48 protein-coding genes (1 of these 48 running past the window's edge) are annotated in these 56,561 nt (G+C 73.2%); 21 read left to right on the top strand and 27 right to left on the bottom strand.

What is annotated here, in order from left to right:
- The 11 genes from IG86_RS0105555 to IG86_RS38365 form a co-directional block, all read right to left on the bottom strand.
- Nucleotides 1-1,350, bottom strand: the 5' portion of a protein-coding gene (locus IG86_RS0105555; RefSeq protein WP_051784980.1) for a non-ribosomal peptide synthetase. It extends 2,736 nt beyond the left edge of the window; 1,350 of the gene's 4,086 nt are visible here — the first part of the coding sequence; its start codon is at nt 1,348-1,350; its stop codon lies beyond the left edge, outside the window.
- Nucleotides 1,351-1,530: 180 nt separating this feature from the next.
- A complete protein-coding gene (locus IG86_RS0105550; protein ID WP_030818702.1) occupies nt 1,531-2,808 on the bottom strand; it encodes an MFS transporter in 1,278 nt (425 codons plus the stop codon).
- 119 nt (nt 2,809-2,927) lie between these two features.
- Nucleotides 2,928-3,959 (bottom strand): winged helix DNA-binding domain-containing protein, encoded by a 1,032-nt coding sequence (locus IG86_RS0105545; RefSeq protein WP_030818703.1) that lies wholly within the window; start codon nt 3,957-3,959, stop codon nt 2,928-2,930.
- Nucleotides 3,960-3,971: 12 nt separating this feature from the next.
- Nucleotides 3,972-4,616 carry a 4'-phosphopantetheinyl transferase family protein gene (locus tag IG86_RS0105540; RefSeq protein ID WP_051784979.1) on the bottom strand — a complete coding sequence of 215 codons (645 nt, stop codon included), beginning with the start codon at nt 4,614-4,616 and terminating at the stop codon, nt 3,972-3,974.
- Entirely contained in the window at nt 4,616-8,554 is a 3,939-nt protein-coding gene (locus IG86_RS0105535) for a non-ribosomal peptide synthetase (protein ID WP_030895099.1), read from the bottom strand. The genes IG86_RS0105540 and IG86_RS0105535 overlap by 1 nt, the downstream gene beginning before the upstream one ends.
- Nucleotides 8,555-8,569: 15 nt before the next feature.
- Complete coding sequence (locus tag IG86_RS0105530; protein WP_030895095.1) at nt 8,570-9,784, bottom strand: cytochrome P450; 1,215 nt, start codon at nt 9,782-9,784, stop codon at nt 8,570-8,572.
- Between the two features lies 1 nt (nt 9,785).
- The gene (locus IG86_RS0105525) at nt 9,786-9,989 is read right to left on the bottom strand and encodes an MbtH family protein (protein ID WP_076043097.1); all 204 of its coding nucleotides are present in this window, start codon (nt 9,987-9,989) and stop codon (nt 9,786-9,788) included.
- A 16-nt stretch (nt 9,990-10,005) separates the two neighbouring features.
- On the bottom strand, nt 10,006-10,752 hold the full coding sequence (locus IG86_RS0105520; protein ID WP_051784978.1) for a thioesterase II family protein: 747 nt from the start codon (nt 10,750-10,752) through the stop codon (nt 10,006-10,008).
- 3 nt (nt 10,753-10,755) lie between these two features.
- A complete protein-coding gene (locus IG86_RS0105515) occupies nt 10,756-12,588 on the bottom strand; it encodes a non-ribosomal peptide synthetase (RefSeq protein ID WP_078905804.1) in 1,833 nt (610 codons plus the stop codon).
- Nucleotides 12,585-14,096, bottom strand: coding sequence for an aldehyde dehydrogenase family protein (locus tag IG86_RS0105510; protein WP_030818715.1), 1,512 nt, complete (start codon nt 14,094-14,096; stop codon nt 12,585-12,587). The genes IG86_RS0105515 and IG86_RS0105510 overlap by 4 nt, the downstream gene beginning before the upstream one ends.
- Nucleotides 14,097-14,223: 127 nt before the next feature.
- Nucleotides 14,224-15,228 (bottom strand): AfsR/SARP family transcriptional regulator, encoded by a 1,005-nt coding sequence (locus IG86_RS38365; protein ID WP_051784977.1) that lies wholly within the window; start codon nt 15,226-15,228, stop codon nt 14,224-14,226.
- Between the two features lie 176 nt (nt 15,229-15,404).
- Here IG86_RS38365 and IG86_RS0105500 point away from each other — a divergent pair, with 176 nt between their 5' ends.
- The 3 genes from IG86_RS0105500 to IG86_RS0105490 all read left to right on the top strand — a co-directional run bounded on the left by IG86_RS0105500 (nt 15,405) and on the right by IG86_RS0105490 (nt 18,993).
- Nucleotides 15,405-17,006 carry a tryptophan halogenase family protein gene (locus IG86_RS0105500; RefSeq protein WP_030818719.1) on the top strand — a complete coding sequence of 534 codons (1,602 nt, stop codon included), beginning with the start codon at nt 15,405-15,407 and terminating at the stop codon, nt 17,004-17,006.
- Between the two features lie 84 nt (nt 17,007-17,090).
- Complete coding sequence (locus IG86_RS38360) at nt 17,091-17,711, top strand: flavin reductase family protein (RefSeq protein ID WP_063761492.1); 621 nt, start codon at nt 17,091-17,093, stop codon at nt 17,709-17,711.
- The gene (locus IG86_RS0105490) at nt 17,698-18,993 is read left to right on the top strand and encodes a cation:proton antiporter domain-containing protein (protein WP_030895086.1); all 1,296 of its coding nucleotides are present in this window, start codon (nt 17,698-17,700) and stop codon (nt 18,991-18,993) included. The genes IG86_RS38360 and IG86_RS0105490 overlap by 14 nt, the downstream gene beginning before the upstream one ends.
- Before the next feature lie 35 nt (nt 18,994-19,028).
- On the opposite strand, the gene IG86_RS0105485 is transcribed toward IG86_RS0105490, so the two are convergent.
- Genes IG86_RS0105485 through IG86_RS0105470 form a run of 4 tightly spaced genes read right to left on the bottom strand, consistent with a single transcriptional unit; the run spans nt 19,029 to nt 22,178 of the window.
- Nucleotides 19,029-19,538: a GNAT family N-acetyltransferase gene (locus IG86_RS0105485; protein ID WP_030818726.1), complete on the bottom strand. Its 510-nt coding sequence runs from the start codon at nt 19,536-19,538 to the stop codon at nt 19,029-19,031.
- Between the two features lie 41 nt (nt 19,539-19,579).
- On the bottom strand, nt 19,580-20,008 hold the full coding sequence (locus tag IG86_RS0105480) for a universal stress protein (protein ID WP_030818729.1): 429 nt from the start codon (nt 20,006-20,008) through the stop codon (nt 19,580-19,582).
- A 17-nt stretch (nt 20,009-20,025) separates the two neighbouring features.
- Nucleotides 20,026-21,534: an APC family permease gene (locus IG86_RS0105475; protein ID WP_030818731.1), complete on the bottom strand. Its 1,509-nt coding sequence runs from the start codon at nt 21,532-21,534 to the stop codon at nt 20,026-20,028.
- Nucleotides 21,535-21,584: 50 nt separating this feature from the next.
- Nucleotides 21,585-22,178, bottom strand: a complete 594-nt coding sequence (locus tag IG86_RS0105470) for a histidine phosphatase family protein (RefSeq protein ID WP_030895083.1) — start codon at nt 22,176-22,178, stop codon at nt 21,585-21,587.
- Between the two features lie 24 nt (nt 22,179-22,202).
- Between IG86_RS0105470 and IG86_RS0105465 the strand changes: the two genes are divergently transcribed.
- The 5 genes from IG86_RS0105465 (at nt 22,203) to IG86_RS0105445 (ending at nt 26,837) form a co-directional block, all read left to right on the top strand.
- Entirely contained in the window at nt 22,203-23,006 is an 804-nt protein-coding gene (locus tag IG86_RS0105465; protein ID WP_157854769.1) for a YoaK family protein, read from the top strand.
- A 25-nt stretch (nt 23,007-23,031) separates the two neighbouring features.
- Entirely contained in the window at nt 23,032-23,511 is a 480-nt protein-coding gene (locus tag IG86_RS0105460) for an Lrp/AsnC family transcriptional regulator (protein WP_030818738.1), read from the top strand.
- Between the two features lie 45 nt (nt 23,512-23,556).
- Entirely contained in the window at nt 23,557-24,252 is a 696-nt protein-coding gene (locus IG86_RS0105455) for an HAD family hydrolase (protein WP_030818739.1), read from the top strand.
- Between the two features lie 75 nt (nt 24,253-24,327).
- Nucleotides 24,328-25,704, top strand: coding sequence for a cytochrome P450 (locus IG86_RS0105450; RefSeq protein WP_051784976.1), 1,377 nt, complete (start codon nt 24,328-24,330; stop codon nt 25,702-25,704).
- A gap of 50 nt (nt 25,705-25,754) precedes the next feature.
- On the top strand, nt 25,755-26,837 hold the full coding sequence (locus IG86_RS0105445; RefSeq protein ID WP_037942012.1) for an FAD-dependent oxidoreductase: 1,083 nt from the start codon (nt 25,755-25,757) through the stop codon (nt 26,835-26,837).
- 28 nt (nt 26,838-26,865) lie between these two features.
- Here the strand turns inward: IG86_RS0105445 and mltG are convergent, their stop codons facing one another.
- The gene (gene mltG, locus IG86_RS0105440) at nt 26,866-27,711 is read right to left on the bottom strand and encodes an endolytic transglycosylase MltG (protein ID WP_030895077.1); all 846 of its coding nucleotides are present in this window, start codon (nt 27,709-27,711) and stop codon (nt 26,866-26,868) included.
- Between the two features lie 63 nt (nt 27,712-27,774).
- A complete protein-coding gene (locus tag IG86_RS0105435; protein WP_045936958.1) occupies nt 27,775-29,637 on the bottom strand; it encodes an ABC transporter ATP-binding protein in 1,863 nt (620 codons plus the stop codon).
- A gap of 133 nt (nt 29,638-29,770) precedes the next feature.
- Between IG86_RS0105435 and IG86_RS0105430 the strand changes: the two genes are divergently transcribed.
- The 4 genes from IG86_RS0105430 (at nt 29,771) to IG86_RS0105415 (ending at nt 37,033) form a co-directional block, all read left to right on the top strand.
- Entirely contained in the window at nt 29,771-30,223 is a 453-nt protein-coding gene (locus IG86_RS0105430; protein ID WP_030657474.1) for a MarR family winged helix-turn-helix transcriptional regulator, read from the top strand.
- A 39-nt stretch (nt 30,224-30,262) separates the two neighbouring features.
- A complete protein-coding gene (locus tag IG86_RS0105425; RefSeq protein WP_030895075.1) occupies nt 30,263-33,196 on the top strand; it encodes an FAD-binding and (Fe-S)-binding domain-containing protein in 2,934 nt (977 codons plus the stop codon).
- A gap of 160 nt (nt 33,197-33,356) precedes the next feature.
- A complete protein-coding gene (locus IG86_RS0105420) occupies nt 33,357-35,255 on the top strand; it encodes an ABC transporter transmembrane domain-containing protein (protein WP_030818749.1) in 1,899 nt (632 codons plus the stop codon).
- Nucleotides 35,252-37,033 carry an ABC transporter ATP-binding protein gene (locus IG86_RS0105415; protein WP_030818751.1) on the top strand — a complete coding sequence of 594 codons (1,782 nt, stop codon included), beginning with the start codon at nt 35,252-35,254 and terminating at the stop codon, nt 37,031-37,033. The genes IG86_RS0105420 and IG86_RS0105415 overlap by 4 nt, the downstream gene beginning before the upstream one ends.
- Nucleotides 37,034-37,126: 93 nt before the next feature.
- Here the strand turns inward: IG86_RS0105415 and IG86_RS0105410 are convergent, their stop codons facing one another.
- A complete protein-coding gene (locus tag IG86_RS0105410) occupies nt 37,127-37,918 on the bottom strand; it encodes a metal-dependent hydrolase (protein WP_030818758.1) in 792 nt (263 codons plus the stop codon).
- 82 nt (nt 37,919-38,000) lie between these two features.
- Here IG86_RS0105410 and IG86_RS0105405 point away from each other — a divergent pair, with 82 nt between their 5' ends.
- From IG86_RS0105405 to IG86_RS0105395, 3 genes are read left to right on the top strand one after another with little or no spacing between them, the layout of a single operon-like run.
- Entirely contained in the window at nt 38,001-40,583 is a 2,583-nt protein-coding gene (locus IG86_RS0105405) for a DEAD/DEAH box helicase (RefSeq protein ID WP_078848428.1), read from the top strand.
- A gap of 52 nt (nt 40,584-40,635) precedes the next feature.
- Complete coding sequence (locus IG86_RS0105400; RefSeq protein WP_045936957.1) at nt 40,636-41,559, top strand: acyl-CoA thioesterase; 924 nt, start codon at nt 40,636-40,638, stop codon at nt 41,557-41,559.
- An 8-nt stretch (nt 41,560-41,567) separates the two neighbouring features.
- Complete coding sequence (locus IG86_RS0105395; RefSeq protein WP_030818764.1) at nt 41,568-41,969, top strand: YchJ family protein; 402 nt, start codon at nt 41,568-41,570, stop codon at nt 41,967-41,969.
- On the opposite strand, the gene IG86_RS0105390 is transcribed toward IG86_RS0105395, so the two are convergent.
- Nucleotides 41,933-42,790: a DUF6397 family protein gene (locus IG86_RS0105390; RefSeq protein ID WP_051784975.1), complete on the bottom strand. Its 858-nt coding sequence runs from the start codon at nt 42,788-42,790 to the stop codon at nt 41,933-41,935. The two genes, IG86_RS0105395 and IG86_RS0105390, sit on opposite strands and share 37 nt — an antisense overlap.
- A gap of 144 nt (nt 42,791-42,934) precedes the next feature.
- Entirely contained in the window at nt 42,935-43,333 is a 399-nt protein-coding gene (locus IG86_RS0105385) for a roadblock/LC7 domain-containing protein (protein ID WP_030657457.1), read from the bottom strand.
- 107 nt (nt 43,334-43,440) lie between these two features.
- On the opposite strand from IG86_RS0105385, the gene IG86_RS0105380 reads away from it, so the two are divergent.
- A complete protein-coding gene (locus tag IG86_RS0105380; protein WP_030818768.1) occupies nt 43,441-43,878 on the top strand; it encodes a PPOX class F420-dependent oxidoreductase in 438 nt (145 codons plus the stop codon).
- Nucleotides 43,879-43,901: 23 nt separating this feature from the next.
- On the opposite strand, the gene IG86_RS0105375 is transcribed toward IG86_RS0105380, so the two are convergent.
- The 5 genes from IG86_RS0105375 to IG86_RS0105355 form a co-directional block, all read right to left on the bottom strand.
- Nucleotides 43,902-44,630, bottom strand: coding sequence for a GTP-binding protein (locus IG86_RS0105375; RefSeq protein WP_234316183.1), 729 nt, complete (start codon nt 44,628-44,630; stop codon nt 43,902-43,904).
- Nucleotides 44,630-45,013 (bottom strand): DUF742 domain-containing protein, encoded by a 384-nt coding sequence (locus IG86_RS0105370; RefSeq protein WP_030657451.1) that lies wholly within the window; start codon nt 45,011-45,013, stop codon nt 44,630-44,632. The genes IG86_RS0105375 and IG86_RS0105370 overlap by 1 nt, the downstream gene beginning before the upstream one ends.
- A gap of 17 nt (nt 45,014-45,030) precedes the next feature.
- Nucleotides 45,031-45,474: a roadblock/LC7 domain-containing protein gene (locus IG86_RS0105365; protein WP_030657449.1), complete on the bottom strand. Its 444-nt coding sequence runs from the start codon at nt 45,472-45,474 to the stop codon at nt 45,031-45,033.
- Nucleotides 45,474-48,134, bottom strand: a complete 2,661-nt coding sequence (locus IG86_RS0105360; RefSeq protein WP_051784974.1) for a sensor histidine kinase — start codon at nt 48,132-48,134, stop codon at nt 45,474-45,476. Before IG86_RS0105360 ends, IG86_RS0105365 begins: the two co-directional genes overlap by 1 nt.
- A 105-nt stretch (nt 48,135-48,239) precedes the next feature.
- A complete protein-coding gene (locus IG86_RS0105355) occupies nt 48,240-49,019 on the bottom strand; it encodes an MHYT domain-containing protein (protein WP_030818775.1) in 780 nt (259 codons plus the stop codon).
- 177 nt (nt 49,020-49,196) lie between these two features.
- Here IG86_RS0105355 and IG86_RS0105350 point away from each other — a divergent pair, with 177 nt between their 5' ends.
- The gene (locus IG86_RS0105350) at nt 49,197-49,796 is read left to right on the top strand and encodes a class I SAM-dependent methyltransferase (protein WP_030895055.1); all 600 of its coding nucleotides are present in this window, start codon (nt 49,197-49,199) and stop codon (nt 49,794-49,796) included.
- Nucleotides 49,797-49,861: 65 nt separating this feature from the next.
- Here IG86_RS0105350 and IG86_RS0105345 read toward each other — a convergent pair whose 3' ends face one another.
- Nucleotides 49,862-50,776 carry an oxygenase MpaB family protein gene (locus IG86_RS0105345; protein ID WP_030818779.1) on the bottom strand — a complete coding sequence of 305 codons (915 nt, stop codon included), beginning with the start codon at nt 50,774-50,776 and terminating at the stop codon, nt 49,862-49,864.
- A gap of 135 nt (nt 50,777-50,911) precedes the next feature.
- Here IG86_RS0105345 and IG86_RS0105340 point away from each other — a divergent pair, with 135 nt between their 5' ends.
- The 3 genes from IG86_RS0105340 (at nt 50,912) to IG86_RS0105330 (ending at nt 53,447) form a co-directional block, all read left to right on the top strand.
- Nucleotides 50,912-51,691 (top strand): hypothetical protein, encoded by a 780-nt coding sequence (locus IG86_RS0105340; RefSeq protein ID WP_030818781.1) that lies wholly within the window; start codon nt 50,912-50,914, stop codon nt 51,689-51,691.
- A 109-nt stretch (nt 51,692-51,800) separates the two neighbouring features.
- Nucleotides 51,801-52,256: an SAM-dependent methyltransferase gene (locus tag IG86_RS0105335; protein WP_030895052.1), complete on the top strand. Its 456-nt coding sequence runs from the start codon at nt 51,801-51,803 to the stop codon at nt 52,254-52,256.
- A gap of 192 nt (nt 52,257-52,448) precedes the next feature.
- Nucleotides 52,449-53,447 carry a polyprenyl synthetase family protein gene (locus IG86_RS0105330; protein ID WP_030895049.1) on the top strand — a complete coding sequence of 333 codons (999 nt, stop codon included), beginning with the start codon at nt 52,449-52,451 and terminating at the stop codon, nt 53,445-53,447.
- Nucleotides 53,448-53,577: 130 nt separating this feature from the next.
- Here IG86_RS0105330 and IG86_RS0105325 read toward each other — a convergent pair whose 3' ends face one another.
- A complete protein-coding gene (locus IG86_RS0105325; protein ID WP_030818787.1) occupies nt 53,578-53,760 on the bottom strand; it encodes a hypothetical protein in 183 nt (60 codons plus the stop codon).
- Nucleotides 53,761-53,942: 182 nt separating this feature from the next.
- Here IG86_RS0105325 and IG86_RS0105320 point away from each other — a divergent pair.
- On the top strand, nt 53,943-56,561 hold a 2,619-nt coding region (locus IG86_RS0105320), incomplete at its 3' end, for a DEAD/DEAH box helicase (RefSeq protein ID WP_051784973.1).

Genomic DNA, 56,561 nt, shown 5'->3' with positions numbered 1-56,561 from the left:
CACGGTCGAGGCGTCGAACAGGGCGGTGGGGTACTCCACGAGGGCGCGGACCGCGGTACCGGTGTCGTGGACGCTGATCATGAGGTCGTACTTGGTGGCGTGCGAGGAGAAGTCGATGGGCTCGGTGGCGAGGCCCGCGAGGCCGGGGGCGGTGTCCGGGGTCTCGTCGAGGAGGAACATCACGGAGGTCAGTGGCGGCCGGCTCGGGTCGCGGGGCAGCCCGAGGGTGTCGACGATGAGGTCGAAGGGCAGTTCCTGGTGCGCGTACGCCTGCAGGGTGGTGTGGCGGGTGGCGCGGACCAGCTCGGCGAAACCGGGGTCGCCGCCGGTTCTGATGCGCAGCGGCAGGGTGTTGACGAAGAAGCCGATGAGTTCGCTGAAGGCCGGGTGGTCGCGGCCGGAGACGGAGGTGCCGACGACGATGTCCTCCTGGCCGGTCCAGCGGCGCAGGGTGGCGGCGAAGCCGGCCAGCATCGTCATGTAGAGGGTGGCGCCCTCGGACTTGCCGAACTCCCTGAGCCGGGCGATGAGACGGGGCGGGAGGTCGATGTAGCGGGAGGCTCCCTCGTGCCCGAAGACGGGGGGCCGGGGCCGGTCGGTGGGCAGGTCCACGGGTGCGGCGCCGCCCAGTTCCTCCCGCCAGAAGGAGGTCAGGCCCTCCAGCCGGTCCCCGCTGACGCGGCGCCGCTGCCAGGTGGCGAAGTCGGCGTACTGGAGGGCGAGCGGGGCGTTCGCCTCGGCGGGGGCGCCGGTGCGGGCGGCGTAGGCGCGCTCCAGTTCGGTGTAGAGGATCCGCATCGACCAGCCGTCGGTGACGATGTGGTGGAGGTTGAGGACGAGGACGTGGTCCTCGGCTCCGAGGCGGCCGAGCCGGGCCCGCAGCGGGACGGCGCCGGCCAGGTCGAAGGGGGCGCCCGCGTCCGCGTCGTAGAACGGCCGGACGGCCTCCTCGCCGGGCAGTTCGGTCAGCGGCAGGGGCAGCCGGAAGCCGTCCACCACACGGGGCAGGGCCTCGGAGGCGCCCTCCCGGTAGGTGTAGACGGTGCGCAGCACCTCGTGGCGGTCCACGATGTCCTGGAGCGCCGCGTGCAGGGCGGGGACGTCGAGCGGGCCGCGGATGCGGGTGGCCACCGGCACGTTGTAGGCGGGGCTGCCGGGCTGGAGCTGGTCGATGAACCAGAGCCGGCGCTGCGCGAAGGAGAGCACCGGCGGGTCCGCGGGGTCACGGGGTGCCGGCTCGGGGTCCTCCCGTACGGCGGCGCGCCCGCCGGTGCGGCCCGTCAGGGCCTGGAACAGTGCCCTGCGGGACTTCGGCAGTGCGGCTATGCGTTCGGCGAGGGACTCGCTCACCTTGAGCCTCCGTGCGTCTTCGGGAGAGGGAGTACGGCAGGGCGCGCCGCGGGAGCGCGACGCGGGCGTGCGGGTGCGGGGTGCGCGTGTGCGGGGTGCGGGCGTGCGCGTGCATGGGTGGGTGCGGGTGTCGGGAGCGGGTGCCGCTCGGCGGCCACCCGCTCCCGTGGGGCAGGACCGTCAGGCGGTGATCCTGGTCTCGTCCGCGGCCGGAGATCCCTCCTCGGCGGCGTCGTCTCCGCCGGGCATCTCCTTGATCTTGGCGACGGGCCCGCTGAGCAGGGTCAGGCCGCCGATGATGGTGACGGTTCCGGCCACCGCGAGGCCGCCGGTGAGACCGATCGCCTCGCCGAGGGCGCCGCCGGCGAAGTAGCCGAGGGACAGGGCGCCGTACACCGCGGAGAGCGCGGTGCCGCTGACACGGCCCATCTGCTCGTTCGGGGTGACACCCTGCACGAGGCTGAGGACGTGGATGTCGAACATCGGGGAGACGAAACCGATGATGGCCTGGACCACGATCAGTCCGACGAAGCCGCCGATCGCGCCGCCCGTCGGGACCAGGATGTAGCCGGCGCCGAGCACGACCGCGGTGATGACCAGGAGGCGGCCCACCGAGAGGCTCTTGGAGACGACCTCGGAGAGCACCGCGCCGACGATGACGAAGACCGACATGACGGCGAAGGCCGCGCCGACCTGGCCGGGGCTGAGGTCCAGGACCTTGTAGGCGTAGACGATCAGGATGGCGTCGCCCATCGCCGCGCCGAGGTTGACCACGACGTTGGCGGTGAACAGGCCGCGCAGGACCGGGTTGCCGAAGAGCGTCCGCATGCCCTCCTTCATCTCCGCCTTCGCGGAGGCCTTCCGCTCCTCGGTCCGCTCGCGCACGTCCCGGTGGCGGATGACCAGCAGGGCGATGAGCGAGATGAGGAAGGTGAACGCGTCGGCGGTGATGGCGCGCGCGGCGCCGAGCAGCTGGATGAGCGCGCCGCCGGCGCCCGCGCCGACCGCCTCGGCGACGCTGCGGCTGATCTGGAGTTTGGTGTTGCCCTCGATGAGGTTCTCGGTGCCGATGAGCTGGGGCAGCCAGGACTGGTACGAGACCTCGAAGAAGGTCGTGAGGCAGCCGGTGACGCCGGCCACGATGAAGAGGTGGGTCATGCTGACGGAGTCGAGCGCGAATGCCAGCGGAATCGTCGCCAGGGCCAGGAAGCGGCCCAGGTCGGCGACGATCATGACGGTGCGCCTCGAAACCCGGTCGGCCACCAGCCCGGCGATCGGGGCGAGCAGCAGGAAGGGGAGGAAGCGCAGCGCGCCGAGCACGCCGACCTCCAAGGCTCCGCCGTCCAGCACCACGACCGCGAGGGTCGGTAGTGCCAGAAGGGAGATCTTGTCGCCGAAGTTGCTGACGGTCTGCCCGAACCACAGGCGATTGAAATCGGAATGCCGACCGAGTGCCATGTCGACGCCCTTTTCTGATTGGGTACGGAATTGTCGGACGGCACTGACGCTATGGACCCCGGGTTGCACCCCGGTTATGAATTCCGGGACTGTAGAACGCTTGTAGACATGCGATGAGGTCAGCTGGAGAAGCGTGCGATGTCGGCGCTCTCGCGGGCGATTCCGGCGGCCACGGCGGGGCTCGGCGGCTCGGTTCCGGGAAAGGGTTCGACCGTGACCGGAGTCCCGCGGCGGCCGCCCGACCAGGTGCCGACGGCCAGGCCGTCGACGACCACGGTGGCCCGGATCTGCCCGCCGCCGGGCCACACCCGGCGTTCGTGCTCGGCGGGTACCGACAGGTCCCGGCTGCGGTAGCCGACGAGGTAGTTGTCGTAGGCCGGCAGCAGCCGTACGTCGGGTTCGCCGGGGGTGGGCGGGGCTTCGGGGCCGGTGTCGCGCACGGCGGCCCAGGCGTTCCGGCCCGTCGTGGTCTTCAGTCCCGCCCAGTGGACGAAGTCCAGGGCGTCGGAGGGTCCGTGGGCCGTGCGGTAGCGGCGTGCCAGCTCCCGTACGGCCGCCTCCCCCGTGTACGGCAGGGGTCCGGTGGCGGGCAGCCAGTCGTCGAGGAGGACGAAGGTGGCGTCGCCGCCCCGCTGCGGTCCGTGGCAGATCACGCCCGCCAGGGCCGCACGGCGGATGAGGTGGAAGGCGGACTGCCCCTTCGGCTCGACCCCGAGGGTGGTGAGCCGGTCGGTGAGCTGGGCGCGGGTCAGCGGGCCCTCGGCGGCGATCGCGTCGGCGATGAGCCGCTCCGAGCGCGTGCAGAGCGCCTCGTCCAGGCCGAGTTCGCGCAGGCGCCGGGCGGCGAGCGCGAGGTGGACCGGGCCGAAGAGGGCCAGCAGCCAGCGGGCGTCGGCGGCGGGCACCAGCTGGAGGGTCCCGCGCATGAACCAGCCCCGGACGGCGGTGCGTTCGGTGTCGGTGGCCCGGCGCACGGCTTCCCGCGTCAGTCCGCGGGCCCGTACCCGCAGCCCGAGCTCCGCCGCGGTCAGGTCCTGGGCCTGGACGGCCAGCACCCGGCCCAGGACCGCGGCGACGGAGTCCTCCCGGACCTCGCCCCCGATCGCCTGTGCGCGCGCCCTGAGCAGCCGTTCGGTCGTACGTCGTTCCACGTGTCCAGTCTTTCAGCCGAGCAGCCGCAGCCGCATCTCCTCGCGGGCCGCCACACATCCGACGGCCTCCGCGCCGCCCCAGTCCAGCAGCCGCCAGCCGTGCCAGCGCGGCGGCTCCTGCCCGTACACGGGAACGTCGAGGCGGGCCGGCTCGTCGAGCGTGCCCGCCCCGACCTTGACCAGGGACTCCTTTCGTACCCACTGGCGCAGGAAGGCGCGCCGCGGGTGGGTGTCCGCCCGCAGGGCGGCCAGTTCCTTCTCCGTGCAGACGGCCGAGGCCGTCCGCCAGTCCACGTCCCCGTCGCCGACGGCCTCCACGTCCACGCCGACCGGGCCGTCGGCCGCGGCGGCCGCGACCCATCCCCGGGTGTGCGCGAGGCTGACGCCGGTTCCGGGCGCCTCGGCCAGCCGCGGCCTGCCGTGCGGCCGGTCGCACGAACCGCAGCTCTGAACGACGCTGAGGCCCTGCGCCGGGCGGCCCAGGAGCCGCCCGGCGCAGAGCCGGACCAGTGCGTGCGCGGCCAGGAAGTCGTCCCGGTCGCCGGCCGACCGGAGGGCGCCGGCGCGGTCCAGTTCGGTACGGGTCAGCAGCTCCCGTACGTCACCGGCCGCCGCCAGCACCGCTCCGGTCGGCCCGGCCAGTGCGAGACCGGCCATCAGCGCCTGCGGCGCAGCACCGCGTAGTAGCCGGGCAGCCGCAGGGCGTCGGAGTCCGACTGGGGGTCGATGGCGTGCAGTTCAATCGCCTCGTCCTCGACGATCTCCCAGCCGTCCGCGCCGAACGCCTCGGCCAGTTCGGGCCGGGTGAAGCGGTGCGAGTGCCGGACGCCGGCCGCCTCCAGCGGGCCGACCAGGTCCTCGGCGCGGCCGCGCTTGCCGCCCACGAAGCCCAGGTAGCCGAAGGAGTTGCTGGAGTAGTCGGGCTCGTGCACGATCAGCGTTCCCTCGTCGCCCAGCAGGCGGTCGGCGACCGCGGCGAGCCGGGCCCGGGCCTCGGTGTCCAGGACGTGGAAGACACCGCGGACGAAGATGTTGTAGGGCCCCTCCCCCAGGACCGCGGCCTGTTCGGCGTCGGTCATGTCGATCGCCAGGTAGTCGACGTTCGCCACGCCCTCGGCCTCGCGCCTGGCGTGGTCGATGGCGCTGACGGAGACGTCGACGCCGACGACCGACGGGTAGTGCGGGGCGAGTTCCCGGCTGTAGCGGCCGTTGCCGCAGCCGAGGTCGATGAGCGGCAGGTCGGGGCGGAAGTGGCGCTGCGCCTGGTCGAGGAGCCACTGGAACTCCTCGCCGCTGTCGGCGTCCCAGATGACGTCGCCGCCGCGGCCGGTGCGCTGGATTCCGGCCCAGTAGCGCTCCCAGGCGTCGCCGGTGTCGCGCTCCTGCGCCGTTCCGGCGTCCACGTTCTCCTCGCCGGGCGGCGGGGAGTACCGCTCCCAGACCTCGTCCTCGCCGAGGGCCTCCAGCAGGGCGGTGAACTCCTCGAACATGGAGTCGATGAGCCCGTCGGGGTAGACGGCGGGCAGGAAGTCCCAGTTGAAGGTGAGCCCTTCGGGCTTCTCGAAGACCTGGAAGTCCAGGGAGACCTGGGGGGTCTGGGAGATACCGTAGACCGGGGCGCCCAGTTCGGTCTCCTCGTACTGCGGCGGGTGGCCGGCCAGGCTGGTCATGACCACGGGCATGGCCGGGGCCAGGGAGCCGCGCAGCTTGGTGAGCTCGCGCAGGACCTGCACCCCGCTGAAGTAGCGGTGTTCCAGGTCGGCCCAGAGGCGGCGCTGGACGCCCTGCGCGCGCCCGGCGAAGGTGGAGTCCTGCTGTTCGACGGCGAGCAGCAGCGTGGTGGTGGTGTCGGCGAGCAGCGCGTTGACCTGCGGGTGCAGCGGGAGCCGGTTGAAGAGCGGGAAGTTGATGGTGAACCGGGCCTGGCCGGAGGCCTTCCCGAGGATCTCGGCGTAGGCGGCGGCCAGCACTCCGGAGGGGGTCACCTCGCGGGCGTGCGCCCGCTCCTGGATCCGGGTCCACAGCTCCGGGGAGACGACGTGGCTGCGCCGCTCGAAGCGGACCGGCAGCTCGGGGGCGTCGGCCGGGCGCGCGGGCAGTTCGGGGGCGGGCGGGAGGGTGGCGAGGCGGTCTCGCCAGTACCACTCGGAGCGCCGGTAGATCTCGCTGTCGCGCAGCGAGTTGCCGACGGCGAGCACGTAGTCGCGGAAGGTCAGCTCCAGCGGGGCGAGTTCGGCGTCCGGTTCGACGTAGTAGGTGACGAGGTCGGGGATGAGGACCTGGAAGTAGCTCCAGGCGTCGGCGACGAGGAAGTCCAGCGAGAGGTGGATCCGGGCCCGGCCGCCGCCGAGCAGGCTGATCCGCACGTCGAACAGCGGCCAGGCGTCGGCGTCGAGGACCTGGTGGGACAGCCGCTCGCGCAGGGCGGCCAGTTCGGCCGTGCGGGTCTCCTCGTCGAGGCCGCCGAAGTCGGTGACGGGGATCTCGTACGCGGGGATCTCCTCGAAGACCTGCTGGGTGCCGTCGGGCAGGACCCGGGTGCGCAGCGCGTCGTGGCGTTCGACGAGCCGGCGCCAGGCTTCCTCGAAGCGGGGTACGTCGAGCTTCTCGCTCTCCCACTCGAAGTAGCCGTGGCAGCCGACGTTGCCGAGTTCGACGAGCCCGCCGCGGCCGATCCACAGCGCCTGCTGGCTCTCGGTCAGCGGGAACGGCTCGAAGCGGGCGGCCGGGTCGGGGACGATCGCCGGGAGGCCGCCGAAGGAGCCGCGGCCGCCGGCGCGTTCGGTGGTGACCAGCGTGGCCAGCTCGGCGACGGTGGGGCAGGTGGAGAGGTCGGAGAGGCTCAGCTCGACGCCGTAGCGGCGGCGGATCTCGTCGATGAGCTGGAAGGCCAGCAGCGAATGTCCGCCCAGCTCGAAGAAGTTGTCGTGGATGCCGACGCCGTCGGTGCGGAACGCCTCGGCCCACAGGCGGCTCAGGCCGTCCTCGACCTCGTTGCGCGGCGCCTCGTAGCCGGCGCCGACGCCGTCGCGGCCCTCGGGGGGTTCGGGCAGGCTGCGCCGGTCGACCTTGCCGTTGGGCAGCCGCGGGAGGGAGGGCAGCACGACGACGGAGGCGGGGACCATGTAGTAGGGCAGGGTACGGGCGACTTCCGCGCGCACGGTGGCCGAGTCGGGTTCGCTCTCGCCGGCCGGGGAGACGTAGGCGATGAGCCGCTTGTCGCCCGGGCCGCGTTCCTGGGTGACGACGACGGCCTCGGCGATGCCGTCGAGGCGTGCGAGGTGCGTCTCGACCTCGCCGAGTTCGACGCGGAAGCCGCGGATCTTGACCTGGGAGTCGGAGCGGCCGAGGAGTTCGACGGCGCCGTCCTCGCGGCGGCGGGCGAGGTCGCCGGTGTCGTAGAGCACCGGGTGCGGGTCGCCCTCGACGAAGTTGGGGTGGAACTTGGCGGCGGTGAGTTCGGGGCGGCCGTGGTAGCCGGCGGCGACCCCGGCCCCGGAGACGTGCAGCCGGCCGACCTCGCCCTCGGGGACCGGGCGGCCGTCCTCGTCCAGGAGGTGGACGCGGAGGTTGGCGATGGGCACGCCGACGGGCACCTGGCGGGTGGCGCGGACCTCCTCGGAGGTGGCCTGGCTGGTGAAGTCGGTGCCGGCGCCGAGGTCGAGGCAGGACAGGACGTTGGTGGTCTCGGTGGTGCCGTAGGTCATCACCACGCGGAAGGGGGTGTCGACGGGCGGCCAGCTGTGGACGCGCTCGGCCGTGGTCACCAGGATCCGCAGTGCCGTGTCCGCGGGCCAGTCCAGGCCCCACGCGGGCTCGGCCAGCGCGGCCACCAGCATGGTGTGGGTGATGCCCTCGCGGACCAGCCAGTCGCGGATCTGCTCGGGGGTCTGTGCCTGGCCCGCCTCGGGGATGTGGATCGCGGCGCCGGCCGGCAGGTAGGCGAGCCACTCCATGATCTGGACGGCGAAGCCGGGGGTGGACATCCAGGAGGCGCGGTCGCCTGGGCGGACCCCGTAGGCGCGGGCGGTCCAGTGGACGAGGTTGGTGAGCGCGCCGTGCCGTTCCAGCACGGCCTTGGGGGTGCCGGTGGAGCCGGAGGTGTAGATGAGGTGGCTGACGGTGTCGGGGCCGGTGACGGACGCGGGCGCGGTGTCCGGCATGCCCTGCCCGGCGGTGGCGACCTCGGCCCGCGGGACGTCCTCCGGTATCCGGCGGGCGAGTTCGGCCGGGGTGAGCACGAGCAGCGGCGCCGCGTCGGCGATCATCGCGGCGAGCCGGTCGTCGGGGTTGACCGGGTCGAGGGCGACGATCGCGGCGCCGGTCTTGAGGATGGCCAGGGAGCCGAGGACGTATTCGGCGCTGCGCGGGTAGCAGAGCCCGACCCTGGTCCCGGGACCGGCGCCGCGGGCGATCAGGGCGTGCGCCAGGCGGTTGGTGGCGGCCTGGAGTTCGGCGTAGGTCCAGGAGCGGTCGCCGTGCGCGAGGGCGGTGGCCGTGGGGGTGCGGGCGGCCTGTCCGGCGAGGAGTTCCGGGTATCCGGTCGCGGGGAACGCGGCGTCCGAACGGTTGAAGTCGACGAGTGCGGTGGTCACAGTACGGGCCCTTTCTTACTTCGCGAAGGCTCGGCTGCGCAGCAGCCGCACGGGGAGGCTGTTGATCCCCCAGGTGAAGTTGGACGAGTTGAAGGTGGCGGGACCGGTCAGTTCGAACCCGTCCAGCACGGCGAGCATCTCGGTGAGCAGGGCCCCGAGTTCGAAGCGGGCGAGGCGGGCGCCGAGGCAGAGGTGGCGGCCGTGGCCGAAGGCGACGTGCCGGTTGGGGCGGCGGTCGACCCGGAAGGAGTGCGGGTCGGCGAAGACGTCCTCGTCCCGGTTGGCCGAGACGTTCCACAGCGTGACGCGGGCGCCCGCGGCGACGGGGATCCCGTTGATCTCGGTGTCGCGGGCGGCGGTGCGCAGGGCGTGCACGCCGGGCGTGGTCCAGCGCAGGACCTCCTCGACGGCCGGGGCGATGCCGTCGGGTCCGAGGCCGCGCAGCAGCCGCCACTGGTCGGGGTGCTCGGCGAACATGTGGACGGCGCCGGCCGCCGAGTAGCGGGTGGTCTCGTTGGCCCCGGACAGGACGCCGTTGAGGTTGAAGACGATCTCGTGGTCGCTGAGCGGCCGTTCGCTGCCGTCGCCCTCGTCCACGAGGGTGTCGTGGGCGATCTGGCTGACCAGGTCCTCGCCGGGGCGGGCCCGGCGTTCGGCGAGCAGCTCGATGAAGTAGAGGAAGATCTCGGAGTGGGCGCTGCTGCGCACCGCTTCGTCCGGGGAGTCGAAGGCGTCGGTGGTCAGGGCGCCGATCCAGGCCCAGTCGGCGCGCGGGATGCCCAGGATCGCGCAGACCACCCGGTTGGGCAGCTGTTTGGCGAGGTCGATGAAGTCCAGTTCGTCGCGTTCGGCGGCCTCGGTGACCAGGTCGGCGACGACCTGCTCGACGAGGGCTTCCAGGCGCGGCATCTGCTGCGGGCCGAAGGCCTGTCCGAGGGCCCGCTTGAGGCGCGTGTGGTGCGGGACGTCGGAGACGATGAGCATGCGCTGGGCGACCGCGGCGACGGCGGCGGGGTCGCTGCCCAGCCGCATCCCGCGGCCGGAGGTGAAGGTGTCGCTGTCGGCGTAGACCTTCATGATGTCGCGGTGCCGGCTCAGCGCCCAGAAGCCGCCGTCCTCGCTGCCGGGCTCGGGGTGCCAGTGGACGGGCGAGTTGGCGCGCAGCCAGGTGAACGTCGGCCAGAAGTCGTTGCGGCTGAAGGGGCCCGGGTCGAGCAGGTCGATCTCCATCTCAGGCTCCTCGCAGGCTGAGCGGGCGGATGTCGGGCCAGTGGGCGTCGACGAAGGCGGCGCATTCGTCCTCGGTGCCGTCGAAGCCGGCCGGCGTCCAGCCGTCGGGCGTCTCGCGCGTGGCGGGGTACAGCGCGTACTGCCCCTCGTGGTTCACGAGGACCTGGTGGGTGGTGGGCACGGTGTCCTCCGGGCTCGGGCCGATGGGTGCGGGCGGGCTGTCAGGCGGTCGGGGTGAGGGACGCTCCCTCGCCCCGCAGCAGGGCGCTCAGGTGGTCCAGTACGGGCTGGGGGCGGCGCAGTACGGCGTGGTGTCCGCCGGTGGTGGTGTGCCGGGTGAAACCGGCGGTGGTGACCGCCGCCCAGCCGTCCAGGTCGGCGGCGCTGACGGTCTCGTCGCCGTCGGCGCCCCAGGCGTGCACGGGTACGGAGAGGCGGGTGCCCGGCTTGTGGACGTAGCTCAGGGACAGCTGGGCGTCCTTGCGGAGCATCCCGACCATCAGGGCCCGGGTGTCCTCGTCGAGCAGTCGCGGGTCGAGGTCGGCCGTGTCGAAGAGCTTGTCCAGTTCCTCTCCGTCGTCGACGATGCCGCGGCCGGCTCCGGTCCAGTGGCCGGGCGCCCGGCAGCCGCTGACCACCAGGGCGCGCGGGGTGACCCGGCGGGAGACCTCGTAGCCGAGGAGCCCGCCGAAGCTGTGCCCGAAGACGATCAGCGGCCGGTTCCCGACGGTGGACACCAGTTCGGTCGCGATGGCCTCGACGGCCTCGTCGAAGGTGTCGGGCATGGGCTCCCGCCAGCGGTTCTCCCGGCCCGGCAGCTGTACGCCGTACACCTGCGCGGTGCCCTCCAGCGCGGGCTGCCAGGCGCGGAACTGCTGGCAGCCGGCCCCGGCGGGGGGCAGGCACAGCAGTACGGGCAGGGCCGGGTCGGCGAGGTCCGCCGTCCAGGTGGAGATCCAGGTACCCATGGCCTACGCCCCTTCGGCGGTGTCGGCCGCGTCGCCGGCGGGCCCGCCCTGTTCGGCTGCGAGCCGGTCGATCTCGGCGGCGACGTCGGCGACCGTCGGCCGGGCCAGCAGGGCACCGAGGCCGACGCGCAGGCCGGTCGTCCTGCGCAGCTCCGACACCGCGCGGGCGGCGGCCAGGGAGTGACCGCCCAGGTCGAAGAAGTCCGCCTCGGGGCCGGGGACCTCGGTGGCGAGCACCTCGGCCCACACGGTCATCACCGTGCGCTCGCTCGCGCTGAGCGCGGCGCCGCCGGCCGCGTCCGGTCCGTCGCCGGGTTCCGGCTCCGCCAGGGCCCGGGCGAGCGCCGCGCGGTCGGCCTTGCCGGTGGTCAGCGTCGGGATCCGGTCCAGTACCCGCACCGTGCCCGGTACCGCCGCCGCGGGCAGCTGCTTGCGGCAGCGCTCCACGACCCGGGCGGCGAGCCCGGCCGGGTCGGCGACGCCGGGTGCCGCGACGACGGCGAGGCCGAGGGCCTGGCCCGAGGCCAGCGGGCAGCAGGCGGCGGCGACGACCTCGGGGAGTTCGGCGGCGATGCGCTCCACCTCGCCGAGCTCGATGCGGTGGCCGCGGACCTTCACCTGGTCGTCCCGGCGGCCCCGGTACTCCAGTTCGCCGCCGTCACGGCGGATCACCACGTCGCCGGTGCGGTACATGCGGGTGCCGCCGCCCTGGAAGGGGTCGGGCAGGAAGCGGCTGGCGGTGAGTCCGGGGCGGCCCCGGTAGCCGCGGGCGACGGCGGGCCCGCCGAGGTAGAGCTCGCCCTCGGTGCCCGTGGGCACCGGCCGCAGCTCCTCGTCCAGGACGTACGCCCGGTAGCCGGGCAACGGGCGTCCGATACTGGTCACGTCGTCCCCTCGTCGGCTGTCGGCCCAGGTGGCGGCGATGGTCACCTCCGTCGGCCCGTACACGTTGAGCAGCCGGCGGCCGTGGGCGAACCGCTCGGCCAGTGCGGCCGGGCAGGCCTCCCCGGCGACGACGACCACCTCGGCGGCGTCGAGGCCCGCGCCGTGGGCGGCGAGCAGCGACGGGGTGAGGGAGACCGTGCGCAGTCCGGCGGGCAGCGGCTCGCGGTCCTCGGCGGCGGCCTGGCGCAGTCCGTCGAGGGAGAGGTCGGTGAGGGCCACCCCCTGGCCGTGGACGAGGTAGAGCAGGGTGCACCAGAGCCAGCCGTCGAAGGCGGGCGAGACGGCGTTGAGTCCGAGTCCGCCGGGGGGCAGGCCGAGTCCGCGGAGGGCCTCGACGAAGGTGTCCAGGCCGCGGTAGGTGACCTCGACGCCCTTGGGGCGGCCGGTGGTTCCGGAGGTGTAGATGAGGTAGGCGCAGCCGTCGGGGGCGGGCGGGGACACGGCGAGCGCCCCGGGGGCGCCGCGGCGGACCTCGCGGGGGGTCAGGAGGCCGATGCCGCCGGTCTCCAGGCCGGCGGGCACCCCGGTGGCGACCAGGACGGCGGCGCCGGCGTCGCGCAGTACCCCGCCGAGGCGCTCGACGGGATGCCCGGGGTCCAGCGGTACGGCCGTCCCGCCCAGGCTCCAGACGGCGAGCAGGGCGGGCACGCTCTCGCGGGACCGGCCCAGCAGGAGCCCGACCGGGGTCTCGGGGCCGACTCCGGCGCGGGCGAGGGCGGCGGCGTACCGGGCGGTGCGGGCGGTCAGCGCCGCGTAGGTGAGGCTGCCGTCCACGGCCTTGACCGCGGTCTCGTTCGGCTGTTCGCGGGTCCACCGTTCCAGGCGGGCGAACAGCGGCGGGAGTGCGCCCGGGGCGCTCGCCCCGGCCGCCCCGGCATGGGGCTCGGTCATCCGTCGTTCCTCTCGGTGTCCGCGGGGCGGGCGGCCTCGGTGGCCCGCAGCCGCGGGCCGACCACCTGGCCCCCCGTGCCCTGCGGGAGCTGCATCGACTTGGTCTCCAGGAAGGCCTCCAGTCCGGCCGCGCCGCACTCGCGTCCGATCCCGGACTGCTTGAAGCCGCCGAACGGCGCGGCCGGGTTGAACTGGCCGCCGTTCACGTCGACCAGGCCGGAGCGGAAGCGGCGCGCCGCCTTCTCGGCGCGGGCGTCGTCGCCGGACCAGACCGCGCCGTGCAGCCCGTAGCGGGTGCCGTTGACGATCCGGACGGCCTGCTCCTCGTCGTCGTAGGGGATGACGGACAGCACCGGTCCGAAGATCTCCTCCTGGGCGATCGTGGTGAGCGGGTCGACGTCGGCGAAGACCGTCGGCCGCACGTAGTAGCCGGTGTCCAGGCCGGCGGGCCGGTCGGGGCCGCCGTGGACCAGGCGGGCTCCGCCCTCCTCGACGCCGCGGCGGATGTACCCGGTGACGCGGGCGTGCGCGGCCGCCGACACCAGCGGGCCGAGGTCGGTCGCCGGATCGCGCGGATCCCCGGTGACGTAGCCCTCCATGGCCCGGACGGCGAGGTCCACGGCCTCGTCCTGCCGCTCGCGAGGCACCAGCAGCCGGCTCCACTGCAGGCAGGTCTGGCCGGTGTTGAAGAGCATCTGGTCGACGGTGGCGGCGACGGCCGGGGCCAGGTCGGCGTCGTCGAGGACGAGGCTGGCGTTCTTGCCGCCGAGTTCGAGGTGGACGCGCTTGACGCGGTCGGCGCCGAGCGCGGAGACGTCGCGGCCGGCCCGGGTGGAACCGGTCAGGGAGACCACGTCGACCAGCGGGTGGGTGACCAGGGCCGTGCCGACGGTGTCGCCGGTGCCGACGACCATGTTGAAGACGCCGGGCGGCAGGTCCGCCTCGGCGATGGCCTCGGCGAGCAGCCGGGCGTGCAGCGGGGTGATCTCGCTCGGCTTGTGCACGACGGTGCAGCCGGCCGCCAGCGCCGGGAGGATCTTCTGCACGGTCAGCAGCAGCGGGGTGTTCCACGGGGTGATGCAGGCGGCGACCCCGGCGGCCTCGCGCACGACGAGCGAGTGGCCCACCCGCTCCTCGAAGGCGTAGGAGGCGGCGGTCTCGACGCAGTGGGCGGCCATGCCGAGGGAGAGTCCGACGTGGGTGTGCCGGGCCATCCGGGCGGGCGCGCCCACCTCGGCGGTGATGACCTCCGCGAACCGGTCGGCCCGCACCTCCATGGCCTCGACGACCCTGCGCAGCAGGGCGGTCCGTTGGCGCAGCGGGGTCGCGGCCCAGCCTTCGAAGGCGCCCGCGGCGGCGCGCGCCGCGAGGTCGGCGTCCCGGGCGGTGCCCGCGGGGACGGTGGCCAGGGCGCGCTCGGTGGCGGGGTCGGTCACGACGAGACGGCCGTCGGCCTCGGAGGCGACCCACGCGCCGCCGATCCACTGGTCGGTGTAACGGGGCGGCAGGGCGGCCGCGTTCGGGTCGTCGCCGGGCGGTCTGGAGCCCTGCGGCACGGTCGGCACGGTCAGCACGGTCACGGTGGAGTCCTCACTCGGTCGCGGAAATCACGGGCTCGCTGAACAGCGGTGTCGGTCACGCGGTCGCAGGGTCGGCGGTGCGGGCCAGGACGGCCGGGGCCCGGTTGTCGGGCCTGGCCCTGCGGACGGGCCGGGCCAGGGCGGGGTTGCGGACTTCCGGGCTCCACGCCGGTGTCCCGGGCTGGCGCCCGGCGGGCCGCAGTGCGCGGACCGTGGCGGGGGCGCCGCCGACGGAGGCGGGAGCGGGCGCGGGCCCGGGTGCGGCGGCGCGGGCGGCGGCCGGGATCAGGGTGCGCAGCAGCCGCTGGGTCTCGTGGCCGGGTGCCACGGCCAGTTCGTCGCGCATCCGGCGGGCGCACAGCTCGTACCAGCGGCGTACGCAGGCCAGTTCGCCGCGTCGGCCGTGCGCGGCCATCAGCGCGCGGTAGGTCTCCTCGTGGTGGCGGTCGATCTCCAGCGTGCGCTTGCAGAGCTCGATCAGCTCCACGAAGTCCTCGCGGTCCTCGGCGTCGGCGCGCAGCACGCCCAGGGCCCGCAGGACCAGTGCCCTGAGGTATTCGCGCTGTTCGACGACCCAGTCGGCGCTCTCGCCGCGCAGGAACTCGCCGCCGTACAGGGCGATCGCCGCCCGCAGCCGGGTCCGGGCGAGCGCGGTGTCGCCGGCGGTGGCGGCGCGCAGGCCGGCGTGGACGAGTTCCTGGAAGCGGTCGAGGTCGGACCACAGGCCGGTGACGTTGAGGACGTAGCCGAAGTCGCGGTAGACCAGCTGGATCCCGGAGTCGCCGGGGCGGTCGGGGTGGGCGTCCAGCACCCGGCGCAGCGCGTGGGCGGCGACCTTGAGCGAGCTGCCCGCGGTGCTGTCGGTGCCGGGCCACAGGGAGGCGTAGAGCCGGTCGCGGGTGAGCATCTGGCCGCGGTGGACGACGAGGTACTGGAAGAGGCCGCGGGCCTTGCCGGCCTTCCAGCGGCGTACGGGGGTGCCGTTCACGGTCAGCTCGAAATCGCCCAGGAAGCGGACGCGTACCGCCGGCCCCGCTGTCTCGGTCGCTGCGGTGGTCATCGCGTCCTCCCGGTCGTCGTCCGCCTGCCGCTGTGCCTGCGAGACGAGTGTGTTCGGGGGGCCTACAACGGGCCTACAACGGCTGGATCCTTTCGGTGTAGAGCGGTGATAGGGCGCTTTTCGACACTGATGAGCACGACCACCCGAACCGCCGACTCCGAAATGAGGGCTGTTTCATGACCAGCACCGACACCCGGCTTCAGAAGGTCGTCATCCTGGGAGGCGGCACGGCCGGCTGGATGACGGCCGCGTATCTCGGCAAGGCGCTCCAGGGAACGGTCGACATCACCGTGCTCGAGGCGCCGACGATCCCGCGCATCGGGGTCGGCGAGGCCACCGTCCCCAATCTCCAGCGCTCCTTCTTCGACTACCTGGGGATCGCCGAGGACGAGTGGATGCGGGAGTGCAACGCCAGCTTCAAGATGGCCGTGCGCTTCGTGAACTGGCGGACCGACGGACAGGGCGAGTCGACCGCACGGGAGCTGCCGGGTGGCGGGCCGGACCACTTCTACCACCCCTTCGGGCTCCTCCCGGACTACGACCAGACGCCGCTGTCGCACTACTGGTTCAAGCGCAAGTACGAGGGCCGCACCACCGAGCCGTTCGACTACGCCTGCTTCCGCGAGCCTCCCGTGATGGACGCGATGAAGGCCCCGCGCTGGCTCGACGGCCGTCCGGCCACCCGGTACGCCTGGCACTTCGACGCCCAGCTGGTGGCCGACTTCCTGCGCCGCTTCGCCACCGAGAAGCAGGGCGTGAACCACGTCCAGGACGAGATGGTCCGGGTCGAGCAGGACTCCCGCGGGCACGTGACGACGCTGCACACCAAGGGCGGACTGGCCCTGGACGCCGACCTGTTCGTGGACTGCTCCGGCTTCCGCGGGCTGCTGATCAACCAGGCGTTGCAGGAGCCCTTCATCGACATGAGCGACCACCTGCTGTGCGACAGCGCGGTGGCGACGGCCGTCCCGCACGACGACGAGGCGAACGGGGTGGAGCCGTACACGTCGGCGATCGCCATGTCGTCCGGCTGGGCCTGGAAGATCCCCATGCTGGGGCGCTTCGGCACCGGCTACGTGTACTCCAGCAAGTTCACCGACCAGGACACCGCCACCCGCGAGTTCGCGGACATGTGGGGCCTGGACGTGGAGGAGACGAAGTTCAACCACATTCGCTTCCGTGTCGGCCGCAACCGCCGCGCGTGGGTGAAGAATGTCGTCAGCATCGGCCTGTCGTCCTGCTTCCTGGAGCCGCTGGAGTCGACCGGCATCTACTTCATCACGGCCGCGATCTACCAGCTGGCCAAGCACTTCCCGGACAAGACCTTCAACGAGGGTCTGATCGACAGCTTCAACCACGAGATCGAGGTGATGTTCGACGACACCCGCGACTTCATCCAGGCGCACTTCTTCTACGCGCCGCGCAACGACACCCCGTTCTGGCAGGCCAACAAGAAACTGGTCCTCCCCGACAACATCAAGCAGAAGATCTCCGCCTACAAGGCCGGCCTGCCCATCAACTCCCCGATCACCGACGAGTCCACGTACTACGGCAACTTCGAGGCGGAGTTCCGCAACTTCTGGACCAACGGCAGCTACTACTGCATCTTCGCCGGCCTCGGTCTGGAGCCGGACGCCCCGCTGCCCACCCTCGCGCACCGGCCCGAGTCGGTGGCCGGCGCCGAGCCGCTCTTCGACACCGTCAAGCGCCAGCAGCAGAACCTGCTGGAGACCCTGCCCAGCGCCTACGACTACCTGCGCCAACTGCACGGCGCGTAAGGCCCTCCGCGTCAGCGGCCCGGCAGCACGGCACTCCGCCGGCGGCCGGGCCGCTGTCGCTTCCAGCCACTTCAGGAGTCAGACATGCCCCACCGCTCCGCGCACCACCCCGCCGCGCCGGACGAGTCGGCCAGAAACCGCCGCGCGGACCTCCGGCCCTTCATGGCTGCCTTCCCCACCGGGGTGTCCATCGTCACCACCCTGGACTCGGACACCGTGCCCCATGGCCTGACCTGCAGTTCCGTCGCGAGCGTCGCCCTCGAACCGCCCACGGTCGTGGTGTGCGTACGGTCGGCGAGCCCGACGCTCGCGGTGGTGCTCGCCCAGGGGGCCTTCGCCCTCAACCTGCTGCACGAGCGGGCCCGCGGCGCCTCCGACCTGTTCGCCTCGGGCGCGCCCGACCGCTTCGAGCGCGTCGAGTGGCGGCTGCCGCTGGGGGCGGGCGGGCCCCACCTGACCGCGGACGCGCACGCCGTGGCGGACTGCGCCGTGGTCAGGACCGTCGGGTTCGGGGACCACACGGCCGTCTTCGCCGAGGTCCGCCGGGTGACCGTACGGGAGGATCCGCAGCCCCTGCTGTACGGCCTGCGCCGCTACGCCCGGTGGTCGGAGGCGGCCTCGTTCCCGCCGCCGGCCCCGCACCTCGTCCCGTCCGCCGCCCTGCGCCCCGGCGCCCCCGAAGGAGGCACCCGTGTCGTCCGCTGATCCACTGCCCGCCCTGCTGGTCGCCGTTCCGGCGGTGATCCTCGCCTGCCAGGCGGGAGCCGCGGTCTGCCGCCGGCTGGGGCAGCCCCCGGTGGTGGGCGAGATCGCCACCGGCATCCTGCTGGGCCCGTCCCTGCTGGGCTGGATCTGGCCGCAGGCCCAGCACGCGCTGTTCCCGGCGTCCGTCCTGCCGTACACCTCGGTCCTCGGCCAACTGGGCCTGCTCGCCTTCATGTTCCTGGTCGGCCTGGAGCTCGACCTGAAGAACCTGCGCGGTCACACCCGCGTCGCGGTCGCCGTGAGCCAGGCGGGCATGCTCCTGCCGCTGACCCTGGGCGCGCTCCTCGCGATCGCGATGTACGACGGATTCGCCCCGGACGGCGTGGGCCGGACGCCGTTCATCCTGTTCATGGCCGTCGCCATGAGCATCACGGCCTTCCCCGTACTGGCCCGGATACTCATCGACCGGGGCCTGTACGGGACGCCGCTCGGGGCGCTCGCCATGGCCTGCGCGGCCGTGGACGACGTCGTCGCGTGGTGCCTGCTGGCACTGGTGGTGGCGCTCTCCTCGGCCGGATCCCCGATGGAGGCGGCCACCACGGCCGGCCTCGCCGTGGCCTTCACCCTGTTCATGCTGTACGCGGTACGGCCGCTGCTGGCCCGCTGGGCGGCCCGCGCCGACCGGGCCGGGGACGCGATGGTCCTGGTGGCGCTCTTCAGCGGGCTGAGCCTGTCCGCGCTGGCCACCGACCGGATCGGCGTGCACGCGCTGTTCGGCGCGTTCCTGTTCGGGGTGATCACCCCGCGCACCGGTGGGCGCATCGAGGTGGCGGCGGCCCGGCTGCGTGCCTTCACGGTGCCCGTGCTGCTGCCGCTGTTCTTCGTGCACACGGGGCTGCGCACCGACATCGGCGGCCTGACGGCCTCTCCCGAGCTGTGGCTGTGGACGGCCGCCATCCTGGCGGTCGCCTTCCTCGGCAAATGGGGCGGCGCCACGGGAGCGGCACGCGCGAGCGGAAGACCGTGGCGGGAGGCCCTGTCGATCGGCGCCCTGATGAACTGCCGGGGGCTGACCGAGCTGGTGGTGCTCAACGTCGGACTGGAACTGGGTGTGATCGGGCCGCAGTTGTTCACCATGCTCGTGCTGATGGCACTGGTGACGACGGCGATCACCAGCCCGGCGCTGACCCGGCTGCGCGCCACGCAGGCGTCCGGGAAGGACGGGGCGGCCTCTCCGGATCAGGCGCCGGCCCCGCCCGAGAACGCGCTCTCCCGCCCCTGACGACCGGACCCGGCCGGCGGGTGTCTGACGGCTCTTCAGGCGCCCGTCGGCCGCTGCCCTTCCTCCGCCAGGCCCCGTACGTAGCGGACCGCGGGGCGGCCGTCCAGTACGGTCTCGCCCACCGGCAGGAACCCGGTGCGCTGCAGGACCGTGCGCGATCCGGTGTTGTCGACGGTCGCGGCGGCGTGCAGGGTCCGCAGCCCGTACGTGTCCGCGGCGAGCACCAGGACCTGCCGGACGGCGCTGGTGGCCAGGCCGCGGCCGGCCGCGGCCTTCGCGACGCGGAAGCCCAGTTCGGCGGAGCCGTCCTCGACGTCGATGAGGTTGATCCGGCCCAGCACCTCCCCGTCCCCGCCGACGATCAGGTGCAGGTGGTCACGGCCGGCGGCCTGCCCGGCGAGGAGTTCGCCGTGGCGGGTGTCGAAGTCGGCGAAGTACGCGTCTCCACGGTCGGGCACCGACTCCGCGAAGTAGGCGCGGTTGGCACGCTCGAACGCGAGCAGGGCCGGGGCGTGTTCGGCTCGGAGCCGCTGGAGTTCCGTCATCGCAGCATCGTAGGGGGTGGCCTGTCGGCCGCCCGCGGAATTCAGCGTGGCGGCGGGCTCTCGGTCGGTACGCACAGGACGGGGACCGGCGAGAGGTGCAGGAGTTTGTGCGGGGTGGAGCCGAGCAGGGCGCCGCGCATCGGGCTGTCGCCCCAGCTGCCGACGATGATGACCCGGGCTCCGTGGCGTTCGGCGGCGTCGAGCAGGGCCTGGGCCGGCTTCTCGTCGACGACTTCGACCGTGGAGGGGACACCGGCGGCGTCGGCCTCCTCGACGGCGTGGGCGAGGGCGCTGCGGCCCGCCTGGCGGACGGCTTCGCGGTGGGCCCGGTACTCCTCGCCGGTGCTGCCCGGGGCGGCGGCTCCGTAGACGAGGACGAGCGGCTCGCCGAAGGCGGTGGCCACCTCCAGCGCCACGTACAGGGCCCGTTCCGCGCCGGGCGACTCGTCGTATCCAAGGACCACGGACATCGGGGCCTCCTGCCTCCTCAGCGCTTCCTGGCGTGGACGAGGGCCGGGTCGACCACTCCGCGGCGCTCCTGCCAGAACCTGCCGTCACGTACCCGCCAGAAGCACATGACGAGCACGCCGACGAGGGCGATCGCGATGCCGATGACCAGCGGCGGGCCGAGGCCGAACCAGGAGACGCCGCTCGCCGAGTTCTCCGGGTTCGACATGTCGCCGATCGACTCGACCAGCAGCCAGATCAGCAGGCCCGCCCCGACCACCGGGCCGACGCCGATGAGCAGGAAGTTGTGCGGGCCCTCCAGCAGGTGGCGGCGGTAGTAGACGGCGCAGGCCAGGCCGGTGAGCGCGTAGTAGAAGGCGATGAGCAGGGACAGTGCGGTGAGCGAGTCCAGGAGCGCGTTCTCGCTGATCTGGTTGACGATCAGGTACCAGCCGATCGCGATGCCGGCCACCCACCACGTGCTCACGTCGGGGGTCCTGAAGCGCGGATGGATGTGGGCGAGGTGCGGCGGCAGGGCGTGCCGGCGGGCCATGGACAGCGCGGTGCGGGAGGCGGGGATGATCGTGGTCTGCGTGGAGGCCAGCGCGGAGGTGCAGACGGCGAGGAGCACCATCCAGTCCCAGCCGCCCATGACCTCGTGGGCGAGCACGGCGAAGATGGCCTCCTCCTCCCCCGCGTTCTCGGCGAGGAAGACGGTGCCGGCGTAGCCGACGACCGCGAAGCCCACGGACAGGTAGGTGACCAGGAGGATCACCGTCGACCAGATCCCGGCCCGGCCGGGTGCGGTGGCGGAGTTCTCGACCTCTTCGGTGAGGTTGACCGCGGATTCCCAGCCCCAGTACATGAACACACCCAGCAGCAGTCCGCCGGTGAGGGCGGCGCCGCCGGCGCCGAAGGGGTTGAGCCAGCTGAGGGACGGCTCGATCTCCTCGAGGGTGCTGGTGCCGGCGTAGATGCGGTAGATGGCGACGACCGCGAAGGCCAGGAGGAAGAAGACCTGCGCGAGGATGAGGATGTCCTGGAGGTGGGCGGACAGCTCGGTGCCGATCACGCAGATCGCGGTCATGGCCAGGATCACCGCGACGGTGAGGCCCTGCCGGATCCAGGCGTTCGCGGCCCAGTCGTCCAGGCCGAAGGCGAGCAGCCCGAAGTTGACGGCGACGTCCGCGAGCGAGCCGATGACCAGCACGCCCGTCATGGCGATCGCCCAGCCGCCGAGCCAGCCCGCCCAGGGGCCCATGGCCCGGGTGACCCAGGAGAAGGTCGTGCCGCAGTCCTGGTCGACCTTGTTGAGGTAGTAGAAGGCTGCGGCGATGAGCAGCATCGGCACGAAGGAGGCCAGCATCACGCCCGGCGCGTAGATCCCGACCAGGGCCACGATCGGCCCGAGGACGGCGGCCAGGGAGTAGGCGGGCGAGGTCGAGTTCAGGCCGATGACGAGCGCGTCGAGGAAGCCGATCGCGTTGGCCTTGAGCCCCGCTTCCTGGGTGGGCGTCGCGGGGCCGTCGCCCGCACCGTCATGGCTCATGTACGCATGTTCACGCAGGCGGCCCCGGCGCGCGAGGCGAGGGGCGCGGATCAGGGGCGGGTGTTCCAGCCCGCGATCACCGGGAGGCCGTGTTCCGTCGAGAGCGTGCTGACGGTGCCCGTGCGCAGCAGGAAGAGCCGGCCGTGCTCGGGCTCCAGGCGCAGGTAGCGGGCGGTCAGGACGCGCAGGAAGTGGCCGTGGGCGACGAGCACCACGTCACCGTCGTCCGCGCGCAGCACGGGGGCGACCCGGGCCAGGACCCGGTCCGCGCGGGCGCCCACCTGGGCGGCGCTCTCGCCGGGGTGGTCCGCGTCGCCGGGCGGGACGCCGTGGGTCCACAGGGACCAGTCGGGCGTGGCCCGGTGGATCTCCACGGTGGTGATGCCCTCGTAGCCGCCGTAGTCCCACTCGTACAGGTCGGAGTCGATGCCGGCGCCGGGCAGCCCGGCGAGCTCGGCGGTGGCGACGGCCCGGCGCAGCGGGCTGGCCAGCACCAGGGCCGGGCGCCGGCCCCGGAAGTAGGGCGCCAGGGAGATGGCCTCCTCGACCCCGCGGGCGGTCAGCGGTACGTCGGTGCGCCCGGTGTGCCGCCCGTTGGCACTCCAGGCGGTCTCACCGTGTCTCACCAGCAACAGGTCACTCACCCTCCGGACCCTATGCCGTCCGGCATGTCGGCACCGGCGGACCCGGCGGGCGTGTCACTGTCGGGCGTCATGGACGAGAAGCGGAAGGCCGCTCCGACGGCCGGTTCGCGGCTCCCGCCGCACATGCCGGCGCTGATGGTCGCCCTGACCGCGGTGACCGGGGTGATCGAGGCGGTGAGCCTGCTCGGGCTCGGGCCCGCCTTCACGGCGATGCAGACCGGCAACGTGCTGTTCCTGGCCTTCGGTGCCGCGCAGGCGGGCAACCTGCCGACGCTGCCGGCCGGGATCTCGCTGGCCGCGTTCGTCCTCGGGGTGGTCTGCGGCTCCCACCTGGAGTCGGTGACGGAGGCCCGCGGGCGGCGCTGGTTCGTCATGGGCCTGATCGTCGAGGCCGGGCTCGTCCTGGCCGCCGCTGCCGCGGCCTGGGGGCTGGCGCCGCAGTACGGGTCGCCGACCGCGCGGCACCTGGCGGTGATGGCGGTCCTGGCGCTGGCGATGGGCATGCGCAACACCACGATCATGCGGGCGAACGTGCCGGGGGTGCCGACGACGCTGGTCACCCGGTCCATGACGGCCTTCCTCGGCGGCTCCGCCATGGGGCGCGACGCCGTCTACGGATACGGGACGGCCGGATGGAAGCTGCGCGGTCTGTCGGTTCTCGCCATGTTCGCCGGCGGGGCGCTCGGGGCGCTGCTGATCCGGGCCGGCTGCGCGGTGGGCTGGCTGCTGCTGCCGACGGCCGCCGCGGTGCTGGTGGTGGGCCTGGCCTACCGGGGGCAGCCCGCGCTGCACACCGGGCAGGCCCCTGGCCGGGAACGACCGCGCTGAACTATGCCATTGGTAAAGTCCCAGCATGGCGGTGGACGAGCTCGACACCAGAATCCTGCGCCTGCTGATCGAGCAGCCGCGCACCAGCGTCCGTGAGTACGCCCGGATCCTCGGTGTCGCGCGCGGCACCCTCCAGGCCCGGCTGGACCGGCTGGAACGCACGGGCGTGATCACCGGGAGCGGACCGGTGCTCTCCCCCGCGGCGCTGGGGCACCCGGTGCTCGCCTTCGTGCACATCGAGGTCACCCAGGGCCATCTGGACGACGTGGGCGACGCGCTGGCCGCCGTACCCGAGATCATCGAGGCCTTCTCGATCACCGGTGGCGGGGACCTGCTGACCCGCGTGGCGGCACGGGACAACGCCCATCTGGAGGACGTGATCCAGCGGCTGATCCAGCTCCCCGGCGTGGTCCGCACCCGGACGGAGGTGGCACTGCGCGAACGGGTCCCGCACCGGCTGCTGCCGCTGGTCGAATCGGTGGGACGGAAGGCCCGCAAAACCTGACAGGATGGCCGATACAGGATGCGACAGGCAGGACGGGCACATCGGATGATCTCCGTCATATTCGATCTCGACGGCACCCTGGTGGACAGCGAGCCGAACTACTACGAGTCCGGGCGCCGCACACTGGAGCGGCACGGCGTCCCCGATTTCACCTGGGAGCAGCACTCCCGCTTCATCGGCATCGGCACGCTGGAGACCTTGGAGATCCTCAAGGACCGGTACGGGATCGAGGCGCCGGTGGAGCAGTTGCTCGCCGAGCAGAACGCCGCCTACCTCGACCTCGCGCGCACCCGGACCGAGGTCTTCCCGCAGATGCGGGGGCTGGTCGAACGGCTGCACGCGGAGGGCGTGCCGATGGCCGTGGCCTCCGGTTCCTCGCGCGAGGCGATCGACGCCGTACTGGCGGGCACGGGACTGGACGCGCTGCTGACCACGGTGGTGTCCGCCGAGGAGGTCCCGCGGGGCAAGCCCGCTCCGGACGTGTTCCTGGAGGCGGCCCGCCGGCTGGGCTCCGAGCCGGCCGACTGCGTGGTCGTGGAGGACGCGGCGCCGGGGGCGCGGGCCGCCCGCGCCGCGGGCATGGGGTGCGTCGTGGTGCCGTACGCGCCGGAGATCGCGGACGACCCGGCCTTCGCGTCCGCCGGGCTCCTCTTCCGGGGCGGGCAGCCGGAGTTCAGCGCGGACGCCGCCTACGGGTGGCTCACCGCACGCACCGCGGGCACGGCACGCGGGACCGTCTGACGCGACGGCGGGGCGGGCGGCAGCGCGGGCGTCACGTCTCTGGTGCCCTGCGGGCGCGGCTGTCACCATGCCCGCGTGACCGCGACCCTGCACCCGGGCACCCGCGGCGGCGGCCCGCGCCGCTGGCCCCTGCTCGGCAACCTGCCCGCCTTCGCCCGCGATCCACTGGCCTTCTTCGAGTCGCTGCGCGACGACCACGGGGACTGGGTGCCCTGGTTCCTCGGCCCCAGGCGCAACGTGCTGGTCTCCCTTCCCGAGCACGCCGGTGAACTCCTCGGCGCCGTCGAATCCACCTTCGAGCCCAGTGAACTGGGCTGGGCCTTCCGCCAGTTGCTGGGCAACGGGGTGGTCGTCGCCACCGGGGACGACTGGCGGCGCAAGCGCGCCCTGGTCCAGCCGGCCGTACGGCCGCGGCAGGTGCGCTCGTACGCCGCCACGATGGTGGAGTGCGCGGACGCACTGGCGGGCCGGTGGCGCGAGGGCGCCCGGATCGACGTGCACGCGGAGATGGCCGGCCTGACCCAGCGGATCGCCGTGCGCACGCTGTTCGGCAGCGACGCCGTCGGCCGGGAGGCGCCCATCAGCGCGGCCATGGCCACGGCGCAGCGCGAACTGGGTGCGGAGTTCCGGGGGCTGACGCTGTTCCTGCCGCCGTGGGTGCGCACTCCCGGACGGCGCCGCATGCGGGAGGCGGTGGCGGTCCTCGACCGGGAGATCGAGCACGTCATCCGGGAGCACGAGGCGGCATCGGCGGCCGGCGCGGAGCGCGACGACCTGTTGAGCCGGCTGCTGGCGGCGCGCGACGAGCACGGCGGCCCGCTGTCGCGCAGGGAGCTGCGGGACGAGTCGATCACCCTCTACATCGGCGGGCACGAGACCACCTCGACCACCCTGACCTGGGCCTGGCAGCTGCTGTCGGGGGCGCCGGAGGCACGGGCCCGGCTGACGGAGGAGCTGGACCGCGTGCTCGGCGGGCGGCTGCCGACGTATGACGACTACGCGCTGCTGCCGTGGACCCGTCAGGTGGTCAAGGAGACGCTGCGGATCTATCCGCCGATCTGGCTGATGTCGGCGGTGGCCACCGAGGGCGCGACCCTCGGCGGGCGCCCGGTGTCGGCGGGGACGTCGGTGTGGACCAGTCCCTGGTCGGTGCACCGCGACCGCCGGTGGTTCCCGGACCCGGAGGCCTTCCGGCCCGAGCGGTGGGACGACGACGCTCCGCAGCCGGTGCCCGAGCACGCGTGGTTCCCCTTCGGCGGGGGCCCGCGGGCCTGCCTGGGCGCCCGGTTCGCGCTGGTGGAGGCCGCGCTCGTACTGGCCGTACTGGGTCAGCGGTTCCACCTCGACAGCGGGAGCGAATGCGCCGGGGTCTTCCCCGGCCTCACGCTCCAGCCGGACCGGCCCGTGCGGGCCACCCTGCGCCGGCCCGCCGGCGGCCCTCGGCAGGTCTAGGGGGGAAGATCCGGCGCCCGCCGCGAGTTGGTAGAACCGTGAACGATCTGATGTGGGACTCGGGCGCGGACGCGGACGTGGACGTGGTGGTCGTCGGGGCCGGACAGGCGGGCCTGTCCAGCGCGTACCACCTGACGCGGGCGGGGCTCGACCACGTGGTCCTCGACCACGCGCCCCGCCCGGGCGGGGCCTGGCAGTTCCGCTGGCCCTCGCTCACCTACGGCAAGGTCCACGGCATGCACGCCCTGCCCGGCATGGAACTGACCGGCGCCGACCCGCTGCGACCGTCGTCGGAGGTGATCGGGGAGTACTTCGCCGCCTACGAGGACCGCTTCGGCCTGCGCATACGGCGCCCCGTGGACGTCTCGGCCGTCCGCGAGGGCGACGGCGGCCGGCTGCGCGTGGAGACCTCGGCCGGCGTCTGGTCGGCGCGGGCCCTGATCAACGCCACCGGGACCTGGGACCGGCCCTTCTGGCCGCGCTACCCGGGGCAGGAGACGTTCCGCGGCCGCCAGCTGCACACCGCGGACTACGCCGGGCCGCGGGAGTTCGCGGGGGCCCGGGTGATCGTGGTCGGCGGCGGCACGTCGGCGGTCCAGCACCTGCTGGAGATCGCGGAGGTGGCGGCGGAGACCACCTGGGTGACGCGGCGCCCGCCGGTCTTCCGCGACGGAGGCTTCGGCGAGGCCGAGGGGCGGGCCGCCGTGGCCCTGGTGGAGGAGCGGGTCCGCCGGGGGCTGCCGCCGCAGAGCGTGGTCAGCGTGACGGGCCTCCCGCTGAACGAGGCCGTGCGGGGCGGCCTGGCCTCGGGGGTCCTGGACCGACGGCCCGTCTTCGACCGGATCACCGCCACGGGCGCCGCGTGGGCCGACGGCAGCCGCGTGGACGCGGACGCCCTCCTGTGGGCCACCGGGTTCCGCGCGGCGGTCGACCACCTGGCCCCGCTGCGGCTGCGCGAGCCGGGCGGCGGCATCCGGGTCGAGGGGACCCGGGCCGTACGCGACGAACGGATCCACCTGGTCGGCTACGGCCCGTCGGCGTCGACCGTCGGCGCCAACCGCGCCGGCGGGGCGGCGGTCCGCGAGATCCGCCGCCTGCTGGCCCGCGAACGGGCCGCCGCACCCGTGTCCTGATCCGTCCGGGCGCGGCGGGCGCACCGGTTCACCCGGAGCGCGGGCCCGCATGGGCGGCGCGATGTCTGTTGAACTCCGCGACGTGCTTCTTGTGCTCCCCGTACGTCGCCGAGAAGCGGGTGTCCCCCGGCTTGACGGTGACGAAGTACAGCCAGTCGCCGGGCGTCGGTGCGACCGCCGCCGCCATCGCCTCCAGACCCGGGCTGCCGATCGGCGTCGGGGGCAGGCCCTGGCGTTCGTACGTGTTGAAGGGGCTGCCGATCCGGGTGTCGCTCAGCGTGGTGTCGACGGTGCTGCGGTTCAGCGCGTAGTTGATGGTGGAGTCCATCTGGAGCGGCATCGACTTCGCGAGCCGGTTGTGCACCACCCGGGCGACCTTGCCCATGTCGGCACGGGTCCCGGCCTCCGCCTCGATGATGCTGGCCATCGTCGCCGTCTGGTACGGGGTCATCCCGTGGGCCCTGCCGCCGTCGGCCACCGCCTTGGTGGCGAGCTTCTCGTCGGCCGTGCGCACCATGTGGGCCAGCAGCGCGGCCGGGGTGGTCTTCGAGGTCACCGGGTACGTCGCCGGGAAGAGGTACCCCTCCGGGTTGCCCTTGGCCTCGGCGGGCAGGGCCAGTGCGGCGGTGGCCACCGCCGATTTCGCGGATCCCGGCGGCAGCTTCAGCGCGCGGTCGACCGCGGAGTACACCTGCGTCGCGCGCCAGCCCTCGGGGATCACCAGCTGGCGTGGTTCCTCCGGTCCCTGCCCACCCCGCAGGACCGGGGTCAGGACTGCCGCTCCGATCGCGAGCAGTACGCCGAGGAAGAGCGCCAGTCGGCCCCGGCGGGTGAGCCGGGATCGGGCCTGGGGCGGCCGGTACTCATGACTCATGCGGGAACGCTAACCCGCACACTTTCACTTTTCCGACATCCAGCCCGTGTTCCGGTCATATGGTCACACGTTCACCGGAGCCAGCTGCGCGTCCTCGGGCGGCTCGGGTGCGAGCGCGGCGTCCCGGTCCCGGCGGACCAGGGCCGCGTACCGGCCGTCGGCCTTCAGGAGCTCCTCGTGGGTGCCGCGCTCGGCTATGCGGCCGCCGTCGAGGACCACGATCTGGTCGGCGTCGCGCACGGTGGACAGGCGGTGCGCGATGGTGATGGTGGTGCGGCCCGCGGACAGGTGGTCGATGGCCTGCTGGACGGCGTGCTCGGTGCGCGTGTCGAGGGCGCTGGTGGCCTCGTCGAGGATGAGCACCGGCGGGTCCCTCAGGATGGTGCGGGCGATGGCCAGGCGCTGCTTCTCGCCTCCGGAGAAGCGGTAGCCGCGCTCGCCGACCAGGGTGTCGTAGCCGTCGGGCAGGGACGCGATGTGGTCGTGGATCTGGGCGGCTCGGGCCGCCTCGGTGATCTCCTCGTCGGTGGCGTCCGGCTTGGCGAAGCGCAGGTTGTCCGCGACCGAGGCGTGGAAGAGGTAGGTCTCCTGGGAGACCACCCCGATGGAGCGTGCCAGCGAGTCGAAGTCGAGGTCGCGCACGTCCACCCCGTCGATGGCGACCCGTCCGCCGCTCACGTCGTAGAGCCGCGGCACGAGGTAGCTGAGGGTGCTCTTGCCGGAGCCCGTCGGGCCGACCACGGCGAGGGAGCCGCCGGCGGGGACGGTGATGTCGATCCCGGAGAGGGTCGGGCCGTTCTCGGAGTCGTAGGTGAAGTGCACGTCCTCCAGGGCGACCTCGCCCTTGGCCCGGTCCAGCCGGACCGGTTCCGCGCGCTCCGTGATGTCCACCGGCAGGTCGAGGTACTCGAAGATGCGGGCGAACAGGGCGAGCGAGGTCTGTATCTGCACGCCGGTCGACAGCAGGCTCACCGCGGGCCGGAAGAGCCCCTGCTGGAGGGTGACGAAGGCGACGAGGGTGCCGACGGACAGCGAGGGGGCGCCGGTCTGGAGGGCGATGCCTGCGGCCCAGTAGATCAGCGCGGGCATGGCGGCCATGACGATGCCGATGGTGGACATCCGCCAGCGCCCGGCCATGCTGGAGCGCACCTCAAGGTCGACGAGCTTCTCGGACTCCGCGGAGAAGGCTGAGGTGAGCGACTCCGACCGGCCCATGGTGCGGCCGAGCAGGATGCCGCTGACCGACAGCGACTCGGTGACCGTCGCGGCCATGGCGGCCATCTGCTTCTGCCGCTGCGTCGTGATCCTCTTGCGCTCGTGCCCGACCCGCCGGCTGATCCACACGAAGACGGGCAGCAGGAGCAGCGAGACCAGGGTGAGCCGCCAGTCGAGCGCGAGCATGGCGACCACGGTGGCGATGACGGCCGTCAGGTTCGAGACGAGCGAGGTCGCGGTGGAGGTGACGGTGGCCTGCATGCCGCCGATGTCGTTGGCGATGCGGGACTGCACCTCTCCGGTGCGGGTCCGGGTGAAGAAGGCGAGCGGCATCCGCTGGAGCTGGGCGTAGACGGCGGTGCGCAGGTCGTGCATGACGCGCTGGCCCACGGTGGTGGATATCAGCGTCTGGAGCACGCCGAAGACGCTGGTGACGACGGCGGTGAGGATCATGCCGAGCGCGAGCAGGCTGAGCAGTCCCGTCCGGCCCTGCGGGATGGCGACGTCGAGGATCTCCCTGAGCAGGAACGGCGAGGCGACGCCGACCAGCGAGGAGGCGCAGACGAGCAGGCCGACGACGGCGAGCCGGCCGCGGTAGGGCCGGAAGAGCGCGACGATCCGGCGCAGCTCCCGGGGCTGTTCCGCCGGGGCGGGGCGGGTCGGATCGAGGGGGTCTTTCGATGGGGTCCACTTCGGTTCGTCGTGAGGCATGGGCACCCTCTCGGGGTCAGGGGACGGTGGTCGAGGTCTTGGCGGGGCCGGCTGCGCGAGGAGCCGGCGTCATTGGAGCATAGGTCATTGTTACCTATACTCACAATGAACGGGGTCCTGATATCGTTCCCGCATGAGCTCCGCCTCCGACACCGATCGCCTCCTCGCCGAACAGCTCCTGCGCCTGACGCGCAGGCTCCACCGGATCCAGAAGCGCCACATGGTGCCGCTCGGGATCACTCCCGCCCAGAGTCGGCTGCTGCGCCTCGTCTCGCATTACGAGGGCGAGCAGCCGCCCCGGATGGCGGACCTCGCCGCCCGCCTGGAGGTCGTCCCCCGTGCGGTGACCACCCTGGTCGACGGGCTGGAGGCGGCCGAGTGCGTGCGGCGCGTGCCCGACCCGGCGAACCGCCGCGTCATCAGGATCGAGCTCACCGACAGCGGACGCGCCACGCTGCGCCGTCTGCGCAACGCGCGGACCGACGCGGCGGAGGAGATCCTGGCTCCGTTGACCGCCGACCAGCGCGAGGTGCTCGGCGGTCTGCTGAACGCCCTGTCGGACGCGCCGGCGGAGCACACCTGCTGAACAGGCCCCGGCGGGCCGCGACGAGGCGAGGGGTCCCACATGCCGCTGCTGGAACCGAGGCCGGGGGCCCTGCGCCCGCGCAGTGTCAGCGGCCCCTCACCCGACCGGGTCCCCCCGTACCGGGCCGCGGGCACACCGGAACCCCTGCGCACCGAGCTGACCGAGCTGCTGGGCGCCGAGAAGGTCCTGTGGAAGGTCTCCGACCTGGTGCGCTACGCCTCCGACGCCTCCCCCTACCGCTTCGTGCCCCAGGTCGTGGTGATCGCCGAGGACATCGACGACGTCTCCGCCGTCCTCTCCTACGCCCACGGCCGGCAGCGCGAGGTCGTCTTCCGCGCCGCCGGGACCTCGCTGAACGGCCAGGCCCAGGGCGAGGACATCCTGGTCGACGTACGCCGCCACTGGGCCGGTGTCGAGGTGCTGGAGGAGGGCCGGCGGGCCCGCGTCCGGCCCGGCACCACCGTGCTGCGGGCCAACGCCGCGCTGGCCCGCCACGGCCGTGTCCTCGGCCCCGACCCGGCCAGCGCCATCGCCTGCACCGTCGGCGGGGTCGTCGCCAACAACGCGTCCGGGATGACGGCGGGCACCACGCGCAACTCCTACCGCACCCTGTCCTCCCTCACCTTCGTGCTGCCCGGCGGCACCGTCGTGGACACCGCCGATCCGCTGGCCGACGAGGAACTGGCGCGCGCCGAACCGGCCCTGTGCCGCGGGCTGATGGAGATCAAGCGGGAGATCGAGGCCGATCCCGCCCTGACGGCCCGGATCCGCGCCAAGTACGAGATCAAGAACACCACCGGCTACCGGCTCGACGCCTACCTGGACGGCAACACCCCCGTCGAGATCCTGCGGGGCCTCATGGTCGGATCGGAGGGCACCCTCGGCTTCATCTCGGAGGTCGTCTTCGACACCCTCCCGCTCGACCGCGAGGTGTGCACCGCCCTGCTCTTCTTCCCCTCACTGCCCGCCGCGGCCGCGGCCGTGCCCCGCTTCAACGTGGCGGGCGCCCTGGCCGTCGAGCTGATGGACGCCAACACCCTGCGGGCCTCGGTCAGCGTCGAGGGGGTGCCCGCCGACTGGGCCGCCCTGCCCGGGACGACGACGGCCCTGCTCGTGGAGTTCCGTGCTCCGGACGCGGCCGGCCGGGAGGACTGCGCGCGCCGCGCCGCGGCGGCCCTGGACGGCCTCGACCTGGTCGCCCCGGTGCCCTCGATCACCAACCGCTTCACCAGCGACCCGCGGACCGTCAGCGGCTACTGGAAGGCCCGCAAGGCCTTCGTCACCGCCGTCGGCGGCGCCCGCGCCCGCGGCACCACCCTGATCACCGAGGACTTCGCGGTGCCGCCGTCCCGGCTGGCGGAGGCGTGCGCGGCGCTCCTCGCACTCCAGGCGGAGCACGGCTTCGACGCGGCGGTCGCCGGTCACGCCGCGCACGGGAACCTGCACTTCCTGCTCGCCTTCGACGCCGCCGACCCTGCCGACGTCGAGCGGTACGGCGCCTTCATGGAAGCCTTCTGCCGGCTCACCGTGGAGCGCTTCGACGGCTCCCTGAAGGCTGAGCACTCCACCGGCCGCAACATGGCCCCCTTCCTGGAACTGGAATGGGGCCCCGAGGCCGCCGCCCTGATGTGGCGCACCAAACGGCTCGTCGACCCGGCCGGGGTGCTCGCCCCGCGGGTCCTCCTCGACCGCGACCCGCGGGCCCATCTGCGCGGCCTGAAGACCATCCCGCGGGTGGAGGGGGAGGCGGACCCCTGCATCGAGTGCGGGTTCTGCGAACCGACCTGCCCGAGCGGGGACCTGACGACCACTCCGCGCCAGCGCATCGTGCTGCGCCGGGAGATGGTCCGCCAGCAGCCGGGCTCGCCCCTGCTGGACGGACTGCTCGGCGCCTACGGCCACGACGCGGTGGACACCTGCGCGGGCGATTCCACCTGCCGGCTGGCCTGCCCGGTCGGGATCGACACCGGGGCGCTGATGAGGGACTTCCGCCACCGCCGGCACGGTCCGCGCGAGGAGGCGGCCGCCGCGCTGGCCGCCCGGCACTTCCGCACCGTCGAGGCCGCCGCCCGGACGGCCCTCGCCACCGCCGGCCGGATCCCCGACCGGGTCCGGGACCGGCTGCTGGGAGGGATCACCGGGGCCGCGCGCAGGGCCGTACGACCGGACCTGGTTCCGCGGTGGCTGCCGCAGATCCCGGGCGCCGCCGCGAAACTGCCCACGACAGCGCGGTCGGGTGCGGCGGCCGTGTACTACCCGGCCTGCGTCAACCGGATCTTCGGCGGCCCGGACGGACGGCCCGGCCCGTCGCTGCCACAGGCACTGGTGGCCGTGTCGGAGCGGGCGGGCAAGCCGGTCTGGATCCCCGGCGACGTGACCGGCACCTGCTGCGCGGTCATCTGGCACTCCAAGGGCTACGAGGAGGGGAACCGGCTGATGGCCAACCGGATCGTCGAGGCGGCCTGGGGCTGGACGGCCGGCGGGCGGCTGCCCCTGGTCGTCGATGCCTCCTCCTGCACCCTGGGCATCGCGCGGGAGGTGGTCCCGTACCTGACGCCGGACAACCGGGCGTTGCACGAGGAGTTGCGGATCGTCGACTCGGTCGTGTGGGCCGCGCAGGAGCTGCTGGCGCACCTGGAGGTCCGGCGCACGGTGGGCTCGGCCGTCCTCCACCCCACCTGCTCGATGCGGCACCTGGGCGACGAGCCGCAGCTGCGGGCGGTCGCCGAGGCCTGCGCCGACGAGGTGGTGGTCCCGGACGACGCGGGCTGCTGCGCCTTCGCGGGCGACCGGGGCATGCTGCACCCGGAGCTGACGGCCGCGGCGACGGCGCGGGAGGCCGCGGAGGTGACGGCGCGGCCCTTCGACGCGCACCTGTCGGCGAACCGGATGTGCGAGGTGGGCATGGACCGGGCCACCGGGCGCCGCTACTACTCGGCCCTGCTCGAACTGGAGCACGCCACCCGCCCGTGAGCGCCGGTGCGTGCGACCCCCGCGACCAGGCATCGGGCGGACGTCCGCGTGCGCAAACCTCTTTCCCGTGGCTCCCGGCGGACGGAAAATCGATTGCCCGACGCCGGTCCGGAAGGCGAACCTTGCACGGTTTGGACCACTCGACCAGTCATGGGGCGTCATGCAGATCAGCGATCTTCCGTATCCCGATCCGGGGGTGCCCGACGCTCGTTCAGGCCCCCGTTTCCTCCTGTGGCTGGGACGTGGTCAACTCGGCGGACAGCTCAAGAGCCTGGCCTGGGGGATGTTGCACTTCGGCGGTGTCGCCGGACTGCCGTACGCCGTGGGTCTGGGCGTCGACGCCGTCGTCGACCGCGAGCCGAACCGGCTGCTGCTCGTCGGCGGGCTGCTCCTCCTGATCGGCGTCGCCATCTCCGTGGGCGACGCCATGCTCCACCGCACCGCCGTCACCAACTGGATCACCGCCGCCGCACGGGTGCAACAGCTCCTCGCGCGCAAGACCGCCGAGCTGGGCTCCGCCCTGACCCGCCGGGTCGCCGCGGGTGAGGTGGTCGCCGTGTCCACCGGCGACGTCGAGAAGATCGGATGGTTCGTCGAGGCGGTGTCCCGCTTCCTCGCCGCCGTCTTCGCGATCGTCCTGGTCTGCGTCGGCCTGGTGTTCTACGCACCCGAGCTCGGCGTGCTCGTCGCCGTCGGCGTGCCGCTGATCGCCCTGGCCTCGCTGCCGCTGCTGCCGCGGGCCACCCGACGCGCCGACGTGCAGCGGGAGAAGGCGGGCAAGGCGACCGAGCTGGCCTCCGACACCGTCGCCGGCCTGCGCGTGCTGCGCGGCATCGGCGGCGAGGAGCTGTTCCTCGGCCGGTACCGCGAGGCCTCGCAGGAGGTCCGCAGGGCCGCCGTGCGCAGCGCCCGGATGTGGGCGCTGATCTCCGCGATCCAGGTGGTGCTCCCGGGCCTGCTGCTGATCACGGTCGTCTGGTACGGCGCCTCGCTGGCCCTGGACGGGCGCATCGCGGTGGGTGAACTCGTCGCGGCGTTCAGCGCGGTGGCGACGCTGCTCTACCCGCTGCGGCACTTCGAGGAGATCGCCATGGCGTACTCCTTCTCCCGTCCCTCCGCGAAGCGGGCGGCCCGGGTGCTGTCGCTGACCCGGACGGATCCGGCGGAGCGCCCCGCGCAGGCCGGGCCCGTCGGGGAACCGGCCGCGGGCGGGGACCTGTACGACCCGCGGACCGGACTGCTGGTGCCCGCCGGCCGGTTCACCGCCGTCGTCTGCGGGGACCCCGACCTGGCGGGCCGACTGGCCGAACGCCTCGGCGGCCACGCCATGGAGGACGGCAACGGCGGCGACCCGGACGTCACCGGTGACGGGGCCGGCGAAGGCGGAGGCGGAAGCGACCGGGAGGCGAAGGACGGTCCTTCGGTGCTCCTCGGCGGAGTCGCCCTGGACGACCTCGAACTGGACACCGCCCGCAGGCTGGTCCTCGTGCAGGACAAGGATCCTGTGCTGCTGTCGGGGACGCTGCGCGAGCTGCTCGACGTACCGGCCTCCGGGGCGGTCGAGTCGGGCGCCGCTCTGGCGGCCGCCCAGTGCGCGGACGTACTGGACGCACTGCTGCAGTCGGCGCCGGACGGGGTCGAGGACCCGATGGACGCCCGGATCACCGAGCGCGGCCGGTCGCTGTCCGGCGGCCAGCGCCAGCGTCTCGCACTGGCCCGGTCCCTGGTCACCGACCCTGAGGTGCTCGTGCTCGACGAGCCGACCTCGGCGGTCGACTCGCACACCGAGGCACGGATCGCGGACGGGATCGCGGCCCTGCGCGGCGGCCGGACCACGGTCGTACTGGCGTCCTCGCCGCTGCTGCTGGACCGCGCGGACCGGGTCGTGCTCATCGACGGCGGCACAGTGGCGGCGGTCGGGACCCACCGCGAGCTGTTGCACCGGGAGCCGCTCTACCGGGCGGTGGTCACCCGCGAGACGGACGAGGAGCAGCGGCTCGCCGGGCTCGGACTGACAGAGCTGGAAGAAGCACTCACAGAGATCGAGGAATCCGCATGATCGGCCTGGCGCCGCCGGAATACGATCCGGCGGCCCCCGAGACGGCCGCGACGCTGCCCGTGGGCACGCCGTCGACCGTACGGGGCTATGTGCGCGACCTGTTCCGGCGCCACCGGCGGCCCTTCCTGGTGCTGGTGGGGGTCAACGCGGTCGCGGTGATCGCCTCCATGGTCGGCCCGTACCTGCTGGGCCGGGTCGTGGACGATCTCGCGGCGGGGGCGCGCGAGCTGCATCTGGAGCGGATGGCCCTGCTGTTCGCGCTGGCGCTCGCCGTGCAGACGTTCTTCGTGCGGCTGGTACGGCTGCGCGGGGCGATGCTGGGCGAGGAGATGCTCGCCGATCTGCGGGAGGACTTCCTGGTGCGGTCGGTGGGGCTGCCGCCGGGCGTGCTGGAACGGGCCGGTACCGGTGACCTGCTGTCGCGGATCACCACCGACATCGACCGGCTGGCCAACGCGATGCGTGAGGCCGTTCCGCAGCTGGCCATCGGCGTGGTGTGGGCGGGGCTGCTGTTCGGGGCCCTCGCGGTGACCGCGCCGCCGCTGGCGCTGGCCGCGCTCGTCGCCCTGCCGGTGCTGGTGATCGGCTGCCGCTGGTACTTCCGGCGGGCGCCTTCGGCGTACCGGTCGGAGGCGGCGGGCTACGCCGCGGTCTCGGCCGTGCTCACCGAGACGGTGGACGCGGGCCGCACGGTCGAGGCGCACCGCCTGGGGCCGGAGCGGATCGCCCGGTCGGAGCGGCGCATCAAGGAGTGGACGGCGTGGGAGCGGTACACGCTGTTCCTGCGGACCGTCCTCTTCCCCGTCATCAACGTCACCTTCGTCACGATCCTCGGCTCGGTGCTGCTGATCGGCGGCTACTGCGTGCTGCGGGGCTGGATGTCGGTGGGGCAGCTCACCACGGGCGCGCTGCTGGCGCAGATGCTGGTCGATCCGATCGGCCTGATCCTGCGCTGGTACGACGAGCTGCAGGTGGCCCAGGTGTCACTGGGCCGCCTGGTGGGCGTGCGCGAGATCGAACCGGACGCGGGGGACGCGAAGGTGGCGCCCGACGGCCGGGACGTCCGGGCGCAGGAGGTCCGCTTCGGCTACCGGGAGGGCGTGGACGTCCTGCACCAGGTGTCGATGTCGGTGCCGCCGGGCACCCGGATGGCGCTCGTCGGCCCCTCGGGCGCGGGCAAGTCCACCCTGGGGCGGCTGCTCGCGGGCATCTACGAGCCCCGCACCGGCGAGGTCACCCTCGGCGGGGCCCGGCTGTCGCGGATGCCGGCGGAGCGGGTGCGTGAGCACGTGGCCCTGGTCAACCAGGAGCACCACGTCTTCGTGGGTTCGCTGCGCGACAACCTCCGTCTGGCACGGACGGGTGCCGGGGACGCCGAGCTGTGGGCGGCGCTGGGCGCGGTCGACGCGGACGGCTGGGCACGGGCGCTGGACGACGGCCTGGACACCGAGGTCGGATCCGGCGGTACGGCGCTCACCCCGGCTCAGGCCCAGCAGGTGGCACTGGCCCGGCTGGTGCTGGCGGATCCGCACACGTTGGTGCTGGACGAGGCCACCTCGCTGCTGGACCCGCGGGCCGCACGGCATCTGGAGCGCTCGCTGGCCCGGGTGCTGGACGGCCGTACGGTCATCGCGATCGCCCACCGGCTCCACACGGCCCACGACGCGGATGTGATCGCGGTGGTCGAGGGCGGCCGGATCAGTGAACTCGGCTCGCACGACGAGCTGGTCGCGGCGGACGGGGCGTACGCGGCGCTGTGGCGGTCCTGGCACGGCTGAGCCGGCGGCCCCGCCGGTGCGGGCATTTCGGAAGGCCCCGGTCACCGGGTACGGAGCAGCCCTCCGTACCCGGTGACCGGGGCCGTCGCACGACTAGATGAAGCCGAGGGCCGAGGCGCCTCCGAAGCCGCCCAGCAGGATGAAGACCGGCATCAGGACCTTCAGCTCCACCCAGCTGCCGGCGCGGAAGCGCATCGGCTTCGGCGGGCCGATCGGGTACCAGCGCTTTCCGGCGATCGGCAGGGGCCACAGGACCGGGCAGCCGGAGACCGTCAGCGCGTCACCGATGTCGTGGACCAGGGCCCCGAGCACGATGGGCAGGCCGAGCCAGAGGTATTCCTGCCCCGGCTCGGTGAACAGCCAGTTCGCACCGTTTCCGGGCTGGTCGAGCACCCCGGCCATGATCCACGCGCTGGTCGCGCCGAGCAGCCAGACCAGGACGTCACTGGACATGCGGGCGGCCCGCCACAGGAGGCCCTCGACCGCCAGCACCAGGTGCACGAAGAGCAGTGCGAGCACACCCCAGCGGTCGGCGGTGACGGCGAGCGCGGAGGCGCCGCCGCCGATCAGGACCGCCCAGAGCCAGGTGTGCGTCAGGGTGCGGTGGCCGCCGGAGCGGCGGGCGTCCTTCGTGGAGCGGGTGGCCTTGTAGACGGCGTAGGAGATCTTGTCGACCACCTCGCACAGGCCCTTGGACAGGGGACCGAAGGCGCGGGAGATCGTCGCCGACTTGTGGTCGAGGTCCGGGGCGAGGGCCGCGCCGGCGCAGATCAGCGCGCCGACGACGAGGACCGGCCAGGGCATGGGACGGCCGGCGGCCGCAGTGGCCGCTCCCACCCCCAGCCAGGCCGCCGCCCCGGACAGTGAGTGCGCCGGACCCATCATGGTCGTTCCCCGCCCCGCTGGTGTGTATCGGGCCCTGTTGACCGGTTCGTTCGGGCCGCATCGACGGCACAGCGTACAGTCGGTGATCTTCGTTGCGTCCTCCGGTTCCCTTATCCGGGGGGAAGCCAGGCAAGATGGGGGCGTGACCCTCATTGATCAGCTCCCGCCGACCGCCGACCCCGACGCCCTCTTCGAGGCTTTCTCCTCGTGGGCGGAGGACCAGGGCATCACCCTGTACCCGGCTCAGGAGGAGGCGCTGATCGAGGTCGTCTCCGGGGCGAACGTGATCCTGTCCACCCCGACCGGCTCCGGCAAGAGCCTGGTCGCGGCCGGTGCGCACTTCACGGCCCTGGCCCAGGACAAGGTGACCTTCTACACCGCCCCGATCAAGGCGCTGGTGTCGGAGAAGTTCTTCGACCTGTGCAAGCTCTTCGGCACCGAGAACGTCGGCATGCTGACCGGCGACGCCTCCGTGAACGCGGACGCGCCGGTGATCTGCTGCACCGCCGAGGTGCTGGCCTCCATCGCGCTCCGTGACGGCAAGCACGCCGACATCGGCCAGGTCGTGATGGACGAGTTCCACTTCTATGCCGAGCCGGACCGCGGCTGGGCCTGGCAGATCCCGCTGCTGGAGCTGCCGCAGGCGCAGTTCGTCCTGATGTCGGCGACCCTCGGCGACGTGAAGCGGTTCGAGGACGACCTGACCCGGCGCACCGGCCGGCCCACCTCGGTGGTCCGCTCCGCGACCCGGCCCGTGCCGCTGTCGTACGAGTACGTGACCACGCCGATCACCGACACGATCACCGAGCTGCTGGAGACCCGGCAGGCCCCCGTCTACATCGTGCACTTCACGCAGGCCCAGGCGGTCGAGCGGGCGCAGTCGCTCATGAGCATCAACATGTGCACCCGCGAGGAGAAGGACAAGATCCAGGAGCTGATCGGCAACTTCCGCTTCACCACCAAGTTCGGCCAGAACCTCTCGCGCTACGTGCGGCACGGCATCGGCGTCCACCACGCCGGCATGCTGCCCAAGTACCGGCGTCTGGTGGAGAAGCTCGCGCAGGCCGGTCTGCTGAAGGTCATCTGCGGTACGGACACGCTCGGGGTCGGCGTCAACGTCCCGATCCGCACCGTGCTGTTCACCGCGCTCACCAAGTACGACGGCAACCGGGTCCGCACGCTGCGCGCCCGCGAGTTCCACCAGATCGCCGGACGCGCCGGCCGGGCCGGCTTCGACACGGCGGGCTTCGTGGTCGCCCAGGCGCCCGAGCACGTCATCGAGAACGAGAAGGCCCTCGCCAAGGCGGGCGACGATCCGAAGAAGCGCCGCAAGGTGGTCCGCAAGAAGGCGCCCGAGGGCTTCGTCGCCTGGTCGGACACCACCTTCGAAAAGCTCATCGCCGCCGACCCGGAGCCGCTGACCTCGCGCTTCAAGGTCACCAACATCATGCTGCTGTCGGTGATCGCCCGGCCGGGCGACGCCTTCCAGGCGATGCGCCACCTCCTGGAGGACAACCACGAGCCGCGCAAGGCCCAGCTGCGCCACATCCGGCGGGCCATCGCGATCTACCGCTCGCTGCTGGACGGCGGCGTGGTGGAGAAGCTCGACACCCCGGACGCGGAGGGCCGCACCATCCGGCTCACCGTCGACCTCCAGCAGGACTTCGCGCTCAACCAGCCGCTGTCCACCTTCGCGCTGGCCTCCTTCGACCTGCTGGACCCGGAGTCCCCCTCCTACGCGCTGGACATGGTGTCCGTCGTGGAGTCCACGCTGGACGACCCGCGCCAGATCCTGGCCGCCCAGCAGAACAAGGAGCGCGGCATCGCGGTCGGCCAGATGAAGGCCGACGGGATCGAGTACGAGGAGCGGATGGAGCGGCTCCAGGAGGTCACCTATCCCAAGCCGCTGGAAGAGCTCCTCTTCCACGCCTACGACGTCTACGCCAAGAGCCACCCGTGGGTGCGCGACCACCCCGTCTCCCCGAAGTCGATCATCCGCGACATGTACGAACGCGCGATGACCTTCACCGAGTTCACCTCCTTCTACGAGCTGGCCCGCACCGAGGGCATCGTGCTGCGCTACCTGGCGAGCGCGTTCAAGGCGCTGGACCACACCATCCCCGACGACCTCAAGTCCGAGGACCTCGAGGACCTGATCGCCTGGCTCGGCGAGCTGGTCCGCCAGGTCGACTCCAGCCTGCTGGACGAGTGGGAGCAGCTGGCGAACCCTGAGGTGGAGACGGCGGAGCAGGCCCAGGAGAAGGCCGACCAGGTCAAGCCGGTCACCGCGAACGCGCGCGCCTTCCGCGTCCTGGTCCGCAACGCCATGTTCCGCAGGGTGGAGCTGGCCGCCCTCGACAACGTCGACATGCTGGGCGAGCTGGACGCCGAGTCGGGCTGGGACGCCGACGCCTGGGGCGAGGCCATGGACGCGTACTGGGACGAGTACGACGACCTGGGCACCGGCCCGGACGCCCGCGGCCCGAAGCTGCTGCAGATCGAGGAGGACCCGGCGCACGGTCTGTGGCGCGTCCGCCAGACCTTCGCCGACCCGAACGGCGACCATGGCTGGGGCATCAGCGCCGAGGTCGACCTGGCGGCCTCCGACGAGGAGGGCCGGGCGGTCGTCCGGGTCACCTCGGTCGGTGAGCTCGGCGCCCTGTGACCTGATCCGGCACGCCGCCGGACCGCCCGGACCCGACAGTGGAGATCCTCTGATGACGAACCCCGCCGAGAGACTGGTCGATCTGCTCGATCTCGAGCAGATCGAGGTCAACATCTTCCGCGGCGCCAGCCCGCAGGAGTCCCTCCAGCGCGTGTTCGGCGGCCAGGTCGCCGGCCAGGCGCTGGTGGCCGCGGGCCGCACCGTCGAGAGCGACCGCCCGGTCCACTCGCTGCACGCGTACTTCCTGCGCCCCGGCATCCCCGGGGTGCCGATCGTGTACCAGGTGGAGCGGGTGCGTGACGGGCGGTCCTTCACCACGCGCCGGGTCACCGCGGTCCAGCAGGGCAAGACGATCTTCAATCTCACCGCCTCCTTCCATCATCCGGAGGACGGCAGCATCGAGCACCAGCTGCCTCCTCACCACGTCCCCCATCCCGACACGCTCCCCAAGGTCGCGGACGAGATCCGCGAGCACCTCGGGGCGCTGCCGGAGGCACTGGAGCGGATGGCCCGCCGCCAGCCCTTCGACATCCGCTACGTCAACCGGCTCCGCTGGACTCCTGAGGAGCTCAAGGGCGCCGATCCGCGCAGCGCGGTGTGGATGCGCGCCGTCGGCCCGCTGGGCGACGACCCGCTCGTCCACACCTGCGCCCTCACCTACGCCAGTGACATGACCCTCCTCGACGCCGTGCGCATCCCCGTGGAACCCCTGTGGGGCATGCGCGGTTTCGACATGGCCTCGCTCGACCACGCCATGTGGTTCCACCGGCCGTTCCGGGCGGACGAGTGGTTCCTCTACGACCAGGAGTCGCCCATCGCGCACGGCGGCCGGGGCCTGGCCCGGGGCCGGATCTACGACCTGGAGGGCAGGCTGCTGGTCTCCGTGGTCCAAGAGGGCCTCTTCCGCCCGTACCCTGCCAAGCCGAGCCGCCCGGACCAGCCGGGCCGGCCGTCCGACACCGCACCGAAGAACTGAGCAGACCGATGCCCACCCCCGCCCTGCCGTGCCCCTGCGGGCTGCCCGCCGCCTACCCGGAGTGCTGCGGCCGCTTCCACTCCGGTGACGGCCGGGCACCCACCGCCGAGCTGCTGATGCGCTCCCGCTTCAGTGCCTTCGCCGTCGGTGACACCGCCTACCTGCTGCGCTCCTGGCACCCCTCGACGCGCCCTGACCGCCTGGACCTGGATCCCGGGCAGCGCTGGGAGCGGCTGGAGATCCTCGCCACGGAGCGCGGCGGGATGTTCGAGACGGAGGGCTCGGTGGAGTTCCGCGCGCACTACCGCGAGGGCCGGCACACCGGCTCGCTGCACGAGCACAGTGCCTTCTCCCGTGAGGCCGGCGCCTGGGTCTACGTCGGCCCCCTCTCCCCCGTCGACTTCGACTGAGCCCGGGCCCCGGTCAGGGCGAACTCCAGGCTGGTGCGGTACCAGTGGACCTCGTCCGGCGGCCCGGCCCGCAGCAGCCCCTCCGCCACCGCCGCGGCGGCGGGCACCTGCGGGTGCCCGTACGGCGGGGGCGGGGCCAGCGCGGCCAGGACGATCCGTTCCGCCGGATCGGGCACGGCCGCGCGCAGCTCGTCCTCCGGGAGTACGCAGGCCAGTACGGCAGCGCGGGCCCATGGATCGGCGGTCCGTCTGAGCAGGAGCCCCACGTGCCGCCCTCGCCAGGTGCGCGGCCGCAGGTCCCCCTTGGCCGCCAGCAGTTCCCGGTCCTCGGCGGGCGCCGTCCCGCGCAGCATCCGCGGCTCCCGGTCGGCGAACTCCCGTAACTCCGCGGCCAGATAGAGCCATACGACGGCGCGGTAGCGGTTGATCCGGTAGCCGACCGGGGTGAGGTGCCCGCAGCGGGCGAGCCGGGTGAACCGGCTCGGGCCGACTCCCAGCACCTCGGCCGCGCCCTGGGCACCGGCCACCGTCTCGACCTGTCGGCGCAGCGCGTCGGATGGGCCGGGGGCCGCTTCGCGCACCCTCGCCAGCTCCGCCCGGGTGAAGCGCGCGGCCCCGCCGGCCGTCGGCGGACCGGCCCGCACGATCCCCAGCTGGACGGCCCTGGCCAACTCGCCTCGGGTCAAGCCCAGTTCTCCGGCGGCCAGCGCGCTGCCGACCAGCACCTCCACGGCGCCGTCGGCCCGGACGGCCGCCCCCTCCCCCTCGCGCACGGCCATGTCCTTCGGCGGCGCGGTCACCATCTGCGTCATCTGCGTCATCACGGTCCTCCCCCACGAGCAGTGATTACTCTGTGTGAAGACCGTAACTCAGTGCAACGGAGCCCCGCGAGGCCTGTGGACAACTCCGCCCACCCGGCCACCTCGGCCACCCGGCCGCGTGTTGGACGTTCAGGCGCCGGGCGTTCAGCCGCCGGTGATGCGCCGCTCCGCGACGCCCAGGTGCTCGCCCACCCGGTTGACCAGCAGCGTCATCTCGTACGCGACCTGACCGATGTCCGCCTCGGCCGCGCTCAGCACGCACAAGGAGCTGCCCGCACCCGCCGCCATGACGAAGAGGGCCCCGTCGTCGTACTCGACCATCGTCTGCCGGACCTCTCCGGCCCTGAAGTGCCGCCCCGACCCCTTCGCCAGACTCTGCAGCCCGGCCGCCACGGCGGCCAGGTGTTCGGCGTCCTCCCTCGGCAGCCCCGCGCTCGCCCCCGTCACCAGGCCGTCATTGGACAGCACCACAGCGTGCCGCACCTGCGGGACCCTGCGCGTCAGGTCGTCCAGCAGCCAGTCCAGTTGCTTGTCCAGTGCCATTCCAAGCCCCTCCCCGTTGACGCGTGCCCGCTCGGCCGCGCCCCACCCCGCGTACTCGTGCCGCCAGCCTTCCCCACCAGCGCCTTTCCGGCAAGGAGGATGTGCCCATGGCGAAGAAGATGACTCAAGAGGAATGGCGGGCATTCGTCTCCCATTCCACCCGCACCGGAAAGCTCTCCACCGTCCGCGAGGACGGAAGTCCGCACGTCGCTCCGATCTGGTTCGTACTCGACGGGGACTCCTTCGTATTCAATACCGGCAAGGACACGGTCAAGGGGCGCAATCTGGCCAGGGACGGCCGCGTCGCACTCTGCGTGGACGACGACCGGCCGCCGTTCTCCTACGTCGTCCTCCAGGGCCGCGCCGAGATCAGCGGATACGCCGACGACGCGGACGGGATGCTCGTCTGGGCGACCCGCATCGCCGCCCGCTACATGGGCGAGGAGGCGGCCGAGGCCTTCGGCCGCCGCAATGCAGTCCCGAGCGAGCTCCTGGTCCGCGTCCCGATCGAGAAGGTGATCTCCGTCGCCGGGGTGTCCGACTGACCCACCCCCGCGGCAGGGCCGGCTCACACGGAACCGGCCTGCGGCCCCACCGAGTCCAGCAGCCGGGCGGTGTGCACCCGCCCGGCGTACTCGACCAGCCTGATCAGCACTTCCTTGCCGGAGTCCTTGTCCCGCGCGTCGCACAGCACCACCGGAGTCCCCTGCTCCAGGTCCAGGGCGCGCGAGACGTCGTGCGCTCCGTAACGCCGGGCCTCGGTGAAGCAGTTGACGGCGACCACGAAGGGGATGCGCCGGTGCTCGAAGTAGTCGACCGCCGGGAAGCAGTCCTCCAGCCTCCGCGTGTCGGCGAGCACCACCGCGCCGAGCGCTCCCTGCGACAGCTCGTCCCACAGGAACCAGAACCGGTCCTGCCCCGGGGTGCCGAACAGGTAGAGGGACAGCCCGGAGCGGATGGTGATCCGTCCGAAGTCCATGGCCACGGTCGTGGTCGTCTTCTGGTCCACGCCCCCCGTGTCGTCGACCAGTTCGCCCGCCTCGCTCAGCTGCTCCTCGGTGCGCAGCGGCCGGATCTCGCTCACCGCACCGACCAGCGTGGTCTTGCCCACCCCGAAGCCGCCCGCCACGAGGATCTTCAGTGCGAGCGCGGCCAGTTCGCCGTCCTCCTCCACCGTGCCCGGATCCGCGTCCGATCCCAGCTCCGGGTCCAGATCCACGTCCAGATCCAGGTCCGGGTCCGGTGCGGCTCCGGCCGGTCCGGACGCGCCGGAAGGTCGGTTGTCGTGGTGTCCCATCAAAGCGCTCGCAATCCCTCGATGACTTCACGCAGAATCCGCTCGTCCGGCAGTTGGGCGGGCGGTACCGGGCGGCTGACCTTGACGTGTCCGCCCTCCAGCAGGTCCCCGAGGAGCACCCGTACGACTCCCACGGGCAGGTCGGCGTCGGCGGCGAGTTCCGCCACCGACTGGGTCTCGGACCGGCAGAGCCCCAGCAGTGCCCGGTGTTCGGGGCCGAGCAGCGACTCGGCCGCCTCGTCCGCGCCGCCCTCCGGATCCACCGCGACCAGGGCGATCAGGTCGAAGCGGACCCCGTGCGGTCCCGGCCTGGTACGCCCCCCGGTCATGGCGTACGGACGGACGAGCGGGCCCGCTTCGGCGTCGTACCACTGGCCGTTCATGTGCCGGACCGCCGCCCTCAGCCGGCGGCCGGCGGCCGCGCCGCGAACCGCGGCGGGGTGTAGAGGTGCTCGCCGACCCGCTTGACCAGCCGGGCCATCTCGTAGGCGATCAGCCCGATGTCGGCGTTCGCGGCGCTGAGCACCGCCAGGCAGGATCCGTCGCCGGCCGCCGCGACGAAGAGGAAGCCCTCGTCCATCTCGACCAGCGTCTGGCGCACGCCCCCGGCGTGGAAGTGCCGGCCCGCGCCCTTGGCCAGGCTGTGGAAGCCGGAGGCCACCGCCGCCAGGTGCTCGGCGTCCTCCCGGCTGAGCGCGTTGGAGGCGCCGACCGCCAGGCCGTCGTTGGAGAGGACCACGGCGTGCCGGACCTCGACGACCCGGTGCACCAGGTCGTCCAGGAGCCAGTCGAGTTCGCCCGATCTGCGGATGCCGTCGTGGCCGATCCTCTGGTGCTCGATCATCACACTTCTCCTTCGCTGCCTGCGTGGGGGGAGTTCTCCTCGGCGCCGCGGACCCATCCGGCCCGGTAGGCGGCCATCCGGTCCCGGGCCTGCTCCGGGCTGCGGCCCGGCGGTTCCTCGGGCAGCCGGACGCCGGTGGGCTCCGGGGACGTGGGGGCCTCCCGCAGCTGCGGGACGAGGCTGGCCTGGCGCACCCGGCGCGGCAGTTCCGTCACGGAGGCCGAGGGGGGTGCGGCCGCCTCCGTACGGGTGCCCGCCGCACCGCCGGCGGTGCGCGGCCGGAGCGGGGCCACCGGTGCCGGGCGCGGCTCCTCGGCGGCCGCTGCCGGGGCCGCGCCCCTGGCCGGGGTGCCGCGCGCGTCGTCCCGAACTGCGGCCGGGCCGCGCGCCTCGTCCCGTACGACGGTCACGGCGGGCGGCTGCTGTGCCGCCGCCGGTTCCCGTGCGGGCACGCGGGCTCGCACCGGGCCGGCGGCGGCGGTGGCCGGCCGCGACTCCCGGCGCCCGGGGCCCTGGTCCACCTCTGCGTGGTCCGCGGCCGCGGCCGGGTCCCGGCCCGGGTCCGGGTCCGGGTCCGGGTCGCCGACGGTGATGGCGCCCTGGAGCATGGAGTTGGGCAGCAGCACCACGGCGGTGGTGCCGCCGTAGGGCGAGGTGCGCAGGTGCACCTTCACGCCGTGGCGGGCCGAGAGGCGGCTGACCACGAAGAGGCCGAGCCGGTCGCTGTCGAAGAGGTCGAGGTCCTCGGACTGCTCGATGCGCCGGTTGGCGTCGCCCAGGGCTTCGCGGCCCATGCCCAGTCCGCGGTCCTCGACCTCCAGGACGTAGCCGGTGCCCACCGGCTCGCCGCTGACCCGGACCTTGGTGTGGGGAGGGGAGAACTGGGCCGCGTTCTCGATGAGTTCGGCGAGGAGGTGGGTGAGGTCGGCGACGGCTCCGCCGACCACCGCGGCCTCGGCGAGCTGGCGGACCTCGACGCGCGGGTAGTCCTCGATCTCCGAGACGGCGGCCCGGACGACGTTGGTGAGCGGGACCGGCATCCGCCAGGCCCGGCCGGGAGCCGCACCCGAAAGGATGATCAGGCTCTCCGCGTGCCGGCGCATCCGGGTGGTGAGGTGGTCGAGGCGGAAGAGGTCGCCCAGCTCGTTCGGGTCGTCGGCGCGCCGCTCCATCGAGTCGAGCAGGGTGAGCTGCTTGTGCACGAGGACCTGGCTGCGGCGGGCGAGGTTGACGAAGACGCCGGACACTCCGCTGGCCAGCTCCGCCCGCTCGACGGCCGCGCTGAGCGCGGCCCGGTGGACCGTGCCCAGCGCCTCGCCGACCTGGGTGATCTCGTCGTCGGCGGGCGCGCCCGCCGGGGTCTCGGCGGCGACGTCGATCTCCTCGCCGGCGCGCAGCCGCTCCATCGCGTCGGGGAGTTTGCGGTGGGCGATCTCCAGGGCGGTGTTGCGCAGCGAGACCAGTTCGACGACGAGGACGCGGCCGATCCGGACGGAGATGACGAGGGAGGCGGCGACGGCCGCCAGGCCCAGCAGTACGGCGGCTCCGGCCGGGCTGAACGCCCCTTCGGCGACGGGATCGGCCCGGTGCGCCGCCGCGGTGTGCGCTGCCTCCTCGATCTCCCGCATCGAGGCGCTGATGCCGCTGTGGGCGGCCTCCCATCCCGCGGGCGCCCCGCGGCCGTCACGGGAGGTGCCGGTGGCCAGGGCCCGGTCCTCGGCGCCGGTGAGGTCGGCGTAGGCGGCGCTCTTGGCGACGGACTGCCAGGCGTCCCGCTGGATGGCGGGCAGGTCGCGGGAAGCGGTCTCGGTGAGCGCGCGGCGGGACTCGATGGCGCCGGTCAGCAGCCGAAGCGTTTCGGGGCTGCGCTGGCCGGGCAGGGCGAGCAGGGCGTCCTCGCGGGACAGGAGTTCCGCGGCGCGGGCGAAGTCGAGTAGGACCCTTGCGTCGGGGCCGAGTTCGGCGTGCTCGGCACCGGACAGCGAGCCGCTCACGGCGAACGCGGCGTCGACCACGCGGGTGTAGATCGCGAAGGCGGCATCGGGGGTGGCGCGGCGGTCGGTGATGTCCTTGCGGGCCGAGCCCAGCGCCTCGGCGGCGACGACGAAGGCGTCCAGGCGGACCACGGTGTCCGAGCGGTAGTCGCCGGAGTCGGCGACGGTGTGGCGCTCGCCGAGCCGCAGGCCGCGGACGGCGCTGTCGGTGCGGCGGGCCTGCTGGTCCAGCGCGCCCGGGTCGGCGGCGGGGTCGGCCAGGAGGCGGACGGCCGCGCGCCGTTCGGCCTGGAGCTCGGTGACGGCGGCGGCTACTGGGGCGCGTATCTCGGAGTCGACCTGCTGGACACGGGCCAGCCGGGCTATGTCCTGGGCGGTGTTGACGGTGGCGAAGGCCCACAGCGCGAGGAGCGAGACGACCGGGACCATCAGCAGGGAGACGATCTTCGCGCGGACGGTGGCGGGGCGCAGCCGCAGCCGGGGAGCGCGCTCGCCCGGTGCGGCGGAGCGGGGCGGGCGGGCGTCGTCCGCCTGCCGCGGCCGCTGCCGTGCCCGGTCTCCCGCCGGCTCCTCGGCCGGTGGCCCGGCATGGGCCCGGCGGCCGCGCGCCGGCGGCGCGGGCAGCCGCGGCGCCGCTGCTTCCGGTCTTCTGCGGGGTGTTCGCATGGGCTCCTCGTTCCGGGCGGTGCCTGTGGGTGCGGTAGGTCGGTGGGTCGTGCGGTCGTGCGGTCGTACGGGCGCTGGGGCGCGGTGGTACGCGGGGAGGGGCGGTCAGTGCGCGGCCGCGGTGTGCTCCCCCAGGTGCCGGGCGGAGGCGGAGGCGGCGCGTTCGTCGGCGGTCGGGGAGAGCGCGACGAAGGCGGCGGTGATGAACAGGTAGGAGCCCAGCCCGACGGCGAGGGGGAAGATGAACTGCATCGCGGTGGCTCCGGGCAGGGCCGCGTCCGAGGGGCTGACGCTGACGGCTACGGCCGTCATTCCCGTGTAGTGCATGCTGCTGACGGCGGCGCCCATGACGAGGGAGGCGGCGGCCACGGCCAGGGGCGACTTGATGTTGAGCGCGGCCCAGAGGGCGGCGGTGGCGGCGACCACGGCGATGACGACGGAGAGGCCGACGAGGAGCGGGTCGTAGGAGACCTGACCGTGCAGGCGCAGGGCCGCCATGCCCAGGTAGTGCATGCTGGCGACGCCGATTCCGGTGGTGAGCCCGCCCAGCACGAGGGCACGGCCGCGCGCCTTGCCGTAGCCGACCGCGAAGACTCCGGCGCCGACGACCAGCATGGCGACGAGCAGGCTCAGAATGGTGAGCGGCACGTTGTAGTGGATCTCCGTGCCGGTGACCTCGAAGCCGAGCATCGCGACGAAGTGCATGGTCCAGATGCCGGTTCCGATGGCGGAGGCCGCCGTGAGGAGCCAGTTGCGGCGGACGGCTCCGGTCGCGGCGAGCGCGCGGACGGTGCAGCGCAGTCCGAGGGCGGCGCCGATCGATGCCATCACGTATGACAGCGCGGGTGTCAGCCAGCCGTAGGCGGCGTGGTCCAGATGTCCCAGGTGTCCCATGGCCAACGGACGCTAGTCCGGGTGAGGGCGCGAACAGGGGGCGCATTTCGAAAGCAGCTGTAAGTGCTGGAATATGACAGAGCTACGTTCACCTTCGATCACCCCGCGCGCCACCTTGCGCACGGTCCGCGGACACCCGGCTGTGCGGCGGTGGAGGATCATGGGCCCATGAGCGAAGACCACACGCACGTGCAGGAGTTCTTCGGGGCGCGGGCCGACGGCTGGGACCGCAAGTTCCCGGAGGACGGGCCCGCCTTCGCCGCCGCCGTGGCGGAGTTCGGGCTGCGGCCCGGGGACCGCGTGCTCGACGCGGGCTGCGGCACCGGGCGGGCCCTGGGTGCGCTGCGCGCCGCCGTCGGACCCGCGGGCACCGTGCTCGGCGTGGACCTCACGCCGCAGATGCTGGCCGCCGCGCAGCGGGCCGGGCGTGCCGCCGAGGGCGTGCTGCTGCTCGCCGACGTGGCCCGGCTGCCGCTGCGCGACGAGGCGCTGGACGCGGTGTTCGCCGCCGGGCTCATCGCGCACCTGCCCGATCCGGCGGCGAACCTGCGCGAACTGTCGCGGGTGGTCCGCCCCGGCGGCCGGCTCGCGCTCTTCCACCCGATCGGGCGAGCGGCGCTCGCCGCGCGCCACGGCCGCGAATCGACCCCGCAGGACATGCGCGCCGAGCACAACCTCGGCCCGCTCCTGTCCGCCTCGGGCTGGGACATGACCTCGTACGCCGACGAGGACCACCGGTTCCTGGTGCTGGCCGCGCGCCGGCCCTGACCCCCGCGTGACGGCACACACCTTGTACGTCGCCGCCGCACCCGGTGACCGCGGAGGTACCGGGATCAGGCCGGAGGCTGGGCCTCCGCTCCGGCGGGCCGGCGGGGATGCGGCACGGGGCAGCCGCCCGAGCCGGGCACGGGGAAGGTGCCCAGCTCGCCCACGTCGTAGCCGCCGGGGTAGCCCTTGATCTCCGGGTTCTGGCGGGCGTAGTGCGGGGCCCGGCGCGGGGGCAGCAGCCGGACCGCGCGGCCCCGCAGCCGCAGGGCGCCCTGCACCAGCTTCCGGAGGCCGGCGTTCGGGGCCTCGTAGCCGAAGGCGTCGATCAGCGAGTCGTCGAGGAGGGCGAGGCCCCCGCGGCGCACGGCGGGCGCGAGCGGCGCCGGGTACCAGGAGGCCATCAGGTCGAGGGTGGAGTCGGCGACCCTGCGGGCGCCTTCGTCCCAGCCGAAGTGGGCCGCTTCGTAGGCGTCGAGGGTGGCCTCGAACTCCTCGTAGGAGCCCGGGATGTCCGTGATGCCCAGGTGTCGGCCGAGAGCGGCGTAGTAGTTCGCGCTCGCCCGGCGCTCGTGGTGGGTCATCGGGCGCCAGCCGTAGGCGTCCAGCCAGCGTGACGGGATCACCACGAACGTGCACAGGACATAGCGCATGTCGTCGTTGGAGATGTCGTAACTGCGGTGCATCTGGTTGACGCGGCGGATCGCCGTGCGCGCGGTGTCGCTGTCGAAGCCGTGCTCGACGACCGCGTCGAGGAGCAGCGCGGTGTCGTCGTAGCGCTTCTGGGTGCGCTCGGTGAACTCGGCGGTCTCGGCCAGCAGGCCGCCGATGCTGGGGACGGCGTACGTCCGGAACAGCGCGAGCTCCAGGGCGCGGGCGAAGTCCCAGGGGAACTCGTAGGTGGCGGTGAGCCGGTAGATGGCGAGGAAGTCCTTGTCGGGATCGAGCCGGAGGATCTCCTTCAGCCGGTCGTAACGCTGCACCGGGTGTCCCTTTCTGTGGCGGGTCCCCAACTCTACGTGCAGGTGGCGGCCTTGGAAATCGTGGCCCGCAGGCTCTCGACGCGCGGGTTACCGAGTAGTTAAGGTGCGCCGACGAGAGAGCAAGCTGGAGGCCAGGTGTCCGACGACGAGGGTGGCGGCTCGCTGTACGTGCTGACCGCCGTACTCCTGACCCCCGCGCAGTTCCCCAGCTTCCTGGGTGACGACTTCCCGGAGGCCTGCGCCCTGCTGGGCGTGGCGCCCAGCAGGGAGGGGTACGGGCTGGTGCTCGGCCAGGACGAGGAGGGCGCCCGCTGGACGGTCGTCGTCGACGACGTCTCGCTCGTGGCCGCCGCCATCGCCTCGTGGGACTGCGGCATGGAATACGACCTGTCGCCCGACGAGCGGACCATCGTGGTCTCGCTGGCGGGCTGGCCGGTGGACCTGTCGGTGGCAGCACCGGGGATCCCGGAGCCGCACGATCCCGAGCAGGGCGCGGACGGCACGGGGCGGGTGCCGCTGGCGCCGCCCTCGGCGGAGGCGTGGGGCCCGGTGCAGCGACGGCTGGGCGCGGACCAGATCGCGCGGGAATGGGCCGACTGGCGCGAGCGCGTGGCGACGGACGGCGGGGCCGCGGCCGCGGCGCATCCCGGACTCGCGCGTGCGCTGGAGCAGGCGCTGGAGTACACGCGGACCGCGCCGCCGCCCGGCCGCGTGCGGTCCTCCTTCGCCGGCGAGGGCGCCCGGACCCTGCGCGTGGACGGCCCCGGCTGGTCGCTGGTGGCCCGCACCGGGGAGGCGGCCTTCGTCCTGCTGGACGAGGAGCCGGGCGAGGTGCTCACGGTTCCCCGGGAGGGGGATCCCGACCTGCCGGAGCTGCTGGCGGCGCTCGACCGCGTCGCGGTCCGTCCGGCATGACCCCCGGCCCCGGACCAGGGGCTGCGGCTGGGGCTGGGGCTTGGGGCCTGCACGAACAGCGGCGTACGAACGGCGTGCGCACGAGCGACGGTACGAGGGGGACACGGTGGTGGAGTCGGAGCCGGTGGGTGTGGTCGTGGGTGGGCGCGCCGACGTCGTGGACGACGACTGGGGGCGGGAGACGGCGGTGATCCGCCTGGACGGCGACCGGTTCGGTCCGGAAGCCCTCTACGGACTGGAGGACTTCTCGCACGTCGAGGTCGTCTACCACTTCGACCGGGTCCCGGTGGAGAGGATCGAGACGGGCGCGCGGCACCCGCGCAACAACCCGGACTGGCCGCTGGTCGGCATCTTCGCGCAGCGCGGCAAGAACCGGCCCAACCGGCTGGGCGTCTCACGGTGCCGGGTGGTGAAGGTGGACGGGCTGGACGTCCACGTGGAAGGGCTCGACGCCGTCGACGGCACCCCGGTCCTCGACCTGAAGCCCTACATGGTCGAATTCGCGCCACGCGGCGAGCTCCGGCAGCCGGAGTGGGCGACGACCTTGATGGATGGCTATTACTGATCGCCTCGATGGCCGAAAATGTTTATTACCGTCGGTAGTTTAACGCTTCAACCACAGAGATTCGGCCAGAGCGACTGAAAATCGCTCTGGATCCCCCTCCTCCGGAATGATCGAATCGGCCAGTCACGCGGCTCGAAGGGTGCGCACCTCACCCCCACGCTCATTCCACGATGGAGGCCACTCTTGAATTCCATGTCGTACCTGGACCTGCACCGGAAGGTCGCACAGGACATCGATGCGGAGATCGAAACCGCTCTGGACCGGCTCGGCCCGATCGCGACGACCACCAAGAACTCCGTGGCCAAGCTCTTGGAGCAGCGCAAACTGAGACATCCCCTGTCGGTACTCCCGCTGCTCGCGCACGCCATAGAGACGGGGAATCCGGGGCCGGCCGTGCCACTGTCCGCGGTGCACCTGCTGTGGTGGACCTCGGCCTGCTATCTCGACGACCTGGCCGACGCCAATGGCGCGTCGATCTCCGGCGAGCTCACCGAGGACGAAGCACTGCTCACCTCCGTCATCACCGGAAATGCGCTGCCCATTCAGATCATCCTGGCGCAAGATCTCCCGGATGCGGCGCACGGCGCCCTGATAACCGAGATCCTGAACGGCTGGATCATCGGCGTCGACGGCCAGATAGAGGACATGCGCGGGGACATCGGCAGCGCCTCCCGGAAATCGGTGGTGGAGACGTACCGCGGAAAATCCGGCGCGCCCTTCGGGATGATCACGGCAATGGCCGCCATATTCTCGGGCACCACGGACGAAAGGATCGAGCTGTGGCGTGAATTCGGCTACGTCTTCGGAATCCTGTGGCAGATCTTCAACGACCAGGAAGACATCCTTTCCGGCCGTGACGAGGACCTGCTCAACGGCACGGTGACCTATCTGCTCGCCTCGGTCCTCGAGGACGCGTCGCCCCTCTCCCGGGAACACATCCTGGGGCTGTGCGCGGCCGCGGGCCGGTCGCATCAGGCCAGGGCGGAACTCGCGGGCATCCTGCGGACGCCCCTCGCCCTCGACCGCTACCGCGCGGAGATCGACGCGTTCCGCGCCGAGGCCTACCGGATCCTGGACGAACTGGGCGGCGACCAGGCTTATCAGCCGGTGCTCCGCAACCTCGTGGACCACGCGTCCCAGATGCTGCTCGAAGCCGAGCTCCGTCCCGTCGTCGTGAGCGGCGCGGCCTGATCCGGCCGGCCACCCCGGGCGCACCCGCGCCCGACGCCCACCCCGCGGCCGTGCCCGCCGGGCTCCGCACACCAGCCGGAGCCCGGCCACTTCCGGAGCGGGCCTCACCCGGTGCCGCGCACCGCCGCCCTCAGCGGCCTATCTGCTTCCTGGACAGGCCCCGCAGCCGGCGCCGCTGGGAGGAGTCCAGCAGGAGGTAGGCCGCCGTCGGCACCCCGATGAGGACCAGCAGGCCCGCCCAGAAGCCCACCGCCCAGAACAACACGATGGCTGCCACGACTCCGGCAACCGCGACCTTTCCGCTGCTGGACATCTGCGGACACCTCCTTGTGCCGTCGACCATTACTCCCTCAACGCGCCGTCACGACCGCGCGTTCCCTGCACTCGCGCGGATTTCGGAGCAGGAAGGCGGGTGCGGCCCGGCACCCGTCGTCCGGGGCCCGAGTTGGGGTACCCTCGGCCACCCCGACCCCGGTAGTCAAATTTGAGGAATGCGTGCTCGCCGAGATCTCCGACCTCCTCCGCTGCTCCGCCGTCTTCCTTCCCGGCGACCCGGCCCGCACCGGCCGGATCGCCCTCTGGCAGGCGGACGGGACGTCACCCGCCACACTCACGGCACCCTCCGCCCCGGCGCCCGGCGCGGTGGCGGGCACGGACACCGGCGGCACAGACACGGGCTCCGGCTCCGGCTCGGGCTCCGGCTCGGGCTCTGGCTCGGACGCCTTCGAGGAGCTGTCCGTCGTCACCTCCGACCTGCGGCGGACCACCGTGCGCGCGCTCGTGCTGACCGTGGACGAGGCCCTGCCCCTGCTCACCCGCGCCCGGACCGGAGCAGGAGCCGGCACCGCCGACGTGGCCGCTGCCGGCACCGTGTTCTGGGGCGCGGCCGCGCTGCTGGCCCTGCGGTTCGCCGCACGGGGGAAGCTGCTGCCGGGCCTGAGCCCCGCCGGCCACGACGCCTGGCGGCTCGGGCCGCTGGAAGCGGCCGACCTCGACGAGGTGCGCGCCTTGGCCGCCGCCATGCCGCCCGGTGCCCGCTGCCTGCCGACGAATCCGGAGGGGCCGCCCCGGCTGCCCGCCGCCGAGCCGCTGCTGCGCGCCTTCCTCGACGCCGTCGCCGACACCCTGCCGCGCTCCTCCGCCGCGCCCGCGGCCGCCGGGGGGACCGCCTTCGCCGCCCGCCCGCCCGAGCGCCGCCCCCACTTGCGCGACTGGACCGCCGAAGTGGCCTCCGGTCACGACGCCGGAGTGCGCCTCTCCCTCCGGGTCGAGCTCACCGGGGAACCCGGGCGGGCCCCCGCCGCCCCGGAGGCGGTCGAAGGCACCACGGCCGCCGGAGGTTTCCGGGCCGTCCTGCAGATGCACAGCCCGGCCGCCGCCGCGCTGGTGGCCGACGCCGCCGACGTCTGGGCCGGTTCCGGCGCCGCCGCGGCCGCCTTCCCTCCCGGCGCCCGGCTGGACGCCCTGCGCGCCCTGCGCCGGGCCGCCCGGCTGTGGCCCCCGCTCGCCCCGCTGCTGGGCGCGGCCGTCCCGGACGCCGTCGAACTCGCCGACGAGGAGGTCGCGGAGCTGCTCGGCGAGGCCGCCGCCGCGCTCGCCGCCGACGGGGTGCAGGTGCACTGGCCGCGCGGGCTCGTCCGCGGACTGACCGCCCGCGCCGTCGTCGGATCCCCCGGGCCCGACGAATTCCGCGAACCCCACGACTCCCGCAGACCCCACGACTCCCGCGACACCGCCGGGAGCGCCCTGCCCTCCGGACTGCTCTCCCCCGGCGCCGTGCTCTCCTTCAGCTGGCGCCACGCCCTCGGCGGGCACGGCGATCTGACCCCGGACGAGCTGGACCGCCTCGCCGAGGCCAACCGCCCCCTGGTGCGGCTGCGCGACCAGTGGGTGCTGATCGACCCCGCCGAGGCCCGCCGGGCCCGCGCGCTCCAGGACCGTACGCTCGGCGCCGCGGACGCGCTGGCCGCCGTACTCACCGGGTCCGCGGAGATCGACGGCGAGCGGGTCGGCGTCGAGGCCGACGGTGCGCTGGAACGCCTGCGCGCGCGGCTCACCGGCGACCCGCAGGAGGCGGACGGGGTGGACGCCCCGCCCGGGCTGTCGGCCACCCTGCGCGACTACCAGCTGCACGGCCTGCGCTGGCTGGCCCGGATGACCTCACTCGGCCTCGGCGCCTGCCTCGCCGACGACATGGGCCTGGGAAAGACCGTCACCCTCATCGCGCTCCACCTGCACCGCAACCGTCCGGGCGCGTTCACCGCCGGCCCCACCCTGGTGGTGTGCCCGGCCTCGCTGCTGGGCAACTGGGAACGGGAGATCGGGAAGTTCGCGCCCGGCAGCCCCGTACGCCGTTTCCACGGGCCTGGCCGCGGCCTGGCCGGACTCACGCCCGGCGCCGGGGAGTTCGTACTCACCACGTACGGCACGATGCGCCTGGACACGGCCGTGCTCGCCGCCACCGACTGGGGCCTGGTCGTCGCAGACGAGGCGCAGCACGTCAAGAACCCGCACTCCTCCACCGCCAAGGCCCTGCGGACCGTCCCGGCGCGGGCCCGCGTGGCCCTGACCGGTACCCCCGTGGAGAACGACCTCTCCGAGCTGTGGGCCGTCCTGGACTGGGCGACCCCGGGAATCCTGGGCCGCCTCGGGACCTTCCGCGCCCGCTACGCCGAACCGGTCGAGAGCGGCCGCGACCCGCAGGCGGCGGCCCGGCTGTCGGCGCTCGTCCGGCCGTTCCTGCTGCGGCGCAGGAAGTCCGACCCGGGCATCGCGCCCGAGCTGCCGCCGAAGACCGAGACCGACCACCCGGTGTCCCTCACCGGCGAACAGACCGCGCTCTACGAGGCCGTCGTACGCGAGACCCTCGCGGCGATCTCGGAGGCCGACGGGATGGAGCGGCGCGGGCTCGTGGTCAAGCTGCTGACCTCGCTCAAGCAGATCTGCAACCACCCGGCCCACTACCTGGGCGACGGCGGCGCGACCGGCGGCGCGCGTTCCGGCAAGCTGGAGCTCCTCGACGAGCTGCTGGACACCATCCTCGCCGAGGGCGGTTCGGTGCTGGTGTTCACGCAGTACGTGACGATGGCCCGGCTCATCGAGCGGCACCTCTCG

The organism is Streptomyces virginiae (genome assembly GCF_000720455.1).
In the GTDB taxonomy this organism is placed as follows: Bacteria; Actinomycetota; Actinomycetes; order Streptomycetales; family Streptomycetaceae; genus Streptomyces; species Streptomyces virginiae.
The sequence above is the reverse complement of the archived record's forward strand: the minus strand, read 5'-3'. Positions and strand labels throughout refer to the sequence as shown.

Excerpts from the sequence above, each read along its gene's own strand:
- IG86_RS38365 (WP_051784977.1), bottom strand. The coding sequence starts at position 15,228 with ATGACCACCGCAGCGACCGAGACAGCGGGGCCGGCGGTACGCGTCCGC.
- IG86_RS38360 (WP_063761492.1), top strand. The coding sequence starts at position 17,091 with ATGCCCCACCGCTCCGCGCACCACCCCGCCGCGCCGGACGAGTCGGCC.
- IG86_RS0105420 (WP_030818749.1), top strand. The coding sequence starts at position 33,357 with ATGCAGATCAGCGATCTTCCGTATCCCGATCCGGGGGTGCCCGACGCT.
- IG86_RS0105475 (WP_030818731.1), bottom strand. The coding sequence starts at position 21,534 with ATGAGCCATGACGGTGCGGGCGACGGCCCCGCGACGCCCACCCAGGAA.
- IG86_RS0105455 (WP_030818739.1), top strand. The coding sequence starts at position 23,557 with ATGATCTCCGTCATATTCGATCTCGACGGCACCCTGGTGGACAGCGAG.
- IG86_RS0105400 (WP_045936957.1), top strand. The coding sequence starts at position 40,636 with ATGACGAACCCCGCCGAGAGACTGGTCGATCTGCTCGATCTCGAGCAG.
- IG86_RS0105550 (WP_030818702.1), bottom strand. The coding sequence starts at position 2,808 with ATGGCACTCGGTCGGCATTCCGATTTCAATCGCCTGTGGTTCGGGCAG.
- IG86_RS0105385 (WP_030657457.1), bottom strand. The coding sequence starts at position 43,333 with ATGGCACTGGACAAGCAACTGGACTGGCTGCTGGACGACCTGACGCGC.
- IG86_RS0105445 (WP_037942012.1), top strand. The coding sequence starts at position 25,755 with ATGTGGGACTCGGGCGCGGACGCGGACGTGGACGTGGTGGTCGTCGGG.
- IG86_RS0105485 (WP_030818726.1), bottom strand. The coding sequence starts at position 19,538 with ATGACGGAACTCCAGCGGCTCCGAGCCGAACACGCCCCGGCCCTGCTC.
- IG86_RS0105540 (WP_051784979.1), bottom strand. The coding sequence starts at position 4,616 with ATGGCCGGTCTCGCACTGGCCGGGCCGACCGGAGCGGTGCTGGCGGCG.
- mltG (WP_030895077.1), bottom strand. The coding sequence starts at position 27,711 with ATGAGTCATGAGTACCGGCCGCCCCAGGCCCGATCCCGGCTCACCCGC.
- IG86_RS0105390 (WP_051784975.1), bottom strand. The coding sequence starts at position 42,790 with ATGACGCAGATGACGCAGATGGTGACCGCGCCGCCGAAGGACATGGCC.
- IG86_RS0105360 (WP_051784974.1), bottom strand. The coding sequence starts at position 48,134 with ATGCGAACACCCCGCAGAAGACCGGAAGCAGCGGCGCCGCGGCTGCCC.
- IG86_RS0105430 (WP_030657474.1), top strand. The coding sequence starts at position 29,771 with ATGAGCTCCGCCTCCGACACCGATCGCCTCCTCGCCGAACAGCTCCTG.
- IG86_RS0105500 (WP_030818719.1), top strand. The coding sequence starts at position 15,405 with ATGACCAGCACCGACACCCGGCTTCAGAAGGTCGTCATCCTGGGAGGC.
- IG86_RS0105330 (WP_030895049.1), top strand. The coding sequence starts at position 52,449 with ATGTCGTACCTGGACCTGCACCGGAAGGTCGCACAGGACATCGATGCG.
- IG86_RS0105520 (WP_051784978.1), bottom strand. The coding sequence starts at position 10,752 with ATGGGTACCTGGATCTCCACCTGGACGGCGGACCTCGCCGACCCGGCC.
- IG86_RS0105460 (WP_030818738.1), top strand. The coding sequence starts at position 23,032 with ATGGCGGTGGACGAGCTCGACACCAGAATCCTGCGCCTGCTGATCGAG.
- IG86_RS0105365 (WP_030657449.1), bottom strand. The coding sequence starts at position 45,474 with ATGATCGAGCACCAGAGGATCGGCCACGACGGCATCCGCAGATCGGGC.
- IG86_RS0105395 (WP_030818764.1), top strand. The coding sequence starts at position 41,568 with ATGCCCACCCCCGCCCTGCCGTGCCCCTGCGGGCTGCCCGCCGCCTAC.
- IG86_RS0105370 (WP_030657451.1), bottom strand. The coding sequence starts at position 45,013 with ATGAACGGCCAGTGGTACGACGCCGAAGCGGGCCCGCTCGTCCGTCCG.
- IG86_RS0105325 (WP_030818787.1), bottom strand. The coding sequence starts at position 53,760 with ATGTCCAGCAGCGGAAAGGTCGCGGTTGCCGGAGTCGTGGCAGCCATC.
- IG86_RS0105375 (WP_234316183.1), bottom strand. The coding sequence starts at position 44,630 with ATGGGACACCACGACAACCGACCTTCCGGCGCGTCCGGACCGGCCGGA.
- IG86_RS0105425 (WP_030895075.1), top strand. The coding sequence starts at position 30,263 with ATGCCGCTGCTGGAACCGAGGCCGGGGGCCCTGCGCCCGCGCAGTGTC.
- IG86_RS0105480 (WP_030818729.1), bottom strand. The coding sequence starts at position 20,008 with ATGTCCGTGGTCCTTGGATACGACGAGTCGCCCGGCGCGGAACGGGCC.
- IG86_RS0105515 (WP_078905804.1), bottom strand. The coding sequence starts at position 12,588 with ATGACCGAGCCCCATGCCGGGGCGGCCGGGGCGAGCGCCCCGGGCGCA.
- IG86_RS0105530 (WP_030895095.1), bottom strand. The coding sequence starts at position 9,784 with ATGGAGATCGACCTGCTCGACCCGGGCCCCTTCAGCCGCAACGACTTC.
- IG86_RS0105415 (WP_030818751.1), top strand. The coding sequence starts at position 35,252 with ATGATCGGCCTGGCGCCGCCGGAATACGATCCGGCGGCCCCCGAGACG.
- IG86_RS0105350 (WP_030895055.1), top strand. The coding sequence starts at position 49,197 with ATGAGCGAAGACCACACGCACGTGCAGGAGTTCTTCGGGGCGCGGGCC.
- IG86_RS0105410 (WP_030818758.1), bottom strand. The coding sequence starts at position 37,918 with ATGATGGGTCCGGCGCACTCACTGTCCGGGGCGGCGGCCTGGCTGGGG.
- IG86_RS0105435 (WP_045936958.1), bottom strand. The coding sequence starts at position 29,637 with ATGCCTCACGACGAACCGAAGTGGACCCCATCGAAAGACCCCCTCGAT.
- IG86_RS0105380 (WP_030818768.1), top strand. The coding sequence starts at position 43,441 with ATGGCGAAGAAGATGACTCAAGAGGAATGGCGGGCATTCGTCTCCCAT.
- IG86_RS0105465 (WP_157854769.1), top strand. The coding sequence starts at position 22,203 with ATGTCGGCACCGGCGGACCCGGCGGGCGTGTCACTGTCGGGCGTCATG.